This window comes from Maribellus sp. YY47 (assembly GCF_023111095.1).
In the GTDB taxonomy this organism is placed as follows: Bacteria; Bacteroidota; Bacteroidia; order Bacteroidales; family Prolixibacteraceae; genus Draconibacterium.
This window is the reverse complement of the sequence record NZ_JALGYW010000029.1, coordinates 1-57,671: the sequence shown is the minus strand read 5'-3', so window position 1 is coordinate 57,671 and position 57,671 is coordinate 1. Positions and strand designations below refer to the sequence as shown.

The following is a 57,671-nucleotide window of genomic DNA, read 5'->3' as shown; positions in this document are numbered from 1 at the left end:
CTCGTAAAACCCACGCCAGTGCCATTTGCGCCAAAGTCTGTCCCCGTTCCAATGCAATTTGGTTCAAGTTCACAATTTTATTGTAGCCAGAATCTACGTGTTCCTTCTTTAAAAATACTTCGCGGGTAGCCCTGGACCCTTCCGGTATTCCATTCAAATACTTGTCGGTTAAAAGTCCTTGCGCCAATGGAGAAAAAGGGATACATCCAATTCCTTCGTGCTCCAATACATCCAGTAATTCGTCTTCCACCCAACGTTCAAACATCGAATATTTAGGTTGATGAATCAGGCAAGGTGTGCCCAGCTCCTTTAAAATGCGTGAAGCTTCTTTGGCCATATCGGCCGGATAGTTTGAAATGCCAACATACAGTGCTTTTCCCGACCGCACTGCCTGATCAAGCGCCATCATGGTTTCCTCCAGCGGCGTATCAGGATCAGGACGATGCGAATAAAAAATATCGACGTACTCTAGTCCCATCCGCTTCAAACTCTGATCGAGGCTCGATAATACATATTTGCGACTTCCCCATTCGCCATAAGGTCCGGGCCACATCAAATAACCAGCCTTTGTTGAAATAATCAGTTCGTCGCGATAAGCCGGGAAATCCTGTTTCAGTATCCTTCCGAAATTTTCTTCTGCCGATCCGGGAGGTGGTCCGTAGTTATTGGCGAGGTCGAAATGTGTTATTCCCAGGTCGAATGCCCGGTGCAACATTGCCCTGCCGTTTTCATAAACATCGATGCCTCCGAAGTTGTGCCATAATCCCAGCGAAACTGCCGGTAATTTAAGCCCCCACTTTCCACATCGATTGTATTTCATCGTATCGTAACGACTTTCATTTGCCACATATGTCATAACAGAAGTTTTATTTTGCAGTTAAAATTAACGATTTTATCGGGCTATCGTTCAAAAGAGAGTGCGTTCTTTGAATACACTCGCACAAAGACGAACGGTATTCATTCATTTTCATTAATTTTGACGCATTAACAGAACATCATGGAACAATTCAGCACGCGTCAAAATAAAATTTCTAAACTCGTCCATCGCGAAATGGCCGATATTTTACTAAAAGTAAACAAAACAAAATTCGTAGGTAAATTAATCAGTGTAACGGTTGTAAGGGTTACAAAAGACCTGGGCATTGCACGGGTGTATCTGAGTGTTTTCCCCTCGGAATTTGCCAACGAAATACTGGAAGAAATACGACTAATAAGTAAACAGTTAAGAGGTGAATTGGGCAGGAAAGTAGGAAAAAGCCTGCGTGTAATTCCTGATCTTGAATTCTATATCGACGATAGCCTCGATTACATTGAAAACATCGATAACTTGTTAAAAACGTAATCATTTCAATTCGTTACCAAGAGATACTACCTTGAACTTACCTTTTTTTATTGCCAAGAGATACCTGGTTTCAAAAAAGAAACAAAATATTATTAACATAATATCTGGGATTTCCATGGCAGGAATTGTGGTTGGGGCCATGGCTATCATTATTATTGTTTCGGTGATGAACGGCTTCACGCAGTTGATTGGCGTTTTTTACAGCGATTTTGATCCCGATCTCAAAATCACACCAACCGAAGGAAAAATGTTTGATCCTTCAGAAATAGATGCCCAAAAAATTAAGGATGTTCCCGGTGTGGTTTCTTATGCCGAGGTAATTGAAGAGGTGGCCATGCTGAAATACGGAAAACAGCAATATCCGGCAACGGTTAAAGGAGTTCCGGCCAATTACAACTGCTATACCAATATCGAAAAACTTCTTACTGACGGCTCCTATTACTTTGAAAAACAGGGTATAGATTACGCAATTGTTGGAAGAGGAGTGGCAAATTACCTGAACGTAGGTGTTTCATTTCTTGACCCTATCGATATTTATGTTCCTAAAAAAGGCCGGCAGTTTTCCTTAAATCCTTCGCGATCCGTTAATCACGGATACTTGTATCCCGCAGGTATTTTTTCGGTTTTGGAAGAGATCGACGCACAATATATTTTGGTGTCGGACAGCTATGCTAAAGAGCTTTTTGAAAGCGGCAATAAGGTGTCAGCTATCGAATTGGATATTGACGATTCTGCATCAGTAAAAGAAGTTCAGAATAAGATTGAGGCGATTTTAGGCGACAAGTTCCACGTGAAAAACAAGGAACAACAACACGACCTGGTATTCAAAACCATGAAGTCGGAGAAATGGGCCGTGTACTTTATTCTTATCTTTATTTTACTGCTCGCCTCGGGTAATATGATTGGCAACCTTACCATGCTTTATATCGATAAAAAAGAAGATATTACTATTTTACAGAGCATGGGAATGACCACTCAAAATATCAACCGCATTTTCCTGTACGAGGGATGGATTATTTCTTTTGCCGGTGGATTAATCGGAACATTACTGGGAATTTTTGTTTGCTGGCTGCAAATTGAATTTGGTTTGCTAAAGCTTCCCGGAGCCAATGGTTCTTTCGTCATTTCTGCTTATCCGGTGTACATAATGGTAAGCGATGTTATCCTGGCATTTGTGGCGGTGCTCTCAATTGGTTTTCTTGCCTCGTGGTACCCGGTAAAATTTATGTCGCAAAAGCGCCTTGCAAAAATTAATATTAATTAGCTGAATTTAATCAGAGTATTAACTCTCTATTTGTGTTAACTTTCGGTCATAAATTAAATTTGAAGTATCAACTTTTTAAATAATTAGCAAAGTTTTATTTTTTGATTTAGAAAAGTAATATCATCACTTAATAAATTATGAAGGCAATTGTTAAAAGTAAACCGGAAAGAGGTTTATGGATGGAAGAAGTACCAATTCCAAAACCAGGACCCAATGATATATTGTTGAAAGTGAAAAAAGCAGCTGTTTGCGGAACCGATTTACACATTTACAAATGGGATGAATGGGCGCAGCAAACCATTAAAACTCCGGTGATTATCGGGCACGAATACATGGGAACAGTAGTGGAAGTTGGTTCGGAAGTAGATCGTGTAAAAGTTGGAGAACGCGTAACAGTAGAAGGCCATATTTCCTGTGGTTTCTGTCGTAACTGCCGCCGCGGTCGTCAGCATATTTGCGACAATACTGTTGGCATTGGCGTTCAACGCGATGGTGGTTTTGCTGAATATATCGCTGTTCCGGCTAAAAATGTGCTTCACATCGACGATCGAATTTCGGACGAAATGATGGCCATTATGGACCCGCTGGGAAATGCGACACACACTGCTTTGTCCTTCCCTCTGTTGGGAGAAGACGTGCTGATTACGGGTATCGGTGGTCCAATCGGAGCAATGGCTGTAGCGATCTGTAAATTTGCAGGAGCCCGTAACGTTATCGGAACCGATCTAAGTAAATATCGCCGCGATCTGGCGCGAAAAATGGGCGCTACCCGGGTGATTGATCCAACAAAAGAAAGTATAAAAGAAGCAATGGCCACACACAATATGGTAAGTGGTTTCGACATTGGTTTGGAGTGCTCAGGATCACCAATAGCCTTTAACGACATGGTTAACCACATGTACAACGGCGGAAAGATCAGCCTTTTGGGCCTGCTTCCACAAAGCACTCAAATCAACTGGAGCCGCTTAATTTTCAAAGGATTAACCTTAAAAGGTATTTACGGTCGCGAAATGTACGAAACCTGGTATCATATGGAAATGATGCTGACTTCTGGTCTTGATATTTCGCCTATTATTACACACCGTTTCAAGGCAGACGATTTCCAGAAAGCTTTTGATATTATGGAAAGTGGCGACTGCGGCAAGATTATTCTCGACTGGGAATAGTTGTTTCACGTGAAAAACAAGTATAAAAGAATACACGTTAAGGGGAGTCAAACATGATTCCCCTTTTTGTTTGAGTTTCGGGGAATTAGTATTTCGACTACCTTTGCAGCAAAAGAAATATTTTGAAACAAGGACTGGTCATAAAATCAACAGGAAGCTGGTACACAGTAGAGGATGAAGAAGGAAATACCTTTGAATGCAAAATAAAAGGCAACTTCCGGATAAAAGGCATTAAAAACACGAATCCTGTCACTGTAGGCGATCGCGTGAGTTTTTCCCTTCAAACCGTATCTGCCAACGAAAAAGACGCTAAAATAGGCCTTATAAGCGCCATTGCGGAGCGAAAGAATTACATCATCCGCCGTTCGATCAACCTATCGAAGCAGGCACACATTATTGCTGCCAATATCGACCAGGCAATTCTGATCGTAACCATCGACTACCCGGTTACCACCACCACTTTTATCGACCGTTACCTCGCATCGGCTGAAGCCTACCGAATTCCGGTTATGCTGGTGTTTAATAAAACCGACAGGTACAATGCCGAACAAACCCAAAAAATGAAGGATTTGATGGCGATCTACGAGAGCATTGGCTACAAATGCCTGGGCACTTCGGCTAATAACGGAGATGGCGTTGATGAACTCAAAAATGCACTCAAAAATAAAACCAACGTAGTAAACGGGCACAGTGGAGTTGGAAAATCAACTTTGATCAATCAAATACAGCCCGGTTTAAACCTTAAAACAAAAGAAATTTCTGATCTGCATAAAACCGGTAAACACACCACTACGTATTCAGAGCTGTTTAAACTCGATTTTGGCGGCTATATCATCGATACTCCGGGAATTAAAGCCTTTGGTATGCTGGAGATGGAACCGTGGGAAATTTCGCATTATTTTGTCGAAATATTTAAGACCTCAGAAAATTGCCAGTACAACAATTGTTCTCACACCCACGAACCGGGTTGTGCCGTTAAGCAGGCAGTGGATAATGGTGAAATTGCTCCATCGAGATTTATCAGTTATCTGGGCCTTTTGGAAGGCGATGAAAAGTATCGACCTGCTTTTTAATTTTAATAGATAAAATCTATTCGGCCGATTCAATGAAACCTCCGCCTACTAATCTGTCGCCATCATAAAATACAGCTGTTTGTCCGGGTGAAATCATGGCTTCAGGTTGTAATAATTCGACCTCTGCCCTAGCCTCGTCTAAAATATGCAATCTACAGGGCGTTTCCTGAAGCCTGTATCGTACTTTAACCGTTAGATCTACACTCTCGTTAAAAATCTCTTTATCAATAAAATAATAGTTACTCAGAAAGATTTTATTACGGTACAAATCTTCGTATTTCGCCAACACAATTTCGTTAGTATCTAGACGAATTTCTGCCACAAAAACGGGAAAATTGAGATTTAAGCCTAATCCCCGTCGTTGTCCGATGGTATAATTGCTAATTCCTTTGTGCCGCCCAATAATTTCATTATTATGATAAATAAAATTACCGGGAGTAGATTGAATTCCGTTTTCTTCCAAAAATTTTCTGTAGTTATTTCCTTCAATAAAACAGATTCCTAAACTATCTTTTTTCTCCGATAAACTTTTAAATCCTTTTTCGCTGGCTAAGTTTCTAATCTCTGTTTTTATACTTTCACCTAAAGGAAAAAGTAAACGGTCAACAACTTCTCGTTTTAGTCCCCACAGAAAAAAAGTCTGATCTTTATCCGGGTCGTCCCCGGCAAACAAATATTTTTCACCTTTATGAATTCCTGTTTTCACATAATGCCCGGTTGAAATGTAATAACAGTTATGCTCATTCGCATATTTTTCGAGGTAATGAAATTTCAAACGAGGATTACAATACGCACACGGAAATGGTGTTCGGCCCTGAAGATATTCCTCAATAAAATATTTTATGATTGTATTTTTAAACTCATCTCTAAGATCAACTACAATGTGAGGTATCTTAAGCTTAGCAGCTAATTCACGAGCATCGCGAAAACTTTCATCACATTGTTTATCCGAACCGCTAAACTGAAAACTAATACCAACAACCTCAAATCCTTTTTCCTTTAAAATAACAGCAGCCACTGAACTATCAATACCACCGCTCATTCCAAGAAGCACACGATTATTTACCTCCATCTTTGCTACTAAAATAGGTAGTCACAATTTTAGCTTTTGCCTTACCAATTACTTCGGCGATCTGCTCTTCTGTCTGATTTTGGATGTTTTTAACAGACTTAAATTCCTTTAGCAATTTCTCTGCAGTCTTCTCTCCTATCCCTTCAATTCCGTTCAATTCAGATCCAATAAAACTTTTAGAACGCTTATTCCGATGAAAAGTAATTCCAAAGCGATGGGCTTCGTCGCGTAACTGCTGAATAACTTTTAATGTTTCGGAATTTTTACTAATGTAAACAGGTATAGAATCTCCGGGAAAATAAATTTCTTCCAGACGTTTTGCTATCCCAATAATTGAAATTTTACCTCGAAGATTAAGCCGATCCAGGGCATTTACAGCAGAAGAAAGTTGCCCTTTCCCTCCATCAATAACAATCAACTGAGGTAACGGCTTTTCTTCATCCAATAACCGTTTGTAGCGCCGATAAACCACCTCCTCCATTGAAGCGAAATCATTCGGACCTTCAACAGTTTTAATATTAAAATGGCGGTATTCGCGCTTTAAGGGTTTTGCATTTTTAAATACCACGCAGGCAGCAACAGGATGTGTACCCTGCAAATTGCTATTATCGAAACATTCAATCAACTCGGGCAACTCTTGTAATTGAAGGTCCTTTTTAATAGCATTTAAGATCCGATCGGTTTTCACTTGCGGATTTTTCAATACAACTTGCTTCTCCTTTTCAAGTCTGAAATACTTTGCATTTCGAATAGACAGATCCAATAATTGCTTTTTATCCCCTCTCTGCGGTACTTTAAATTCGACATTTTGAAGTACCTGATCGAGTTTAAAAGGTACTAAAATCTCGCGGGCATTACTAAATATTTTCTGTCGAATATCAACGATGCCGGCCATTAAAAGCTCTTTTGTACTTTCTTCAAGACCTTTTTTTATTTCCAAAGTAAACGTTTGAATAATGGCACCACGGATAATTTTAAGATAATTAATAAAAGCATGCGTCTCATTCTCATCAATCGAAAACACATCCACATCCGTAATAACAGGAGAAACCACTGTCGACCGACTCTGATAACGCTTTAATGAATCGTACTTTCCCTTGATCTTAATTGCCTCTTCAAACTTCAATTCAGAAGACATATCAGCCATTAACAACTCCAAATGCTTGATAACTCCAGATACGTTTCCTTGCAATATATCCTTTATGTCCATTATCCCCTGCTGATAACTATCCTCAGAAACATATCCTTCACAAGGACCAAGACAATTACCAATATGATATTCCAGACAAACCTTAAACTTACCTGCAGCTATATTTTCCTTGCTTAAATTATAATTACACGTTCTTAATTTATATTCCGATTTAAACAAATCAAGCAAGGTTTGAACGGTATAAAAGGACGTGTACGGCCCAAAATATCGGGATCCGTCACGAACTAAATTCCGAGTTTTAAAAACCCTTGGGAAAGGTTCGTTTTTCACACATATCCACGGATAACTCTTATCGTCTTTTAACCGGATATTATAACGGGGCTGATATTTCTTGATAAGATTATTTTCCAACAACAAAGCATCCTGCTCGCTCTCCACAACCATATGCCTTATATCTGCAATATTCCGCACGAGCATAGCTGTTTTTCGATGCTCGTGTTGCTTTGAAAAGTAAGAAGAAACCCGCTTTTTTAAATCCTTTGCCTTACCTATATAAATAATAATCCCGGAAGCATCAAAAAACTGATAAATTCCGGGCTGATGCGGCAAGACAACCAACAACTCTTTCAGATGGTCCAGATCACTATTTTTAGCTTTATATTTCAAATACTAATTATATTTAACCAAAACCTGTGTTTCGTAATCGCGCAAAAGTTGTTTATTTGGGGTTTCAATAAACTCCAAATCACAAATAAAACTGAAAAAAATTTGCTTCACCCCACATTTTTGAGCAAGTTTAAGCGCAGCTACTGCTGTTCCTCCTGTGGCCAACAAATCGTCATGAATTAAAATTACATCGTCACTTGTTAATGCATCTGCATGCATTTCTACCACATCACTGCCATATTCCAAATCATACGTCTCCTGTAAAATATCAAAAGGCAGTTTTCCTCGCTTACGAACCGGAACAAAACCTGCATTTAACTGATTCGCCAGAGCACCTCCAAACACAAATCCCCGCGCTTCCAGACCAACAACCTTTGTTATTCCTTTATCTTTAAATCGATCACAAATAGAATCGGTAACATACCGCATGGCATCCCGATTCAAAAAAAGTGTTGTAATATCTTTGAAACTTATCCCCTCTTTTGGATAATCAGCAATCTCTCTAATTTCTTTTTTTAAATCCATTTTAAATATTATTGTTCCACGTGAAACGTTATCGACCCATCATTACCAAAAGAACATTGATATCAGCGGGTGAAACACCAGATATCCTTTTCGCCTGTCCAATTGTTTTAGGTCGTATTTTTTCGAGTTTTTGGCGGGCTTCGGTTGATAGTGATTTTAATTCACTATAATTAAATTTATCTTCAATTATTATATTATCCAGCTTAACAAACTTTTCGGCTAGCTGTTTTTCACGATTTATATAACCTTCGTATTTGATTGCAATCTCAGCACCCTCAATAATTTCATATTTACGCGATTCCGGTAAATCTTTGAGAAACGCTTCAAATGGAGTGATCACTTCAATTAAATCAAATATCGAAATCTGAGGACGTAAAATAATATCATACAACTTTACTCCTTGTTTGAGTTCAGAAGTACCGCTTCTTGAAAGAAACTCGTTTACAAATCTTGGTTTAACAGAAAAATCTTTTGTAAACGTTATAATCTGGTTTATCCAGTCGTATTTCTCCTCCAATAAATGAATACGTTCCTCTTTTGCCAAACCTAATTCAAAAGAACGAGGTGTTAAACGAATATCAGCATTATCCTGTCGTAACAAAATACGATATTCAGCCCGGCTGGTAAACATACGATAAGGTTCATCCACTCCCTTTGTCACCAAATCGTCAATTAATACCCCAATATAAGCTTCATCTCTATTCAAAATGAACTCTTTTTTAGCACCTTGCGCTTTTAAATGGGAATTAATTCCGGCCATAATACCTTGGGCTCCAGCCTCTTCATAACCAGTTGTTCCGTTAATTTGCCCGGCAAAATAAAGATTTCCAACCAGTTTAGTTTCCAGTGTGTGATGCAATTGAGTGGGATCGAAATAATCGTATTCAATCGCGTATCCTGGCCTGAATATTTTCGCGTTTTCCAATCCGGGTATTTTATTTAATGCGTTTAATTGCACATCCCAGGGAAGCGATGAAGAAAAACCATTAAGGTAATATTCTATGGTATTCTCGCCTTCAGGTTCAAGAAACAACTGATGTTGTTGCTTTTCAGCAAACGTAATAAGCTTAGATTCTATGCTTGGACAATAACGAGGTCCGGCACCTTGAATGGTTCCATCGAACATAGGAGAAAATTCAAAACCTTTTTCCAATTCGCCATGAACTTCAGGACTGGTATAAGTGATCCAACAAGAACGCTGTTTTAACGTCGATTTTGCTTCAGGTAAGTATGAAAACTTGAAATGACCTTCATCTCCCTTTTGCTCTGTTAATCGACTAAAATCAATAGTTCTGCCATCAATTCTAACGGGTGTTCCTGTTTTTAAACGGCCGGTTTTAAACCCGTTATCAAACAACTGTTCTGTTATGTTGTAAGAAGCCGACTCGCCAATCCGTCCACCTTGCATTTTAGATGCACCGATATGCATTAAACCGTTAAGAAAAGTACCATTGGTAAGAATTACTGTATTCGACTGAAATTCTATTCCAATTTTTGTTCTAACCCCTTTAACTTGCTTATTATCAATCAATAAACCGACCACAGCGTCTTGCCAAAGATCCAGATTATCAATGTTTTCCAGCACATTACGCCATTCTTCGGTAAACCGGAAACGGTCGTTTTGCGCACGAGGACTCCACATAGCAGGACCTTTCGAACGGTTGAGCATTCTAAACTGAATAGTAGTTTTATCCGCTATAATTCCTGAATAACCGCCTAAAGCATCAATTTCCCGAACAATTTGCCCCTTTGCTATACCTCCCATTGCCGGATTACAGGACATCTGACCGTATTTGGTCATATCCATTGTAATCAGTAAGGTTTTTGAGCCTAAATTAGCAGCAGCGGCTGCAGCCTCGCATCCGGCATGCCCACCTCCTACCACAATCACATCATATTTTGGTATCATATATCCAACCCCTTAAAATCAACTTCACCCAGATAGAAATCTTCTTTACTTCGCATTAAAACCTTTTCATCGTCTGTTTTATCCTTATACCCAACCAAGTGTAAAGTGCCATGGAAAACAACTCTGTAAAGCTCTTTTAAGAGCGTAGAATTGAATTGCTGAGCGTTTTCCCGTACCCTGTCAATACTGATGAAAAGATCTCCGGAAATAACATCACCTTCGACATAATCGAATGTTATTATATCCGTATAATAATCGTGATTCAGGTACTCTTTGTTCATTTCCAATAAGTATTCATCAGAACAAAAAATGACCGAAATATCACCCATTTCCTTTAACTCTTTTTTAATCAAAGAATTAAGCTGCAAATTTAAAATATTTTCGTGAATTGAAATGGGATCAATGTCTTCGAAGTAAAATTCTACCGAATTCATTTACATTGAATTTTAAATTGGAGGCTGTTTCCAATATGATTATATTCGACGGAATCAGACAAAGATTTAATGATATGAATGCCTCTACCTGATTCCTTTTTTAAATTCTTTCTATGTGTTGGATCAGGCAAATTTATAAAATCAAAACCTTCTCCTTCGTCGGTTACACTAACAACAAGACTGTGTGTTAAACAATCGACTTTCACTTTTATTTCTTTGTGCAATACATTTTTATTCCCGTGTACAATTGAATTCACTACGGCTTCCGAAAGACATAAATAAGCCTTATTAAAACAAATATCAGGTAGCTTATGTGCTACGAAAATATCTTTTAAAAAAGCTTCTGCTTTCGTTAGTTCGTTTTGCGAAGAATTGATAACCAATATGTAACGGGACGGTTCTATCACTGGTTGGTTTTGATATTATTCAAATACTGCTTGTATTTACTGTTATAAAAGTGGTTCAATTTATGAGAATTCTTGTTTAAATATTCAATTGAGTAGTTTTCTTTTTCTTTATACTCAAAAAATTTAACGGGGTTACTGTAAAAATCATCGGCACTCTCCGACTCACGCTTCTCTTCATACTCTCTTTCCATCTCAGCTTTTTCAGCTTCGAGCAATCGCGTTGTGATCAGATTCTGACGTTTAATTGTTTCAGCGTTTATATTTCTACTCATCAATTCCTTACGGTTTTGTTCGAGCATTTGATCGATCTGCTGCAGCATGTTTTTTGCACCGCTTCCAACACTACCGTTATTCATCATCTCCCGAATCATCTGCTGCATCATTTCGTGTTGCATTAAACTCTCTCCAAGTTGTTGACTCATCCCTTGACTACTACCGTTCTTCATTTGCTGAATCATGTTCTCTAACTGCTTTTTTAAACTTTCAGAAGACTCTTTTAAATCTTGCATTCCGCTACCACTACCGCCGGGATTTTCGCATTGCTGATCTCCGGGCTGAGCGCTGGCTTGCTGCTTTTCGATTTGTTCCAACACTTCGTTCAGTAATAAAGCAAGGTTATTGGCTGCTGTAATTACAAACTGCTGACTACCTCTGGCCTGCGGAAAAAGTGCTTCTTCCATTTCAGACGACGCTTTATCGAGATTAATCTCGAGCGAAACCAATTCATTGTTTACAGTGCTGGTAATTTGAGGGGTCCTCATTGCCAGTGCATACAAAGAATCTCTTACAATGATACTTTGATCCTTTATCCGTTTCTGGCTTTGGTTAAACTTAACCAATTGCGGATCCTTTGTATCGACTCCGTTAAGACCATTTAAAATATCTTCCTGGTTGAAACTAATGTAAATCAGGTTACTTAGAATCTGCCTTAAATTCTGAATATTTTCCATATTCTGCTGCTGACCGTTCATATCCAGCATTTGCTGCATACCAAAAGCCATATTCTTCATTTTCTCCGACGTCTCCTTTATACTGGAACCAGATTTCCTTTTGTTTTTCTGTTGCAGATTTTCTTTGCTTTCTTCTATGCTTTCATCCACATTTTTAAAATCTTCATCGAACTCATCAAACATCATTGGCTTTTCAAGCTCCTTATTCATCTCTAAAGCATCCTTTATTTGCTTTCTAAGATTTTCCATTTCTTGATCATGCCTTTCAACTTCCTCTTTCGCTTCTTCGAAGTTCTTTTCCTCCAAAACCTGATCAGCTAACTGTTCCTCTTCGCCGGCCATCTCTTCTATTGTATCAATCACATCCTGGAGTTTTTGCTCGATCTTCATCTTTTTAAGCATTTCCAGGTTGCGGTCTAATTGCTTTTGAAGATCGTCGAATGTCATATTCATGTTTTTACTCAGCTGATTCAATTTCTTACTGTCAAACTCCTCAGCGAGTTTATTAAACTCTTCCATCAGCTTTTTTAGCTCATCCGTAAACACTTCATCCAGAAGTTCTTCAATCTGTTTTTGTTTTTCGAGAATATCATTATCTGGTTTATCAAACGAGTTTAAATAGTTATTTAAATTCTCGTTGCTTTGTTTTACCTGATCGTATAACTTTTCAAGTTGATTTTGCTTTTGAACGATATCGTTGACCATCTGCGACTTATCCCAATCCGATACCGAAGCATCCATGTTTTTAAACTGAAGATTTTTAAGATCCTGCTGAATTTCATTGGCCAACATCTGACTCTGATCCAAAATATTTTCAAGCGCCTTGAACTGTTCTGTATCGAACTCTTGAATTTCCTCTTGAGTAGGAAAATGAAAGGTAAAACTTTTCGATGTAGTTGTTTTATAACGATTGATCGCATCATTGTCGCTTACCGAAAAATAATAAGATATCAATCCTTCCTTGTTGGGTAAGTCATTAAAATCGTAACTAAAATAAAACTCCTGATCGCTTAAATTCTTTACCACGGGAATAGTGATACTGGAATCGGCATTATCGATATTATAGTGAAATTTGAGTGAAGAAAAACCATAATCGTCTCCTATCATTCCCTTATAAAAATACCGTGTAATATGTGTTGAATCCTGCAACTGAACCACATCAATTTCTGGATAGAGATCGGGAATTACATCAACGGAATAGGAAAGTGCAAGCTCTGGTTCGGTTACTTTGTTTTGTATTAAAACATTATACGACGAAGATTGATAAAAACTCTTTTCAATGGTAAATCCTTCATCCGTATTTTTAGCGTTTATCCGAACAGAATCGTTTACAACAATATATAACGAATCAACATCGATTCCGTTAAAAATCCATTTTATACGAGCTCCGTTGGGTACCTGCAAATCGCCAATATTATCAAAAACCTGGCTTTTCAATGCAGTGTAAGCGGGTGGATCTATTTCAGTTTTAAAACCGTTAATACCCGGTTTGGGTAATAATTGCAGTTGATAAGACTGAGACTTGTATTTCAAATCAGAAAAATAAAACTTAACCGGGTTAATAACCGAAGCCATTTCAAATTCGAACGCTCCTTCCCCACTCGATTTCATCAGGTAGTTATTCCCGTCAATATTAATGTAAGCAATCTGAGGAATTTCGTTTCCTTCGGCAGTTGCCTTAATAATAAAAGGATCTCCCTTTTTCGCTTTCAACTCTTTATTTTGAAGATAAAAAGTAAAAGGTGCGGGTTTAACAAAGGTTTCGTTGTAATGAATAATCCTATGCGCCGATTCGGTAAAAATATTTCTATTGATAATAAACAATCCCAAAGTAGCTGCTGCACTAATCATGAGATAAACAGCTATTAATCGAATAGTTCTGAAACTAACAGCTTCATTAAAGTTAAAAACCTTTAATTCATCAATCTTCTGATCGATACTGGCCATTAAAATATCAGCAGAAACATTATTATCTTGATAATTTGATAATTCAATGATATTCAATAATTTATCTTGTATTTCAGAAAAATGATTCTGAATTAACAGTGTCGTCCTCTTTAAATTAAGTGGTTTGAAAATATGTAATAGCCGAAGCAGAGGAATTCCAACAAAACCTACCAGAAGCAAAACACTAAAAACAATAAAACCATAAAACAGCGTTTTCCTGGCATCAGTCGACAAGTACCCAAAATATTCAATCAGAGAAAAAGCGGTTAATAACACAATCAAAACAACTGCACTTAGCACTAATCCTTTTATAACCTGGTACGAATGGTACTTAAGTTTAAAAGTATTTAGTTTATGAACAAGTATGTCGAAACTTTTCGTCATTGAATTATTTTTCAGGCCTTTGCAAAATAGCTGAATTGTTAACAAACTGTGGGCTTTTTGCTTAAAAAACAAAAATAATCTTTTCAATTAATATTTGGTTTATCCGCAATTTTCTACATATAAAAACGAGTTTGAAATAGAATTGTTAGAAGCGTAAAATTTTAGGTTCAATATTTCAACACTGTTTACACCGGTTAATATCGTTCCTTTCCTTCTGTGTTGCGCTATTAACAATTGTTTATAAAAAATAGAACAGGGTTATTTTATAGCGTTTTATTGTTTACCAGCGATGTTTAAAACTACTTAAAAACGCAGTGAAAACGTTCTTCATAAAAACTAAGAAATACTAATTAACACCAATCAACAGGTTATAATAACCAGTATTAGTTTTTATATTTGTTTTGAATATAAATATATTAATACGGTAAGCTTGGACATTCTATTAGTTGAGGACAATGTGCTGAATCAGAAAATAGTTACTTTTAATCTAAAGAAATACAATTTCACGGTTACGGCAGTCACAAACGGGCACGATGCCATTGAAGCGGTTAAAAACAACAGTTACCGCTTAATATTAATGGATTTGATGTTACCCGGGATGAACGGTTATGAAATAACCGGCGAAATAAGAAAATACGAACTTGAACAAGGTATTGAAAATCAAGTACCTATAATTGCCATAACTGCAAATACACTGGATAACGATCGTGAAAAATGCTTTGACGCCGGCATGAATGAATACCTGTCGAAACCTTTCACTGCCGAGCAACTATTGGAAAAAGTAATGCACTTTTTAGCTTAATTGTTAATAATGGAAGAAAATCTGGACATAAGAGGAGGTTCATACGCGGAGACGGAGAGGGAGCTGGATAAAAAATTACGCCCACTTGAGTTCAGTGATTTCAGAGGTCAGAAACAAATTGTTGAAAACCTCGAAATATTTGTAAAAGCCGCTAAAATGAGGGGTGAGGCCCTAGATCATGTTTTATTACACGGTCCGCCCGGATTGGGTAAAACCACCTTATCAAATATAATTGCCAACGAACTGGGAGTTGGTTTTAAAATTACATCGGGACCGGTGCTGGATAAACCCGGCGATTTAGCAGGTTTATTAACCAACCTCGATGATTGCGATGTGTTGTTTATCGACGAAATTCACCGCTTGTCGCCCATTGTGGAAGAATACCTGTATTCGGCCATGGAAGATTTTCGAATCGATATTATGATCGACAAAGGACCCAGTGCAAGGTCCGTACAGCTCGAATTAAGCCCTTTTACGCTTATTGGAGCCACAACCCGGTCTGGATTGTTAACGTCTCCCCTGCGCGCCCGTTTTGGCATTAAATCGCACCTGGAGTACTACGATGCAGATGTATTGACGCTTATCGTTAAACGTTCGGCCGGTATTCTGAATGTAAATATAACCGAAGATGCTGCCCGCGAAATTGCTTTAAGAAGCCGTGGAACACCTCGTATTGTGAATTCATTACTTCGCAGAGTACGCGATTTTGCCCAGGTAAAAGGAAACGGTAATATCGAAATTGATATTACGCGTCATGCTTTAACGGCCATGAACATCGACAAACATGGTTTGGATGAAATGGATAACCGTATTTTGGCCTCCATTATCGACAAATTTAAAGGTGGTCCGGTGGGTATTACAACTATTGCCACTGCAGTTGGCGAAGATGCAGGCACCATAGAAGAAGTTTACGAACCCTTTTTAATTAAAGAAGGATTTATTAAACGTACTCCCCGGGGAAGAGAAGTTACAGATTTGGCCTACAAACATTTAGGAAAAATAAAATACGGAGACTCCCCTACTTTATTTTGAAATAAATTTTACCTGGAATAAACGGGAATACAATTTTCCGGTAACAAACATGCGGTCGTTTTCGGCATCGTACGCAATTCCGTTCAGATAGTCGATACGCTCGCCTTGTTTGTGGTAAAGATCAATAATCCCGGCCATGTTTATTTCTTCGAGCACTTTACCAGTCGAAACATCAATCTTTACAAGGTAATTGGAAGTATAAATGTTGGCGTAAATAAAGCCGTTCACATATTCCAGTTCGTTTAAATTGTTCATTAACACGCGGTCGTCGGCAACCTGAAGTTTTTTCACTACCGAAAAATCTTCGGGATTAAGCCAGGTAAGAACATGTGTTCCGTCGCTCATTATCAGGTTTTCTCCGTCGTTGGTAAGTCCCCAACCTTCCTGGGAAGTATAAGTAAAACTGTCGATAACTGCCAGTGTTTCCAGATCGTAAACAAAACCTTTTTGTGCTTTGTAAGTGAGCTGATAAATTTTGTTGTTCAAAATGGTAATTCCCTCTCCAAAATACTTATCCTCCATTTCGAAAACCTGAAGCGGCTTACCGGTTGTTATGTCTATCTTCATCAGTTTGGAATGACCTCTTTCACCGGTTCCTTCATAAAGATAACCGTTGTAGTATTCCAGGCCCTGGGTGTAAGAAGTTGTTAAATGTGGGTAATTATTCAGCACCTGGTACGAAAACTGGGCAGGTTTAACATCGGATAGAACCGTGATGGTTTTTGAACGTGTATTTTCTAATTCATCTGTTTTTTCAGTATGAACATTTAAATTCACGTTTCCAAGTGTCTTTAATTCAACACTTTTCGCCGTAAAATCAAGTTCTTTGCTTTCTTCAATCAAATTATTTTCAAAATACAGCTTAACCGATTTCAATTCACCATCGCGAAGCTTGGTCGATACGCCTACCGAAACCTTTTCTCCCCAAACGTACTGTTGTCTTTCGGGTTGAACAGCAATGCTGCTTACCGGTTTACGCGGTCTTTTATCTGATTTGCTTGAACAGGAAAATATGGTTACAAACATTGTAATCATCAGCAAAACTGGAAAAAGCTTTTGTCTCATGCGCTTTCGAATAAATTAAAAATCAAAGATAAAAACTATTAAATGTTTGCTGTCAAATGTATTTTATCTTTGCTGAAAAATAATACACAATTGAATCCTTTTAAAAAATTAGCCGGCGATACAGCAATCTATGGCGTTAGCAGTATAGTGGGGCGTTTTCTGAACTGGTGGCTTGTCCCCTATTATTCTTTTATGTTTTTGCCCGAAGAATACGGGGTTGTTACCAACATGTATGCGTATGTGGCCTTTTTTCTGGTGTTGCTTACTTTTGGGATGGAAACCTCCTATTTCAGGTATGCATCGCGAAGCGAAAAACCCGAAACGGTTTATTCCACTTCCATTATTTCGCTGTTTTTTACCACACTTTCTTTTGTATTGCTGGCCTCGGCTTTTAGAAACGAAATAGCCGGATGGCTTCGTTATCCCGATCATCCGGAATACATCCTTTGGTTTGCCATTATTTTGGGAATTGATGCGTTTACGGCCATTCCTTTTGCTCGTTTACGCCTGAACAACCGGCCGATAAAATTTGCGATGCTTAAGTTCATTTTTATCGGTTTTAACATTGGTTTTAACCTGTTCTTTATTTCGCTTTGTCCAAAACTGGTGGAAAACAATCCGGATTCAATAGTTAACCTGGTGTATTCAAAAGAAATCGGCGTTGGGTATGTGTTTATTTCAAACCTGCTGGCATCTGTAATTGTATTGTTCTTCCTTCTTCCCGAAATCTTCCGTATTTCTTTTCATTTTGACAGGAAGCTGCTGAAGCAAATGTTGAGTTACGGTTTTCCTATTTTGATTGTAGGATTAACCGGTATGATCAATCAAAACATTGATAAGGTTTTGCTGCCTTTTTTATTGCCGCAGGATCAGGATCCGATGTTTCAACTGGGAATTTATGGCGCCAACTATAAACTGGCGGTGCTAATGAATATGTTTATTCAGGCTTTTCGTTATGCTTTCGAACCCTTCTTTTTTGCGCGTGGCGGATCAAAAGACGATCCCCGTGTGTATGCAGTGGTCATGAAGTATTTTGTGATTTTCGGATTAATCATTTTTTTGGGAATGATGCTTTACCTCGATGTGGTAAAAATGATCATCGATCCCAAATATCACGAAGGATTAAAAGTGGTTCCCTTGGTATTACTGGCGAATCTGTTTTTCGGAGTTTATTTTACGCTTTCGCTTTGGTACAAACTCACCGATAAAACACGCTATGGAGCCTATATGGCGTTGGTAGGTTCAGCTATTACATTGCTCTTAAATATTTTACTGATACCTCTTATGGGTTATATGGGATCGGCCATTGCGGTTTTCGTTTGTTTTCTGGTGATGATGGTTGTATCCTTTGTAATCGGACAAAAACATTACTTCGTTCCTTACGATTTAAAGCGGATTGGAACTTATGTTTTATTTGCGCTTGTGTTTTTTGCCGCATCTTATTTTACAGCAACACTAAATGCAGTTATTGAATACGGAGTAAACACCGTTTTTATGCTTCTTTTTCTTGCAACTGTTTTTAAACACGAAAAAAGTGACCTCCAAAAACTGTTCAAACGAGGAAAAAGTAAATAAAATTAGTTTGTAAGGCATTGTTTATCAGTGTCAAACAGATGCTTATTTAGAAGAAAGACATCTTTTTCATAATTATAAAGAATGGATGAGATAAATATGAAAAAGTATTAATTTTGTCAGATTATGAATATCGAAGGAAAAGTTATTGCATTGGCTAGCGATCACGCAGGCTTTCTGAAAAAACAGGTGATTATAAAATACCTGCAGGAAAACAACATTCAGTATAAAGATTTTGGATCGTATACCGAAGAAAGTGTCGACTACCCGGTTTATGCACATTTAATCGGTGAAGCCATTGAAAAAGGCGAGTACGAAACAGGTATTACATTTTGCGGAACAGGTCAGGGAATTAGCATAGCTGCCAATAAACACCAGGGTGTTCGTTCTGCTGTTTGCTGGAATACTGAAATTGCTGCTCTGGCGCGTCAGCATAATAATGCAAATGTTTGTGCCATTCCGGGTCGTTTTGTCAGCGACGAAGAAGCAATTGCCATTGTAAAAACTTTTTTGAATACTGATTTCGAGGGAGGAAGACACGCGCGAAGAGTCGATCAGATTCCTATTTGTTAATGAATGACGGAATTCAAAAACATATTTCTTCAGGATTCTAAAATAGCTTATAACCAACAGCATCGACGAACCTTAAATTTCAATATTTCGAAATATGATGAAGCAGTGGCCAAAGGCAAGCTTCGTTATACCAACCTTGAACTGGCGAAACAGCGTGTTTCGTACGTCAAGGATAAAGTTGTGGCCGACCTTGCCACCCAGCTCGAAACATTTGAAAAAAATGCCCGAAATAACGGAATTGAAGTGTTGTGGGCCCGCAACGGAACGGAAGCCGTTGAAGAAATAAAAAAGGTTCTGCAGAGCGTAAACGCACATGTTCTAGTGAAGAGTAAGTCGATGATCTCGGAAGAGATTGAACTGAATGAAAATCTGGAACACGCCGGTTACCAGCCGGTTGAAACCGATCTTGGAGAGTTTATTGTTCAGGTAGCCGGCGAAAAACCTTATCATATTTTAACACCCGCCATGCACAAATCGAAAGAAGATGTGGCGGAGCTTTTTCATAAAAAATTTAATACACCCGAACATTCAACACCCGAAGAGCTGACCAGATTTGTGCGGGGTGTTTTGCGTAAAAAGTTTACCAGCGCCGAAATAGGAGTAACGGGTTCAAACTTTTTGGTGGCCGATGTTGGCGGGGTGGCGCTTACCGAAAACGAAGGAAACGGAATGATGTCAGTGTCTTTTCCGAAAGTACATATTGTAATCACCGGAATCGAAAAGATCATACCCTCGATCAACGATTTGCCTTTGTTTTTTCCACTGCTTTCAACCCTCGGTACTGGTCAACAGGTAACCGTTTATAACTCGTTGTTTACGGGGCCTAAAAGAAGCAACGAAGCCAACGGACCCGATAAAATGGTTGTGGTTTTACTGGATAATAACCGAACCAAAATTGCCGAAGGAAAAGAGCATTTTAAAGCCTTAAAATGTTTACGGTGCGGCGCCTGTTTAAATGCTTGCCCCATCTATAAAAATGTAGGAGGATATACCTATAATACCACTTACAGCGGGCCTGTTGGTTCGGTGATAACACCACTAATGAAAGGCTTCAAATTTGATCACCTTAGCTTTGCCTGTACCATTTGCGGAGCTTGTACACAGGTTTGCCCGGTAAAGATTCCTTTGCACGATTTACTTTTGCTCAACCGGAAAGCCAGTGTCGATCAGAAGCACGGATCGCTGGGCTGGAATATGGGAATGAAAGCTTACCAATGGGCCTTCAAAAAACGTAAAAACTTAGACATCGTCAACGGTTCGCTTAAAAACGGATTGTTGAAGTTGCAACCCGATATTTTGGGCAACCGGAAGAAATTTCCACGCGTGGCCCAAAACTCATTTAGCAAACAATGGATAATTAACAAAATGTCTTAATTATGTTATCGAATACTTGTAAATATGCTCTCAGAGCCCTCATTTATCTTGGAAAATTTTCGACCGAAGACAAACGAATCGGTATCAAGAAAATTTCAGAAGATCTTGGTTTATCCTCACCATTTTTGGGAAAAATTCTCCAAAACCTGGTAAAACAAAAGTTGCTGGTTTCCACTAAAGGGCCCAACGGTGGTTTTTCGCTGGCAAGAGATGCTTCACAAATATCGTTGTGGGAAATCGTTACCAAAGTGGATGGCGAAGAGTTTTTCACCAACTGTCTGATTAGTCTGGAACCCTGTAAAACGCACGATCCATCAAAACCTTTGTGTCCGGTACATGCACAATACGAGGTGCTTAGAACACAAATTCGTAATTTTTACAAGGAAACAACGCTCGAAAAGATCGGGGAAGACATTGATAAATACGAAGACCTGGTTAAACTTTAGATCAGTTTTTCCAGCTTTTTTCCTGAAATCAGCAACCGAAATACAAGGGTCGCTGTTGACAGACCGGCTAAATTTGCCCATAAATCGAAAATATCGGATTGACGACTGGCAGAAATTTTATGCTGGACGGATTCGAGTGTTATGGCCAGAAATATACTCACAAACGGCGCCCAAAAATAATAGTTGGGCGTAAGTTTTTTTACCGGTCTGAAGAGCAAAAGACAGAGCATAAAAAACAGGGAAAAATGGACAATTTTATCAAAATGAGGGATCTTTAAAAACGGTTCTGTCGGAAGTTGGCTGGCCGGTATAAAAAGCAGATAACACATCATTAAGAACCAGATCGTAAGTCTCCAATAGTCATTAAATTTTAACATGGCGGGAATTTATATTCATATTCCTTTTTGCAGGCAAAAATGTTACTATTGCGATTTTTATAAAACCGTAAATACAACATTAAAACCAAAGTTTTTGGTTGGCCTGAAAGCGGAGGCAAAGTTACGTAAAAACTACCTTCAAAACGAGGTGGTGGAAACCATTTATTTCGGAGGAGGAACACCTTCGGTACTTGAAGCCAGCGAACTGGCCGATATTCTGACGCATTTAAATCAGCATTTCGATATTCGTGAAGCGGCTGAAATTACCTTCGAAGCCAATCCCGATGATTTGACAACAGAATATCTTTTGGCCATAAAAAAAGCCGGTATTAATCGCTTGAGTCTAGGTATTCAGGCCCTGCAAAACCGGCACCTGCAAAAAATGAATCGTCGCCACGATGCCGGCCAGGCCATCGAAGCCATTCAAAATGCAGCAAGAGTAGGTTTTGATAATATCAGTGTCGATCTTATATACGGATTACCGGGTTTAACAGAAGAAGAATGGAAAGACAGTCTGGATCAGGTTTTTCAATTACCCGTGCAGCATCTTTCGGCTTACCATCTAACTTATCACGAAGGCACAGCTTTTTACACCTGGCTAAAAAAAGGCACTTTAAAGGAACTCTCGGAAACCGAAAGTGTAAAACAATTCGAAATATTGATCGACAGGGCAGCTTCCGCCGGATTCGAACAGTACGAAATATCAAATTTTGCTCGTAACGAACTGTATTCGCAACACAATACTTCGTACTGGCAGGGAAAAAAATACCTGGGTTTGGGGCCATCAGCGCATTCGTTCGATCAGCTTTCGCGGCGGTGGAATACTTCACATGTTGAATCGTACATCAAAGCCATTGAGAATAATCTGGCCTATTCCGAAGAGGAAATATTAACCGAAAAAGACCGCTACAACGAATATATTTTAACCCGCATACGAACCAAATGGGGCGTGTCGTTAAAGGCTGTAAATGAGCTTTTTGGCGCCGATGTGAAAAATTATCTTCTGAAGCAGCTGGGAAAATATATTCAGGCTGATTTGGTAACGGTAAAAAACGAAACCATCACTTTGCCGCGTAAAGGACTCTTTGTTTCGGACGAGATTATGACCGACCTGATGATTATTTGATTGTCAACCAATCAGTTGAATTCAAATTCGATTTCAAAAATATTGTTAAAACAAAAGGCGGATGGCATTATTTCCCTATCTTTGCCGTTCTTTTGAAAATCAGATTGCATGCAAGTAAAAATTGTCAATAAATCGAAGAATGAGCTGCCGGCTTACAGTACAAAACTTTCTGCCGGAATGGATTTACGCGCAAATCTCGATGTACCGGTAACCTTAAAACCTTTGCAAAGGGCTTTGGTCCCAACAGGTTTGTTCATTGAACTTCCGGTGGGTTACGAGGCACAGGTTCGCCCACGCAGCGGGCTGGCTTTAAAAAAGGGAATAACGGTGCTAAACACTCCCGGAACCATCGATGCGGATTATCGCGGTGAAATAGGCGTCATTCTGATCAACTTGTCGCAGGAAGATTTTGTTATTGAGAACGGAGAAAGAATTTGCCAGATGGTAATTGCCAGCCACGAAACCGTGGAATGGGATTTGGTGGAAGTGTTGGAGGAAACAGAAAGAGGAGCCGGTGGCTTTGGTCATACCGGGAAAAATTAGAATGAAAAAAAGAATAGTACAAGGATTAGGGGCTGCCTTGCTGATGGCATCTTTTATTTCCTGTTCAGGACCCAAAAAGGTTACAGAGCAGGAGGTAGTCAAAGCGGCCGTAAATAAACCCGTTGATGATTTGGCGGAAGAAAAGCAGAAGCAATTTGAATACCTTTTTGTGGAGGCGTTGAAACAAAAAATGTTTGGAAATCCGCAGAAAGCCATTCAATTGTTGTCGAGCTGTTTGGAAATTGATCCGAATTCGTCGGCAGCCATGTTCGAATTGGCCAATATTCATGCGGTTAACAACGACTTTACCAGTTCTTCTTTGTTGCTCGAGAAAGCGATTTCGCTGAATCCCGGCAACAAATGGTACAAACTTTTGCTGGCGCAGGTTTATCAGCAAACGCGGAAGTTTTCGGAAGCAGCCGATTTGTATGCCGAATTGGTAAAAAAAGAACCCGAAAATCTGGAGTACGTTTATATGAATGCGGCTTTGCTGGCCAGTGCACAACGCTACGACGAGGCGGTTGCTGCTTACAATAAAATGGAAAAGGAAACCGGGGTAAACGAACAGATTTCGGTGGCCAAACAACAGATTTTTGTTTCGCAGGGCAAAATTGATCAGGCCTTTGCTGAAATTCAAAAACTAATTGACTACAATCCCGACGAAGCCAAATATTACGGTTTACTGGCCGATTTATACCACAGTCAGGGCGACGATGAAAATGCATTGAAATACTACAAAAAAATCGAGGAGATGGATCCTCAAAATGGTTTTGTACATTTCTCGCTGGCCAATTATTACCTCGAAAAAGGGGATGCCCTGAAATCGTTTGCCGAAACCAAAAAAGGATTTGAAAGTGAAGCCGTGGAAGTGCAGACCAAGCTTCAGCTGTTTATGATGCTGACCAATGATAACAGCGAGACCAAACTTTCGGAAGAACAACAAAACGAACTGATTGGAATTCTGCTCGATAAAAATGGCGACGATGCGCTTGTACATACCATTTATGCCGAGAGTTTGCTGAAAAAGGAAAAACTGCCGGAAGCCAGGGTTGAACTGTTAAAATCGCTCGATATTGAGCGAAACGATTATATGCTTTGGGAACGGGTAATGTTTATCGACAACGATTTACAAGACTGGAACAGCCTGTACGGGCACACCAAAGAGATCATGGAGTTGTTTCCTAATCAGCCCCAGGGATATTTTTTCCACGCCATTGCTTGTATTCAGCTCGAAAAATACGATGAGACGATTTCAATAACCGACGAAGGAATTGATTTTGTAATTCAGAATCCGCAGTTGAAAGCCAATTTTCAGATGTTAAAAGGAGATGCACTTTACAAACTCAACAAAAAAGACGAGGCGTACAGGTTGTTTGATAAAGCATTGGAACTCGATCCGGAGAATTACCTGTTGCTGAATAACTACGCGTATTATTTGTCGGTTGAAGGGAGAGAACTTGACAAGGCAGAACGCATGAGCGGCAAGGTAGTTGAGCGTTTCCCCGATAATTCGACTTATCTCGATACGCACGCCTGGGTTTTGTTCAAAAAAGGTGAATATACACTGGCTAAGTTTTACATGGAATCGGCCCTGAAAAACGGGGGAGAAGATAATCCGACTTTGCTCGAACATTATGGCGATATCCTTTTTATGCTGAAAAAACTGGACGAAGCCCAATCGTATTGGGAAAAAGCCAAAAACTTCGGGGGAGATTCTGAAGTGTTGCTGCGAAAAATAAAGGAACAGAAATATTTTGAAGAATAGAAAATGCAAAAGGGTTCCTTGTTTCGATTTCCGGTTTTAGGATTTGTTCTGCTTTTGATTTGGGTGAGTGGCTGTAAAGCGCCGCGCGAAATCAAACGCACCGCTGTTAAACCGATGAGCACCAATAAACTTTTGAAGAATATTGAAGACAATGCTTTTGATTTTGAATACCTTACAATTAAACGCATCAACTGTCAGTATTCCAGTTCTGAAAATAAATCGTCGTTTCGCATTAATCTGAAAGCTCAAAAAAACGAGCAAATATTGATTGCGATCAGTAAACTCAATATTCCGGTTGGAAGGGTGTTGCTTACCCCCGACAGTGTGAAATATGTGAATTACATCGATCACAATTATTTTATGGACGACTATTCGTTTATCAGCGATTTTTTGAATATGGACATCAATTTTGCCACCATTCAAAACATCATTTCCAACAATGTTTTCTCGTATCGCGACGATCCGCGTGATGATTATAAAACCTTTGATTCCTTTGTGGATTCAGGCATGTACGTCCTTCAGTCGGAGAAGAACCGGAAAATTTTCAAAATGGAAAATAAGAAGCCGCAGAAACTCGACCGGCGCTTAAAACGACTCGATGTGGAAGCGCTCATTCTGCAACGGATGTTTTTTGATCCGATGCATTATTCGCTCCGTAAACTTGAAATTTTCGACAAAACAAACAATCGAAATGTACGTATGACGTTTGATGAATTTACGGATGTGGATGGAAAAGAGTATCCGGGAGCGATTGATATGAGTTTTCAGTCGGAGGTGGAAGAAATTACTGTGAAGTTAAAAATGAGTGGTTTTTCTACTGAAGAGATTACTTCCTTTAGCATCAAGATTCCTGAAAAATACGAGGAAATCCGTGTAAATTAAGCTCGATTCATTTACATTCGTGAAAACGATTTTGGAATGAGGTATTTCGTATTCACATGCTTTATTTTTCTGGTTCCCTTCCTTGGCTTTTCGCAATCTATTTCTGAGCTGCAAAAGCAAAAGGAAAATGCTGCCAAAGAAATAGAATATACAACGCGTTTACTTCAGGAGGCCCAAAAAAACGAGAAATCTTCACTCACAAAATTAAATCTGCTCAACAGTAAAATACGTCAGCGGAACAATCTGATAGCGGCCATTAACGGAGAAATTCGCTTATACGACGAGTTTATTTCCAATAACATTATTTCCATCGATTTGCTGGGCGACGACCTTAAAAAGCTAAAGGACGAGTATGCAGAGATGATCAGGCTGGCCTATAAAAACCGACATAGCGGAGATGTGCTTTTGTTTATGTTATCGGCTGATAATTTTAATCAGGCTTACCGTCGGCTGCTCTATACCCGCCGTTATTCTGACTATCGTCAGAACCAGGTGGAAACGATCAGTTCTGTTCAGGAAGTGCTCAACGAAAGCATTAAAAAACTGGAAGAACGAAAAGCGGCAAAACAGCAACTGGTGGGGCAGACACAACAGGAACGCCAACAACTTTCGAAAGAACAGGGCCAGCAAAACCAGGAACTGCAACAACTAAAAGATCAGAAGCGAAGCCTGGAAAAGCGGCTGCAAGAACAACGCAAAATAGAAGAACAGCTCGAACGCGAGATTCAGCGTATTATCGAAGAAGAAGCAAAAAAAGGAAGGGATGCAGGAGTCTCCGGTTTTGCGCTCACGCCCGAGCAGAAACTGATAGGCGATAACTTCGAACAAAACAAACTGCGCCTGCCCTGGCCGGTTGAAAGAGGAATAATTGTGGAACACTTTGGGATTCATCAGCACCCGGTGCTTACCAATGTACAGGTGCGAAACAACGGTGTAAATATTGCCACCGAAGCCGGTTCTAAAGTACGGGCGGTTTTTAACGGCGAAGTAACCCGCGTATTTGGCATTTCAGGCGGAAATACAGCCGTTATTATCCGGCACGGGAGTTATCTTTCGGTTTACTCGAATTTACGTGAAGTAGTGGTTAAAAAAGGCGATAAAGTAACGACCAAGCAAGTGATCGGAACGGTTTTCACCGATTATAACGACGACAATAAAACGATCCTCAAGTTTCAGATCTGGCACGAAAGCCAGAAAATGAATCCCGAAGACTGGATTGTTCGCTAATCGTTAGCGTTCGTTTAGTTTTGCCTTTATTTCCCTCAGGTTTTCCAGCATCTCCATGGTTACCGGGTTTTCAACGGCAGCATTGCGCATTTCCTCTTTTCGTAATCCCAGTTTGGTATCAATTCTTCCCAGAATCAGGGAGAAAACAACAAAAGCGACCATCATTACCGGGTACGTTATCCATTTGTTTTCATCCAGAAAAGTGCGAATCGTCTCGTCTTTTAAATCATTCAAAAACATAAAAGCGATCATTAAAAAGCTGGTGTAATTGATGTACATCCGCGCACGATCGATATAAATTTTCCACCGGATAAAGGTGCGTTTATCCATTTTTATTCCCAGAAATCTCATGGTATAATGCGTTTAAATTCAGTTTCATTTTGTATTGGGAAAGGAAGTGTTTCATACCGATTTTTTCAAGAAATACCTGCGTTTCCCTGCCTGGATCGTCAATATTGTTGGTGTTGATTTCGTTTCCGGTTTTATCATAAAAATAACGGAATAAAGTGCTTCCTATTTTCTGTCGTCTGAACTTTGGAGCCACTGCAAATTGCAAAATTCTGGCTTTTGGTAAATTTCCTGCCAGAAAACCTGCCAGTTCGCCTTGTAAATAGGCACCGTAAACCGTAACGCTGTCGAGTTTTTGGAGGGTAGCCGAAGCATTTTGCCAGGAAGGCTCCCAAGTCCTGAAAGTATCCAATGTGCTGAAATCGGGACGAACGATCTCACGAATTTCAACATCGTGATTGATTAAGGCTGAAATGGGTTTTCCTTTAAAACATTCCAGGGTGGCTACCTTTTTAAAACCCGCTGCCGTGTATGATTTTATGGCGGGAATATTTTCGCTGATGACTTCCAGCTCAATTTCAGCAACCTTTTTATCCCGAAGTAAAGGAATAAGCTGTTCGTACATTTTTAAAGTAGCTTTTTGCCCTCTGAATGCTTTCAAAACACCCGTGGCTGCGTTGTATGCAACTGTTTGGTTATTTACTTTACGGATGGCATGCAGCATAAAGCCTACCGGTCTTCCGCCGGTAAACATTCCCATCGAATGATCAGGCAAAACATCTTCCGACATCATTTTCTCTGAGAGTATCTCAGGAGTAAGATTTATTGGTACAAAATACTCTTCGAAAGCACGGTTGAACAGCTTAGTTAATTCATTAATCGTTAGATTTTCAAGCGTTTGAAATTCCATTATTGGTTAGTTTGAAGTTAAGTTTACGGGTAACAAAAAACCGGCTTGCGGCCGGTTTCTGTAGGTATCGTTTTTAAAGATTAGCCACTCTTGTAAGCGAGGCGATATCAAGAAACTTGATCTTTCGGCCCTGCAGCTCGATAATTTTATCGCTTTTGAATTCTGATAGCAGCCTGATTACCGATTCAGTTGCCGTTCCTACCATATTGGCCAGCTCCTCGCGGGTAAGCGAAATTTGAAGCGTATTTTGATTGTCGAGGTCAAAATTTTCCTTCAGGAGCAAGAGTACTTCAGCTAAACGCTCACGTACGGTTTTCTGCGCAATATCGGTAATGTAATCGTTGGCTTCGCGCAATTCGCGGCAGGCAATCTGTAACATGTGATGCGAAAACTGCCAGTTGCTTTGGATCAGGTACAACAAAGTTTGATAAGGAATGTGACAAAGCGCTGCTTCGTCGATTACTTTTGCCGTTGTACAGGCCAGTTCCTGGCTCAGCAACGAACGATACGCAATGATTTCACCTTTTTTGGCAAAACGAATGATCTGTTCCTTTCCGTCGATACCGGTTTTATAGATTTTGATGATTCCGCGGGTAACACAGAAAAATCCGGTTAGCCTGCTTCCTTCGCGGTAAATGATGGTTCCTTTTTTGTAAATCGAACACGTTTTTTCGAAGTTTAAACGATTGAACTCATCTTCTGTCAGTTTTTTAAACAACTGAAATCCACTCAAATCCGATTCTGCTTCTGACGGCCTTTTAATTGCGCTTCTCATTTCAGGTTCTTAAAATAAATTATTTTACGGCTCATTCTAATAGGGGATAAAAATACAATTATCTGCTTTATCCTAAAAACTATTTATATACATAACTCTATGTTGTATATTTGTTGCAAAAGTAACTTAAAAGTATTTTAAAATTAGGATGTTATGAAGCATATTGTCGATATGGCGTGGACGGACAAGCTCGCTTTCGAAGCCGACATGGACGGGCACAAAGTGATAGTGGATGCCACCGAGGAAGCTGGTGGGAGCGATCTGGGACCGCGTCCGAAGAAATTGATGCTTACGGCTTTAGCGGGTTGTACCGGTGTTGACGTAATCATGATTCTGAAAAAAATGAAAGTGGATGTGGAAGCTTTCAATGTAATTGTTGAAGCCGATGTTACCGATGAACATCCTAAACATTACTCCAAAATGAAAGTGGTTTACCAGTTTAAAGGAAAGGATTTACCTCTGGAAAAACTGGAAAAAGCGGTGAAGTTGTCGGAAGAGAAGTATTGTGGGGTAACGGCTGTGTACCGAAAGGCCATGGAGATGGAAATCGAAATCAGGATTGTAGACTAAAAATACCGAAGAAGCGGCCCAACAGCCGCTTTTTTTTATGGAACTGTTTTTTGCAAATCAGTGATTAATTTTCACCTTTAATCTCATAGAATTTTAAGCGATGAAAACGATATTTCAGACGATATTTCTTTTTCTGCTTGCCGTTGGAAATGTTAACGGTCAATACATTGGCGATCCTCTGCTGTACATGCCCTGGAAAAAGATTGTTTTGCACAACGAGGCCAGTTTCAAAAAGTACAACGATCTGACCTGGGGCTCGGGTTTTCTGATCAATTACCACAAGGATGTAATTGCCATTACCGCGCGCGATCTTACCGGTACCACTTACAGTTGGGGAGACATTATTCCGGTTGATTCTTTCCGCACGGAACTGAAATCGTGGAAAATGTTTGTTTCCGACGACCCTTCTCAATTTGTATTGCTTGATAGCCTGTTTATGAAACAGCGAATCGAAAAGAAATCGTTCATTTTTTTGTATTCGGCTCCCTTTCTTTCCTTTTCAATAAAAGAGAAAAATGAGAACATCATTCCCCTTGAACCCAATGTTAACCGTATTCGAAATAAAGACAGCCTGTTTGTAGTGGGATATGACAACGACCATAATCTGAAGATGGTTAGCGGAATCGTTGAAACGCCAATGAATGAAAAATATTCGGAGCCGGATATTCGGCTGAAAGTGGAAGACTATATTTTTTACAGCAATTTCGTTGGGGCGCCCATTGTCAACCAGAAGGGAGAAGTGGTTGGCGTTGTAAACCGAATGTATGATTTGAAAAAGAACAAAAAAGGAAGAATTATTCGCGACGATAAGGAGGAAGAAGGTTCGTATTACGAATATTTTTTGAACGGAACTACTATGCGGGTCATTCTTGGGAAAGACTATGTCAAATAAATGGGTGCAGCAGTCCTGTTTTTTGACCATATTTTGTACTTTTAAAAGTTACAACACAAATTTTAGCCATGTTACAATCGATCAACCCAACCACGGGAGAAGTGGTTAAATCATACGAAGCGCACACCAACGAAGGAACAGAGAAAATAATCAATGCCGTAGATAAAAGCTGGCAGCACTGGAAGAGCACCTCTTTTATGTTTCGGGGCCAGTTGATGCAGAATTTGTCGGGATTATTAAAGTCGAAAAAGGACGAACTGGCTTTTCTGATGGCGCTTGAAATGGGGAAGGTAAAACGTGAAGGAATTGCCGAGATTGAAAAGTGTGCCTGGGTTTGTGATTATTATGCGGCAAATGCCGAAAGCTTTCTGGAAAACGAGCCCATTCGGACAGAGGCTTCCAGATCATATGTTTCGTATCATCCCCTGGGGACGATTTTTGGAATTATGCCCTGGAATTTTCCGTTTTGGCAGGTATTTCGTTTTGCGGTACCCTCACTGATGGCCGGCAACACAGCGGTATTGAAACATGCCAGTAACGTGCCGGGTTGTGCAATTGCCATCGAAGACCTGTTTCGTGAAGCCGGATTCCCTGAGAACGTTTTTCGCTCTCTGTTGATTGACAGTAAGAAGGTTGAGAAAGTTATCCGTCATAAAGCAATAAAAGCAGTGAGTTTAACCGGGAGTACGCCTGCCGGAAAAAGCGTGGCTGCCATAGCCGGATCGGAACTCAAAAAATGTGTGCTGGAGCTGGGAGGGAGTGATCCCTACATTATTATGGAAGACGCCGATATGGAACGTGCCGCAAAAAAATGTGCTTCCGGAAGGCTGATAAATGCCGGACAAAGTTGTATCGGCGCCAAGCGTTTTATCGTGGAAGAAAAAGTGTATGCCCATTTTCTGGAGTTGTTTACCCACGAAATGAGCGCTGCCGTGTTTGGCGATCCTTTTGATGAAGATACAACCATTGGTCCTTTGGCAAGAACCGATCTGCGCGATGAATTGCATCAGCAGGTAGTAGCTTCGGTCGAAAAAGGCGCTGAAGTGATCATCGGGGGAGAAATTCCGCGTATAAAAGGGGCTTTCTATCCACCCACAATTCTGGAAAATGTAAAACCCGGAATGCCGGCCTACGAAGAAGAGCTTTTTGGACCGGTGGCTGCAGTAATAAAAGTAAAAGACCTTCAGGAGGCGATTAAAGTGGCAAATGACACCGAATTTGGATTGGGGGCAGCCATTTTCACCGCCAACACTTCAAAAGGCGAAAACATCGCTGAAATGCGTTTGGAAGCGGGGGCCTGTTTTGTAAACGATTTTGTGAAGTCTGATCCGCGCTTACCTTTTGGCGGAATAAAAACCAGTGGTTTTGGCCGAGAACTTTCGTCGCAGGGAATAAAAGAATTTACCAATGTAAAAACGGTGGTAGTGAAATAGCCGTTTCGGTTTTTAATCCGGTTTTTTTGAACTTTTCAGCGGATATTTGGCGTAAATTTTTCGTCCGACGAATTGCCCCAGAAAGAAACTTCCGATCAGAAACGGAGCCAAACCCCAGGTTAGCGACAGGCCAAAGAATTTCCGGATAAGAATGATCAGTGGAACCGGGAGGTGAATAAAGAAAAACCACCAGAAGGAGAGTTTCCTGAACTTTCCACGCATATATCCAAACGGAAGATTAACCACAAAAGTAACAAGACAGGTTAACAAAACACGTATCCAAAGCTCTTCGGGATATAAATCTGACGGAAGAATGTTCAGGAAATCACTCATCCCTTAATTGAGTTTTTCTTCAATCAGTTCACACAAGGTATCCACCCAGCGATCCTCGGTGTTTAAACTTTCGACCAGTTTTACTCTTTCTCCGCCTTTCTGCCTGAATTCGCGGTTGTAATCGTGGTCGATCTCAACAATGGTTTCCAGGCAATCGGTTACAAAAGCCGGTGCCAGTACCAGAATTTTCTTTTTACCTTCCTTTAGTTTGCGGTCGAGCACATCATCCGAAAACGGAGTCAGCCAGTTTTTCGAAAGCCGCGATTGAAATCCAATGGTGTACTCATCGTCTTTCAAACCCATTTCCTTGGCAATTAACTGGGTTGTTTCGCAACAGGCGCGGCTGTAGGCATAAACTTCTCCGGCCGGCTGGTCGTCGGGTTGGCTCTTTTCATCCTGACGGTTGGGTAGCCCGTGGTACGAGAAAAGTACAAAATCGTAACTTTTCGGATCGTATTTTTCGGCCTGCTCGGCAAAAGCTTTGATAAATCCCGGATTTCGGAAGAATTGCCCGATACGGATAATTTCAACATCAATTTTTTTCTTTTTCACATACTCTTCAACCGCTACAAAGGCAGTCTCGGTTGTAGAAAGTGCATGTTGCGGGAAAAGCGGCAAAACGATCAGCTTTTTATATCCTTCTTTCTGAATTTGAAGAAGCGCCTGCTTATAACCGGGATTTCCGTACCGCATCCCCACAAAAACATCGGCTTTTTCGCCCAGTTTATGCTGTAATTTTTCCTGCAGTTCTTTTGAAAGATAAATAAGAGGTGAACCTTTTTTGGTCCATAGCCGCAGGTAAAGTTGAGTCGATTTTTTTACCCTGAAGGGGATAATGATCAGATTCACAAGTATTTTTCGTGCCAGCCACGGAATATCAATTACTCGTTTATCATTCAGAAATTGAGTAAGATAACGACGTACTGCCGGCTTGGTTGGAGCATCCGGACTACCTATATTGACCAGTAAAACAGCTGTGTTCGACTTATTCATATCAAATGGTTGAGAAATGATCAGCAATAATGCGGCCTTGTTTAATACGGTCGGCCATTCCAATTCCGTCGCGAATGTTTCCGGCCAAAATCACACCCGGGAATTCTTTTTCGAGCGCTGAAATGGCAGCCAGTTTCTGTTCGCTTTCAAAACTGTATTGCGGAATAGCATGTTCGTAACGGAAAATGCGGCATATATCTGGATCGAAGGTTTGAAGTCCCATCATTTCAGTGACTTCCTGTTCAACGATTTTCAAAAGTTCTTCGTCGTTCAATTCAAACAACTCGGGTTTTCGGATGCCACCCATAAACACCGACAGCATGGCACCGCCCTCGGGAGCACGGTATTTCAAAAACGAGGACAGGAACAAGATACCCAGTACCTGTCGCTTTTCAGCCGATGGTACCAGTCCTCCAAACGATTTGATCGGTAAGCCTTTCCAGTTTTTGAATCCCAGTGAAACCTGCGTTACTTTCGCATATTTCATCTGGTTGATTTCGCCTACTTTTTCAGCCGGAAGAAAAGGAAACAGGTGTTGTAATCCATACGCGCCAACCGTAGAAATTACATGGGTAAACGTTTCTTCACCCAGTTGGTAGGAATTGTTGTCATCCAGTTTTTTTACTTCAAGGTTTTTGCAACTGAGGCTGATGTTCTCGTCGCCAATATTTTTTACAAGGGCTTTCACCAGGTTTTCGAGGCCACCTTCTGCCGAAAAAACAGCTTTTGTGGCTTTCTTCTCTCTTTCGGTTTTGGGCTCTTTGGCTTTTTTGATGGTGCCGCCAATAAAACTGCCGTACTTATGTTCAAGGTTGTAAAGTTTGGGCAGTGCAAAACGGGTGATCAGTTTTTCCGGATCGCCGGCATAAACACCCGATAAAAACGGATCGACAGCATTTCTGAGGAAGCTTTTCCCCATGCGTCGGCGGACCATTTCGGCAACGGTTTCATCGGGATTGGTGCCGGGTTTTCGGAAAGGCTCACCCAATATGCGAAGCTTGTCGCCAAAGGTAAACAGGGGAGTGGCAATACCGCCGATCAAACCCGAAGGAATGGCTTCCCATTTTCCGTTTAGCCAGATCCAGCGTGCTTTTGCTGCCTCGTTGGCGACTTCAAGTGTGCAATCGTCTTTCAGGTCTTCAAAAAGTTCGGCAGCTTCGGGTTGCCCCAATGCACCGGTGTTCGGACCCGATTCAAATATAAAACCATCCTCTTGGTTGGTTCGGATCACTCCTCCGGGGCGATTATCTTTTTCAAAAACATGAAATTTTACACCGTTCTTTTTGAGGTAAAAAGCGGTGGTTAATCCGGTTAATCCGGCGCCGATAATGGCAATTTTAACATCTTCTTTATTCACGTTACAGGGCTCTTGAGAATTTTTGTGTCGCATTTTTTAAGATGGGATCGAGGTTGGCGGCAATGTTTCTTACAAAAAACTTTCCGCGGTCAAGCACCGTAATTTCATCGGTGTTAAAAACCAGCAATCCTTCTTCAGCAAATGCTCCCAATGATTCTTCCTCATAGCTGATTGCCTTTTTGATTTCATCTACGCCGATGCCAAAAACCTGTTCTGCATCTTTCCATGAAATATAGTAATTACACATCACTTCGTTGATCACATGGCGGATTATTTTTTCCCGCTGACTGAGTTCATACCCTTTTTCAACGGTGAATTTTCCCTGGTTGATCTGATCAACATAAGTGTTGGTGTCTTTTATATTCTGTGCATAAGCGCTTTCGAGCTGGCTGATTCCGGTGGCTCCGAAAGCATATACCTGGCCCGTAGTTTCGCGGGTACAGTAACCCTGGAAATTACGGTGTAGTTTTTTGCTGTTGAATGCAATGGCCAGTTCATCGTCGGGTTTGGCGTAGTGATCCAGTCCGATGGCTGCATAACCATTTTGGGTAAGCAGTTGATAGCCTTTTTCGAACATGTCGAGCTTTTTAGTTGCCGATGGAAGGCCTTTGGCTTCAAGTATTTTTTGTGCCTTGCGTACCCACGGAACATGTGCATACGAAAACGTTACCAAACGATCGGGCGAGATTTCAATAGCTCTTTCGATGGTTTTGGCAAACGAATCCACATCCTGATAAGGTAGTCCATAGATAAAATCGAGGTTAATACCTGTGTTGGGGTGTTTCCGGATCATAGCCACCAGTTCTTCTACCGGAATAATCGAGCCGTCGCGGTTAACATTGTCCAGCACTTTTTGATCAAAATCCTGAATTCCCAGACTGAACCGGTTGAATTTCATGGCCACCAGCCGTTCAATAAACGCTTCGTCGAGCATGGCGGGATGGCATTCCATCGCAATTTCCGCTTTGTCGATAAAAGTGAAATTGTCGTGAATAACCTGCATGATTTCATCAATCATTCCCACGGGCAACGAATTGGGTGTTCCGCCTCCCCAGTGTACCTGCGAAACTTTTCGGTTCGGATCGAGGTAATTTTTTACCATCAGGATTTCTTTCTTTACGGCATCGACATAGCGCCGCATTTTATCCTGATCCTTTGTTAAATGGGTATTACAGCCACAGTAATAACATATTTTCGGACAGAACGGAATGTGAATATAAATCGAAATATTCTGTGGATTTTCGGTATTCGAACGTTCCAGTATCCGGATGTAGTCATCGGCGGTAAAATCGGGTGTGAAAAAGTTGGCCGGCGGGTAACTGGTGTACCTTGGTACCGGTGTATTGTATTTTTGAATAAGTCTTTGATCGATCTGCATAATCTGAAATTTAAAAATAAAATTTGTTTACGGCGCTATTCCTCTTCGCGCTCGTAGAACGATACATTGAATATAAACGGTAAAAGCAGCAAAAGGATCACACACAATGCAATCTCAATGCCAAATAATCCGCGATAGCCGATTGCATCCGCTATTTTTCCGCTCATTATTGCAATTACCAAACTACTAAGATGGGTGATAACGATTTGGATGGTGAAGTCGGTTCCTTCACGCCCCTTGCGTACCACCTGCATACTCATGGTATAAACAAATACCGACGCCATTGCATAAGTTCCCCAAAGCAATGCAACTCCGATATACATCAGTAACAAATGATGGTTGGTAAAAGTTAAACCAAAAAAGTAAAGCGCCACGATCAGGTTCATGACCGGAAAATACCAGACTGATCGCACAATTCCCCGGCGGCGGAGAAACATTCCGGCAGGAATGGTCATGGCCACACCGCAGGCCGTTCCGAAAATGCCCGAAATAACGCCAATTTTCTTTACATCGTAACCCAGGTCAACAAAGTAAGGTTTTACCATGGTTAGTATTCCGATAATTCCTGAATAAAACAGGAACAGCAGTAATACGTGGCCGCCTATTTTCTTTTGTTTAAAGAAGTAGGCAAAATCGAAAGGTGAAACCTTTTTGGAAGGACCTTTGGTCTCGAGGTCTTTTCGCACTTTGTAGAGGGTAACCGGTATAAGTGCCAGCAACACAAAAGCGCCAAGCGAGTGTAGCAGCATTTTCCAGCCCCAGTAGTGGTAGATAATCAGCAGTACGCCGCTTCCCACCATGGTTCCTATAAAGCTTCCGGCCGATTGCATGCTGTTTCCCAGGCTGCGTTCCTCCTTTTTCAGTACAAGAATGGCAAAAGCGTCGGTGGCAATATCCTGTGTTGCCGAAGCGGTAAATGCAATCACCATCAGCACCACAATGGCTATAAAATCGGTGGCCAGGTTTAGCGAGCCGATGCTCACAATCACCATTGCATAAAACACTTCGGAAGCTAAAATCCAACGCCGGTATTGCGCTTTGGTTTTGCTGGTGAAATCCACCAACGGGGCCCAAAGCAGTTTTAAAATCCATGGAAGTTTTATCAGCTGGATATAACCGATCGACTCCAGCGAATAGTTTTCCATGCGCATGATCACAGGGATCACCGTCGAGAAAAAACTCATCGGGATCGACTGTGCCAGGTAGAGACTCAGCAGCGTGCCGTATTTGTTCAGTTCATTTTTATTCATCGGCCGGCTAGAATGCAATTTTCAGGTTGAATCCCATGGTTGCCGGTTTCCCGATTTGTGCATAGGAATTTCCCAAAGCCTGAAAATAGAAAGAATTGTAATTAGCGTCTAAAATATTTTTACCCCAGAATGCCAGTGTCACATTGTTTTTTTCGAAGGTGATGCGGTGGTTCAGTAATCCGTAGTAATCCTGATAAGCTTCGTTGGTTTCTTTCCAGTAATGCTTTCCAAAACCATTGTAGGTAACGTGAAAACGAACACGGTCGAGCCACGAATTGTCGAGTTCAAGTGTGTAATTTGCACCCGCATTAAATGAGAAACGGGGAACATAAGGAATATAATTTCCGCTGTAGTCTTCGTTTTCGTCTTTAACGTAATCGGTAAATTTAGCATCGTTGTAACCGAAACTGAACCAGGTTTCAAGATTTTTTGCCGGCAGTGCCTTGAGTTCAAATTCAACACCTTTGCTTTCCGATTTTCCGGCGTTGGTCAGCATCGAGCCTGTTCCGCTGGGCACGGTTTGGTATATCTGCTGGTTGGTCCAGTCGATATAAAAGAAAGCCAGGTTGGCATATACGCGTTGTTCCAGCCATTTTGCCTTGATACCGGCCTCGTAATTCCACGATTCTTCGGGTTTGAAAGAGCGATCTTCTTCACGTTCAAATGTGGAATTAAAACCTCCCGAATTATACCCTTTGGCAACAGTTGCATAAGGAACAAAATATTCTGAAATGCTGTATTTTAGCGCAAAACGCGGAAGAATTTCAAAGAAATCCATTTCACTGGCAAAGGTTTCAACCGGTTTAAGTTCTCCGTTTGGAAATTTGTCGTAGAAATAACTCAGCATGGCTTTTTCAAAATCGGCGCGTAATCCCACAGTAAATGAAAGCCCACCTAAATCGAAAGTTGATTGGTGGAAAAAAGCAAGACCTGAATTATTATTGCCGTAGGTCTTGGTATAACGATATTCGTTATAGGGAAGCCGGTATTTTGCGAGGCCGTCTTCGCCATATTCTACCGTAACCGACTTATCCTGATACTGGCTAAACGAAAATATACCAAACATCCAGTTATACAGATTTTGTTCACACGATTGCATGTTGTATTCCTGAGAATACATGTGTTGTTTTTGATTTTGTATTACAAAAAACAACGACTCCGGAGTAAAGTCCTGATCGATATCCTGAAAATCTTTGACCGACTGATAACTTGTTGTAGCGGTAAACAGAAATTTTTCGGCCTGATAACTCAGGTTAATCCCTGTCGACAGCATTTTTCGGTTATACAAGCTCTCATGGTCGTAATTAATCGCTCCCGCCCGGTTGGTTGAATCGTTAAACACAGCATACGGATAGCCGATTTGCTTGCTGTCTTCGTACTGAATGTTACCGTTGATATGGAAATTTTTTAACGGATTGTATGCCAGTTTTAACCGACCTGAATAACTTTCAAGTGCATCCACTTTTGTATTGTTAAATTGGTTGGTGAAAAAGCCTTCGTTGTCGCGCACATTGAAGTTACCCAAAACCGACAGTTTTTCGGTGATTGGCTGGTTGTGTGAAACTTGCACATTCTTTTGATTGAACTTTCCATAATCGGCGGAAACGCTTGTGCGTCTTTTATTGCCGGGTTGATTGGTGATCACGTTGATCAAGCCACCCATGGCATTTCTTCCGTACAAGGTTCCCTGCGGTCCGCGCAGTACTTCGATACGTTCCACATCAAAAAAATCAAAATTGAAAGCTGATTTTTCAAAGTAGGGAATCCCGTCGACATAAAGTCCCACCGATGGTGTATTGATTCGGTTACCCACACCCCGGATATAAACCGGAGAGGTAAGTTTCGAACCATAATCGGGCATAAAAAAGTTGGGAACCACCGCCGAAATATCGGTCAGGTTCTGAATTTTATTGTTTTCAATCAAACGTTCGGGCACCATTGTCGCGGCTGCCGGAATCTCAAATATGTTCCGGTTGTATTTGGGCGATTTTATTTCGATGTCCTCCAAATGGTAATGTTTGATCGAATCCTGTGATGTATTTGTTTGTGCTTTAATCGCTGAAATAAATGGCAGCATCGCCGCTAAAAGCATTACTGTTTTTCTCATGGTTTCAATTTGTTGATGTATCTCGTTCCTTTGAAAATAGGGAACAGGTTATTATTAGGGCATTTGTTTTTCATGCTAATACCGGAGGGGGGCGACAAAAAAAAAGGTTTGGATTTGAATCCTGCTTGAAATGCGTGCTTTTTAACCGGCCTTTCCGGTGAGGTTGTTGAAATATCTTCGGAAGTGTAGTCTCTTCCTGTTTTGTATATTGATTTTCAAAGTGATAAACAAGGTCGGAAACGTAAGTTTCATGCTGTGTATTCAGATTAAATTCAACCTGTTGAGAATTTTCAGTAACACGAATGTTGCCGTTACTGGCTTCTTTAACTCCAAACAGTAGAAAATAGGCATAAAAAAACAGGAAAGCCAAATAGGGGAAGTGGGTTGTAAATATTCCGAATGTAAACATTTGTTTGTGCCTTTTCTGTCAGCCGGCAAAGTTATAAATAAAATTCAGCTGAACAGTAACTTGTATATGTTTTAGAATAGCACTTTAATCCATACATTTGGCAAAATTCAAAGCTTAGGTGATGAAGAAGCTGTTTTTGGTTTTAGTAATACTGTTTTTTATGATCGGCTGTACAACCCGGGAAAAAGTGGATTTGGTTTTAACCAATGCAACGATTTACACAATCGATAATGATTTTAGGATTATAGAAGCCCTTGCTGTAAATCAGGGGAAAGTGTTGGCCACCGGGACTTCCAAAGAGATACTATCAAAATACGAAGGGCAAAAAACACTCGACTTAAAAGGCAAATTTGTATATCCGGGATTTAATGATGCACATTGTCATTTCAACGGATACGGTGTTGACCTGATGCAATATGCCGACTTGCGCGGCACCAAAAGTCCGGAGGAAATTTATGAAGTGATAAAAGCACATCACGAAAAATTTGGCGGAGAATGGATTCTGGGCCGTAGTTGGGATCAAAACGACTGGCAGGTAAAAGAATTTCCGGATAAGACAAAATTGGATGAATTGTTTCCAGATACTCCGGTTTACCTGGTTCGGGTTGACGGGCATGCGGGCTGGTGCAACTCCAAAGCCTTGGAAATGGCTGGTGTAACTTCATCGTCGAAAGTAAATGGGGGAGAAGTATTGCTGAAGAATGGCAAGCCCGGCGGAATTTTGATTGATAATGCCATGAGCCTGGTTTATAGCCTTGTTCCCCAAATAAGTCCGGAACAACATGAAAAAGGATTACTGGCGGCTCAAAAAAATTGTTTCGCGGCAGGATTGACCTCTGTAACCGATTGTGGTTTAGGTAAAAGTGCCATTTTACTGATGGACGAAATGCAAAAGGAAGGGATCCTGAAAATGAGGATCAACGCGATGTTGGATCCAACACAGGAAAACTTTGAATATTTTGTAAAGAAAGGCGCTTACCAAACCGACCGTTTATTGGTGAACACGATAAAAATTTATGCCGATGGCGCGCTGGGTTCGCGTGGAGCTCTGCTTTTAGCCGATTATTCGGATAACCCCGGTAATCGTGGTCTTCAGATAGAATCTCAGGAGTATTACGACAGCATTTGTCAGCTGGCGTACGATAACAATTTTGTAGTGGCGACCCATGCCATTGGCGACGGCGGTAACCGTTTGATTTTGGATACTTATGCTAAGTTTCTGAAAGGGAAGAACGACCGACGCTGGCGTATCGAGCATTCGCAGATTGTTAATCCGGAGGATTTTCAAAAGTTTGGAGAGTATTCGATTGTTCCCTCCATTCAGGCAACGCATTGTACTTCTGATATGTCCTGGGCGGAAGATCGTTTGGGCCCGGAGCGGATCAAAGGCGCTTATGCTTACCAGATTTTACTTCAGCAAAACGGCTGGTTGCCCAACGGAACAGATTTTCCGGTGGAGAACATTGAGCCGCTGTTTACCTTTTATTCCTCGGTTTTTCGTACCGATCATAATGGCTGGCCAGAAGGCGGCTGGCCCATGAACGAAGGCTTGACACGCGAACAAACGCTGCGTTCTATGACCATCTGGGCCGCAAAAGCATCGTTTGAAGAAAAAGAAAAAGGCAGCCTCGAACCCGGTAAATATGCAGACTTTGTGGTACTTGATACCGATTTAATGACAGCCACGCCCGAAGAAGTACTGAAAGCGAAAGTGGAAAGTACCTGGATTGGTGGGGAAAAGGTGTTTTGATGAACCCATTCATTGATATTGGGATCGGTCAAGTTATTGTCTGATTTGCACCTTATTTCAGGGCAAGACACGATTTCTTGTTATCAGGTTTAATTTGTAAAAGATAGCTGGTGACAAAAAACTCTATTTTCAATTATTGTAATTGTTTTATCAATCAACGCAACCATCGGATTGTATTTATCATCTGCTAATAAACCAATAACCTGAATTATGAAAATTCCCAAAATTGTCTCCTGTAAATCTCCAACGCTGTTTTTTAAGCTGTTCGCGTTGTGTTGGTTGTTCTTTGTTTTTGCATTGAAAGCCGAGGCACAAATTGCAGTAATCGGGGGCGTTAATTTTAGCGATGTACGAAACGATGTTTCATTGGAAAATAAAGAAGGGCTTACAGCTTATCATTTTGGGGTAAGTGTTCAGTATTATCCGATAAAAAGCCTCGAAAAATTATCCATTACGAACGAACTGATTTTCTCACAAAAGGGTTATCAGCAAAGCTTCGCCGAGGATTATACTTTCCGTTTTAATTACATGGCATTACCTATTTTAGTTAATTATGAGCCATACCCTTTTTTTTCGATTCAGTGCGGGATTGAACTAAGCCAGTTGATGTCAACGAGTATCAAGCAGGGAATGAAAACATACAGGCATTTCGATACGGGACTGGTGTTGGGAATAAGTGTTTTCGATAACTCAAGAATTAGTTTTTATTCCAGGGCTACTTATGGTCTGAGGTATATGCTGGATTATGTGGTAATTGATGAAATGGGAAATTTTGACAGAGATATAAATGACATCTACAACGTTTGCTTTTCGGCAGGCATTAAAATCAAATTGAGGAATGAAAAAATTGCGTTTGGTAAATAAGCTATGGATGGCAGGTCTGGCGATTGGGCTGTTCGCCTGCAACGGTATATTTGTTCCTGATCCAATCGATCCACGGCTTCCAAAATACACTGAGAGCGGCAACAATGTTGCGGGTGCCTTTGTCGGCAACAAAGTATGGGAATCACAGTTAACGTGGAGTTTGTATGGGTATTCATACGCTCCCTTGGTGAATGTATGGCCTGAAAAAGATAGCCTGGTTATATGCTTTTACGGAAGTGCCGAAAACGGGCATTCAAGTATTGAATTTTCTCTTCATGAATCGGAAGTGGATGGATTTGAGGATATAAGCCATTTGGAAGGACAAAAAATTGCACTTGATGGAGTAACAAATAAGGCATTTTACATTCGTGAATCAAATTATCAGGAAGCATATAAACATAAGGGAATTGGCCAACTCTATATCCGAAATGTTGAACTGAACGATTCATTGAGTAGCGCCATTTTTTCCGGTACTTTTGGGTTTTCTGTAACAGATTCGATTGGTAATACCACTAAAATATCGTATGGGCGTTTTGATTACCGGCTGGGAAAAGAGAACAATTTTTTTATTTCGACCGAGCAGTAGTTAAGCTCAGAATTTCAAAAATACCTTCCCGTTTTTTGCTGATAGTTTAGGTATTCTTCCCCGTAGTTTTCAAGCAGAAATCGTTCTTCTTTCAGAATAAAAAAGTGAATGCCAATAATAGCTGCCAGCGAAAATACGATGTTAAAAACAGAAGATAGCATCGACGCCACTCCAAGAAAATAGAGGTCAAGCGAAAAGAAAAAGGGATTACGAGAAAACGAAAATACTCCGCTTGTGATCAGTTTTCCGCAGTTGTTTTCATCCAGGCCCATTCGCAGCGAAGTTTTGAAATGAACCAGCGTTATCATCCAAAGAATCAGTGCACCGAAAATTAGAATAATGCCAATCTTTTTTAATATTGAAAAATTGAAAAGCAGCGTCGTAACAGATGTTGGAAGAAGGGAGAACGAAACCTGAAAAGCTGGTCGGATCAGCTCGAAAATCCAAATTAGAAAAATAAATGCAAAAACAGGATAGAGCACTTTTGATGAACGGTTCTTTTGAGAAGATGATATTACCTGAATTTGCTTTTGCTTCAGGAGATAAATTCTGCCTACCACAAAAATGAGCATCAGCAGAAATCCCGTCAGCGGAAAGTAATTGAAAAACTCCATCTTATCTGTTTACCCTCTAAAATTAGTTGAAATAGAAGTTAATGCCATAAAAAATCCCCGGTAAAACGACCGGGGAGTAATATCATTCATGGTTTGAAATTTTGTTTAGATATTGGGGAACGAGATTCCGATCATCATCGGATTAAGTTCAGGGCCTTTGCCGTCTTTAAACAACGGAGTAAGTCCGTAATTAACAAATACGCAGAAATCGCCGAATCCGATTCTTCCGGTAAGATCAAATTTAAACTGCGAAAGGTTAAAGTTGCCCCTGGCTTTATCTTTGTTCCCGTCGTATTTAATTTTGGTGTGCGAACCAATGTGTAGGCCGCCAATTATACCACCAGCCAGGTAAAGATGCGATCCTCCCATCCGGAGCGGTGTTTTTCCTTCGAGCATCAAAGGAGCAGTCAGGTAAGTCATTGTCAGTTTCGATTTGTTGAAATTCTCCAGTTCGTCGAGCGAAACCGGAACAATGATTCCGCTGCTTGGATCTTTTTCGATCGTAATGCGGCGATCAAAGCGGTAATCCGAAAAACTAAGTCCAAGTCCGGTTACAAAGGCGAAGTTGTTTTGCTCATTTTTGAAGGCCCACTCGGCGAAATTGATGTTCCAGGTGAGTGATTTTCCGGGAATGAGGTCGAAAAATTCGTTGCCGTTATACATCGAGTAATCGGTGCTGCTAAACAGGTTCATGGCTACTTCAACCCCCGCCCAGTGCGGATTAAAACTCCCGGCCCAGTTTTTTCTTTTGGGTTCTTTGCTTACGTTTACATGGGTCCCGTGCCAGTCTTCCACCACGTCAAAAGTCCGCCGTCCGATCCTGATGCGGGTGGTATCGCCCCAGTCGTCGGTAATTACTTCAACGCCTTTGTTTTCTCCAACTTTAACTTTGGTCCCTCTTCCGTCTTCAACTACGGTAACCACGTTTTTTTTCAGAACTTTTACCTGGGTGGTATCTTCTTGTGCAAAAAGGTTGGTGGCTAGAGCACCGCACAAAAATAAGGTCATTAATCGTTTCATCTTTTTCTATTTTTTGTTTCTGATGCTGTGACGGGCTGCTTAATGGAAAAGTTACAGCAGAATAAAAAAAGGCCCGAAAAATACCCAGTTATTTACCGTCGGCTTTTTCTTTCGGATTGTTAGGAATGGTAAACGCCAGTAAACGAGAATCGTAGTTGATCTCGGTTATTTCGCCTTCATCATCGGTTTTGTAGGTAAGATTGTCTTTGGTAAAGCCCGAAACCAGTTTTAATCCGGCTTTTTTAATCTTATTGATGGAGAGGTTGTCGAGCCCGGTTTTTTCGAGTACTACATCTGCCAGCAGGCGTTCTTCAACGTTGGATTGCGGAGTTTCAGGAATTGAAATGTACATCGTTTCCAGTGTTTCGGCGGCAGGCTGAACATCGAGCGATGCTGTAAGCGATTGTATTTCTTTTGGTATTTCAATGCGAATCCTTTGTGTTACAGGTTTTTCTGCCTGAATATTTTTTTGAATAACTTCCTGAGTTTTGGTACTATTCTTTGTTTCTGTTTTTTGAGGAACAGACTTTTCCGTTACTTCTGTTACTTTTTTATTTTCAGCGGCTGGCTCTTGCGTGAAAACGATTTTCTGCTGAGCATCTGTATTCGGGTTTTTGGGTTCTTCAATCTGGGCAAGCTGATGAATTGATTCGGGATCTTTGTCATTTTTTGTCATCACACTAAAAATCACCAATCCTACTATAAACATAGCAGATATCCGGGAAGCCCAAAGCATAATTGTCTTTCCTACAGTACGTTTGTAAAGCTTATTTTTCTTTTCGAACACGATGTTCACATCAGCTTTTAGCAGGGTTTTTTCAAAAAGATCAACATCTTCCTGTTTTTCAGGATGAGCTAAAATATACCTTTCAAAGTCTTCGGTTTCCTGTTGCGAAAGGTCACCTTCCAGTTTGGCAACTGCCGCCTGGTTGAACTCGCTTTCGAGGTCGTATTTTTCGTGATAAAGCTTTTTCTTTTTATTGAATGTATGCGATTCGGGTACGGCACTTACCGCACTGAAAAGTTCAAGTTCCTCTTTCAGATCGGGATTTTGTTGCAGAAAGTCGATAAAGACATCCACCAGCTGTTCATCGAGCTTACCTTCCAGGTAATCGATGAAATATGCCTCGTAATTTTGTCTTGTGATCTTCATGTTCAACTTTTTTTCTTCTTATGCAACCGCCTCAATGCTTCCGATGTATTTTTTCAGAAATACCCGGGCACGGTAAATATACACTTTTACCTGTGCTTCGCTTAAGTGAGTAAGCTCACCAATTTCTTTGTAATTGTATCCTTCATAATCGCGCAGCAGCACTACTATTCGCTGTACTTCGGGCAATTTATCTACTGCTTCCCGTAATATTTCCGACAAGTCGGTATAATTGTTTTCCTGTCCCTGTTCCGGAAGAATAAGGTCGTCGGCGTAAACCGAATGTTTTTCTTTTCGTATCCGGTCAATCATGGTGTGGTAAGCGGTGGTGAATAAATAAGCCTTTACTTTGTCGGCATTAACATTTTCCACGTTTTTCCACAGCTTTTCATAGCTGTCCTGCACAATGTCCTCTGCCTTGTGCGTGTCCCTAATGCTTTTAAGGACGAACCGGTACAAACGGTCCGAATATTCATCAACAGCCTGGTTATATTCGTTTACGGTCATTCGTTTTCAAACACTGTTCATTTGCATATGACGGGCGAGTGAACAGGAAGTTACAGGGGAAAATACTTTTGTTTCTATTTAACACGTCCAACTTAGTATTTATCCCTGAAAAATAAGGTAATAAGGTTTTGGTTTTTGTATAATTTAATTGTCTACTAAGCTTGGTAAGCAAAGAATAAGGTTTATTTCTGCTCCATTTTGAATGTGTTTTAAAATGGAGGTATTTCTGCAAGCTTGATTAGAATGTGTAAAACCTTATTTTTATGATATTGAGCTTGGTAGCTAAGAAAATTATTTTGAAATAAACCTTATTAACCTTATCAGACATGAAGATTGAATATAACAACCTTTACACTCATTTTGTCCTTACTACTTATCAGCGAATGCCAGTTATCAGGGAAGAAATCCGGGAAAGAATTGAAAAATACATAACGGGTATTGTTTCTAACAATTCATCAAAATTATATGCGATCTATGCAAATCCAGAGCATGTTCATATGCTTGTTTCCCGCTCTCCTTCCATTTCTGAATTGGAATTGGTTTTGGTAGTTGCCAATAGTTCTGAGCGATTTATTAATTCAAACCAATTGATAAAAGGAAAATTTGCATGGCAGCAATCAGCTTCAGCTTTTTCGGTTTCTAAATCAGATGTAGACAGGGTTTGCAGATATATTTTAAATCAACCGGAACATCACCGGCGAACTACTTTTGAAGAAGAATACCAGGAGTTCATAAAACATTATCAAACAGGTATGAAACGCTAGTATCTGTTTTGAAAAAGGGATATTGGGGGCTCAATGATCAGGTAATCTGCAACAACTTCATGAAAATAAAAGAGCCATTCCTAAAAAAGAAATGGCTCTAAATATCTGATAGTTTGATTTTTTTTCTCTCACCACCTGAATGAGGCGAAGTATCCTTATTAGTCAATAACAGTTACCCAGCCGTGGTTATCCGGCTCATCGCCATACTGAATAGCACGTAACTTATTGTACAGTTTTTCACTGATGGGGCCTGGTTTTCCGTCTTTCGAGAAAACGTACGATTCTTTTGTATCGTAGTCGTCAATCCGCTGGATCGGGCTGATAACAGCTGCTGTTCCGCAGGCACCGGCTTCTTCAAACGTAGCAAGCTCTTCCACCGGAACGTGGCGGCATTCTACTTTCATTCCCATTTCTTCGGCCAAAACCATCAAACTCTTGTTGGTGATGGATGGTAAAATAGATTCTGACTTGGGTGTAATGTAGGTGTTATTTTTTACCCCAAAGAAATTGGCTGCACCACATTCATCGATGTATTTTTTCTCTTTTGCATCGAGATAGAAAATATTGGAATAGCCCAACTCGTGTGCTTTTTGTCCGGCAATAAGACTGGCTGCATAGTTTCCGCCCACTTTAAATTTTCCCATTCCAAGCGGAGCAGAGCGGTCGAATTCGCGCATAATCACGAAAGGAGTGGTTTGGAAACCGCCTTTAAAATACGGACCAACCGGAGTCACAAACAGGATGAACATGTACTCGCGGGCCGGTTTTACACCAATTTCGGCTCCTGTGCCAAACAGCACCGGGCGAATGTACAGCGAAGCTCCCGACTCGTAAGGAGGAACAAACCTCTCATTAAGTTTTACCGCTTTGGTTACGGCTTCCATGAATTTTTCCTGCGGAAAGCGGGCCATCAAGGTTCCGTTGGCCGAATCCTGCATACGTTTGGCATTTTCATCCATTCTGAAAACACGGATTTTGCCGTCTTTTCCTCTGAATGCTTTCAGGCCTTCAAACGCTTCCTGCCCGTAATGAATGGCAGAGGCAGCCATGTGCATTGTAAAATATTCACTGTCGCTAACTTCCAGATCACCCCAGGCGCCATCTTTATAGGTGCATCTTATGTTGTAATCTGTTTTTCGGTAGCCGAAACCAAGATTATTCCAATCGATATTTTCCATTTTATTATTTTAAGTCTTGTTAATTCGGAATGAATGCAACTTTTGTTGCATAGCCAAAGTAAGGAAATTTTCCGGGATTAAAACACGATAATAGTCACCGAAGTCTACTCACAGCAAATGTTTTAAAGCTGCTTAATATTGGCGGTTTTTAGAGATTGGAACCAGGTAGTTTCCGGAACTTGCAAATTCATTTCATTGGATGGAATAAAGTTCTGAACTGATCAAAATCCCAGATTTTCGCGTTTATTTCAGTTTTTCATTGTTTTGATGACGGTCTTTGTCCCTTGTTGTTTTTTTCCCGATATTTTTGATAAATGCCTCACTTAAGTCAACACCGGTTTGATTGGCCAGGCAAATCAACACCCACAGAACATCCGCCATTTCGTCGGCCAGCTTGTATTCTTCATCCGACTTTTTAAACGACTGATCGCCATATTTTCGCGCCATAATGCGCGCCAGTTCGCCCACTTCTTCGGTAAGTATAGCCATGTTAGTCAGCTCGCTAAAATAGCGTACTCCAATGGTTTTGATCCATTCATCTACTTGTTGCTGGGCTTCTTTTATGCTTATGTTTTGCGAATTCATTTCCTGAAAAATTAAAAATCCTTTTGTTTTGAATCAATGATAATGGTTACCGGACCGTCGTTCACCAGGGCTACCTCCATCATGGCGCCAAACTTACCGGTGCCAACTTTTTTACCCAGCGCTTCTTCCATCGAAGCCACAAATTTCTCGTACATCGGGATGGAAAACTCGGGCCGCGCCGCACGAATGTACGAGGGCCGGTTTCCTTTTTTGGTGCTGGCCTGAAGCGTAAACTGGCTGACAACAATTACATCGCCCCCCACATCCTGTACTGATAAATTCATCACCCCGTTCTCATCATCAAAAACGCGAAGCTGAGCTATCTTTTTTACCAGGTACGATATATCTTCCTCTGTATCTTCGCTTTCGATACCCACCAGGACCAGCAGTCCTGTCTCTATTGCCGAAATCTTTTCTCCTTCAACAGTAACGGAGGCTTCTTTTACTTTCTGAATAACTACACGCATAAATTTTTGATTTTGCTTTGCTAAGGTATAAAAAGGGAAGTAACTCTCAACTTTTGAGATTTGACATTGTTTAGTATTTTGCAATAAAAATTGAACAGAACAAATGAGAATCATTCATGTTTTTATATACCTGCTTATTTTTCCTGTATGCTCCTGGGCGCAAAAAGCAAGTTTAAGTGGTAAAGTGGTAGATGCCACCAGTAACGAACCGCTTCCGTTTGTAAATGTGGTGGTGGCCGGAACGGGTATTGGGACGGTTACCGATACCGAAGGTCATTTTGTTTTGAAAGGTCTTGAGTCCGGATTTATTCGGGTAGAGGCGTCGTTTGTGGGATACCGGAAAGTGATTTCATCTGAAACGGAAGTTCGGCAGGCCGGTAATGCTTACATCGAAATTAAGATGGAAAAAAGCCGCGAGAACATTGATGAGGTAACGGTTAAAGCTTCTCCTTTTCGGGTGACGATGGAAAGCCCCTTGTCGATGCGGACGATCGGGGTGGGAGAGATAGAGAAAAGCCCGGGTGCCAACCGCGATGTTTCGCGTATTATTCAATCTTTTCCCGGAGTTCAGTCCACGCCGGCTTACCGCAACGATGTGATCATCCGGGGGGGCGGGCCTTCAGAAAGCCGCTTTTTTCTCGACGATGTGGAAATTCCCAACATCAATCATTTCTCCACACAGGGTGCTTCGGGGGGCCCGGTGGGTATTTTGAATGCCGATTTTATCCGGGAAGTGAATTATTACTCAGGTGCTTTCCCTGCCAATCGTGGCAATGCTTTAAGTGGAGTGCTGGAGTTCAGGCAAATCGACGGCAACGAAGAGAAGATGCAGTTTCACGGAACGCTCGGTGCTTCGGAAGTGGCTGCTACCCTTGACGGGCCGCTGGGCGAGAAAACCAACTATGTTTTTTCGGTGCGCCGTTCGTATCTGCAATTGTTGTTCAGCGCTTTGGAACTGCCGTTTCTGCCCAATTTCACGGATATGCAGTTTAAGGTGCGTACCCGTTTCGATCAAAAAAATGAACTTACGCTGATCGGGCTGGGGGCCTACGATGTGAATAAGCTGAATCTGGATATCGAAAACCCGGATGAGGAACAGCAATACATTTTGAGCCAGCTGCCCGAGAACCGCCAGTGGAGCTACACTGTGGGAGCTGTTTACAAGCATTACCGCGACAATAGCTATCAGACTTTTGTGGTAAGCCGCAGTCAGTTGAAAAACCTGTCGGATAAGTACCTGGATAATGACAAAAGTACCGTGGATAACCGGATTTTGGATTATGAATCGCAGGAAGTAGAGAATAAGATCAGGCTCGAGAACACTTCCCGCATCGACGGGTTTAAGCTGAACTTTGGTGCAGGGCTTGACGTGGTCAATTATCTGAACAACACAGTTTCAGGGCGTTTTTACGAAGGAGAATTGCAACAGGTAAATTACGACGCCGATCTTTCGTTGCTAAAATATTCGCTCTTTTTTCAGCTTAGTAAAAATGTTTTTGACGAACGGTTGGCGCTCTCGCTGGGTGTACGTACCGACGCCAACAATTACTCGGCCAGCATGAACAACCTGCTGGAACAGATCTCTCCTCGGTTTTCGGCTTCGTACAAACTGAGCCCGCAATGGAGTCTTAATTTTAACACGGGGCGCTATTACCAGTTGCCGTCGTACACTTCGCTGGGTTTCAAACAGGACGATGTGCTGGTGAACAAGCAAAACAAGCTGAAATATATTTCAGTGGATCATTTGATTGGAGGGCTTGAATTTCGACCCAAATCAACGGTTCAGCTTTCGGCTGAAGCATTTTGGAAAAGCTATGCCGACTATCCGTTTTCGGTGAAAGACCAGATCAGCCTGGCGAATAAGGGAGCCGATTATGGTGTGATTGGTGATGAGGAAGTGGTTTCAAGCTCTGAAGGAAGAGCTTACGGGGCGGAATTTCAGGCACGCATTAATTCGAGTGAGGGCTTTAATTTCAACCTTTCTTACACGCTGGTGCGCAGCGAGTTTAAAAACGGCAGCCAACAATATATTCCTTCGAGCTGGGACAGCCAGCATTTGCTCGTTTTGACCACTACCAAAGACCTGAAAAAAGGCTGGAGCCTTGGAGCCCGCTGGCGGTATGTGGGAGCTTTGCCTTACACTCCGTGGGATTTGGACAAGTCGTCGCTGGTGGAAGCCTGGAACCTGAGTGGCGGCCCTTACTACGATTTTTCGCGTCTTAACAGCGAGCGTCAGCCTGCTTTTCATCAGCTGGATGTGCGGGTAGATAAGGCTATTTACGGAGAAAAGATCACGACCAAGTTTTACATCGACATTCAGAATCTGTATAATTTTCAGGCCAAAACCAACGATATTGTGGTGCGGGCAACCGATGCCAGTGGTAATTTTCTGCTGACCGACAACGGTACCCGCTATCAGCTAAATGTGATTGAAAACAAATCGGGAACGGTGCTTCCCACCATCGGTGTTATTGTTTCGTTTTAACGAAGTTTGCTCAAAAAGCAGCGAGTTCAGCGATCCATCGCTCTTTTTCATGTTCGCTGAGGAAGCTGGCTTTAAAACTGTTTTTGGCAAGCTTTAGTATTTCTTCTTTTGATAGCTTCAGTGCTTCAGCCGTTTTCCGGAAATTCTGGTTCAGATAGCCACCAAAATAAGCCGGATCGTCAGAATTTACAGTTGCCATAATACCCGCATCGAGCATTTTTTTTAGGGGATGATCCTTCAAATTGTCCACCACTTTTAGTTTTAAATTGGAAAGCGGACAAACCGTCAACGGAGTCTGACGTTTGGCGAGTTCCTTCAGCAACTCCGGATCGTCGATGGAACGCACACCGTGATCGATACGTTCGGCATGCAGTAAGTTCAGGCTGTCCCAAATATTTTGTGCGGGGCCTTCTTCGCCGGCATGTACTACCACACGAAAGCCTTCTTTACGAACCATTTCAAAAACCCGCTCAAATTTGATGGGCGGGTGACCTAACTCGGAAGAATCAAGGCCAAATCCGGCAAAATATTCGCGAAACGGCAGACATTCCCTGAAAGTGGAAATCGCATCTTCTTCACTCAGATGACGCAGGAAATTTGGAATCAACAGGCTGGTAATTCCCCATTGTTCGCGTGCATCATTCAATGCTTTCTGAATCCCGTTAACCACTGTATCCAACGCAACTCCGCGATGTGTATGGGTTTGCGGATCAAAAAACACTTCGGTATGCACAATGTTTTCTTCGCGGCAACGACTCAGGTAAGCCATGGTCAGATCATAAAAATCCTGTTCCTGCAACAATACGTTTGCTCCCTGGTAATAAATATTGAGAAACTCTTGCAGGTTTTTAAACTCGTAAGCTTTACGAAGCGCTTCAACGCCCGCGTATTTTAACGGAATACTGTTTCGTTCTGCCAAAGCAAAAATCAATTCGGGTTCAAAAGTCCCTTCAATATGTACGTGTAATTCGGCTTTCGGAATGGCCTGAATAAGTGCCGTTAGATTTTCTGTCTGCATTGTTCTTTCTTTTGTTAAAGATAGAAAACACGCCAATAACTACAAACGTTCATTGTAAGCAGAATTTCTATGGGAAGAATTAATATTTCATGAGTAAATTCAGCAGGCCACGGTCGAGTTTCTGGCCGTACCAGTCTTCGTAATCCACATCCTTTCTTCCGGAATTCAGTAAGCCGAAAGTTCCGTTAAATTCCCAAAGTGCATATCCGATTCCATGCTGGGTCAGCACATCCAGCACATCGTTAAACCAGGCCAGGAAAACATCGTGCGGGGTTTCCTGCCAGCAACCACATTCGCCACAGTGCACACCCACTCCTTTTTGCACAGCTTCAATCCAGGGCGCATAGAATTTCTCGATACTGCTGCGGTCGAAATACTTTCCGTCAATGGTTCCCGGCCAAACGGGTTTTGGCGCGTCATCCGGATTTTTGAATACCCACGGTGCGCGGTAATGCGAGATATAATGAGGAAAATAACCGCGGCAACTTTGTCCGATTTCCAGATCAAACAACTCGGGGATCACATCGCTGCCCACGTTATTTCCGTCGGCCATTACACGGTGTTTCGGGTTGTATTGCCGGATAGTGTTCAGGGCTTTTTGAGCCACTTCGCGGTACAAAGCCCCCGGGATGGCTCCCCGTTTTGAAAACTGATCGTTCATATCTTCGCGGGTGCAGGGCTCGTTTACCAGGTCGAAACTGATCTGGTCGGGAGTTTTGGATGCAAAACGTTTGGCCCACATTCCCCAATGGAAATAAAAGGCTTCCTGCGCCTCTTTGTCCTGCCAGAGATTGTACGGTTCGTTAAACCCGGCATTCACACAAAAGCCCGGTGCCCGGTGCAGGTTCAGGCTAATATGAAGTCCGTGTTTGTTGGCCTTGTCAACCAGTGCTTCAATTTTATCAACTTCCTTTTCGTTGATTTTGAGCACATCGTCGGGTGTAATATTTCGTTGCTGATCGAAATCAATATATCGGGGATAAGCCATCGGAAGACGCACAAAATCAAAACCCCAGTCGGCCATCCATTTAAATTGTTCTTCGGTGGTTTGTGGTCGTCCTCCACCATTCAGGGCGGGAGCAAAATAATCGAGCAGATTAAATCCTTTCCAGCGCGGCAGCGGATTTTTGACACTTGCAGGGGAAGTAAAAGCTGAAAGTCCTGATAAGCTAACGGCAGTTGCAGCAGTACCTGCGGTTTGCAGAAAATGTCTTCGTTTCATCTGTATAAAATTTTTTGATTTCTGAATGTTCAAAAAATTTGAAGACATTCAGGAACTCACATAAATTTTAATCATTCTTGTTTTTGAATTTAGAATGAAGAAAATTCATTTGCGTTTCATTGGTTCTGATTATAAATGACTCTTGTAAAGATATCATTTGCAGCGGAAAACTCAAAAGGAGGAAAGCAGTGGAAATGTGGCTGTTAATGTTGAATTTCGCGGCCATACTTTCCGGCCACAACACTGATGTAAAACAGCTGAAAAGCATGATAGATCATCACCGGAACCAGGAACAGACTGCCCAAAGTACTTCCTGCAAAGAGAACTCCTACCATCACCGAACCGTGAACCAGCGATTTCTTCGAACCACAAAAAAGAACGGTGATCCGGTCTTCGCGGTTGAGATGCAGTTTGCGGGTAAGGTATTTGGTTCCTTCAAAAACGATAAAGAAAAGGGCGATGACACCTGCAGACAAAATAAGGAGTGAATGCACCGGAATACTAGTGAAAATGCCGTTGGTAAACGATTCGCTGAAACTGCGGTAAACAATGGTAAGAATCACTGATTTGTCAAACCAACTGATGCGTTTCCGGTTGCGGTTGGCCCAGTCCCCCCAGGAACGATGCAGAATAAGTCCTACTATTACCGGTACCAGCACTTGCAACGTTAGATCGCGAATTACAGGACCGAATGAAAATGAACCGGCTTGCTGATCGAGGAAAAGCCCCATCCAGGCAGGTGTAAGAATGATGCCGATCACTCCTGAAATGCTGGCATTAAAAATGGCTGCCGGAATATTTCCCCCGGCTATGGAAACCATCACCACCGATGAAGAAACGGTGCTGGGTAAAGCTGCCAGAAAGAAAACAGCCAGCCATAAAATTTTCTGGTCGCTTCCCCTGAAAAGCGGGTAGAATAAAAGCAGTAAAAACGGAAACACAAGAAAAGTGATAGCCTGAATAACAACATGAAGTCGCCAGTTTCCAAGGTCATGTTTTAATCGTGCCGGATCGAGTTTCAGTCCGTAGAAAAAGAAAAGCAGGGTAATGCCGTATTTAATCAGCACCCGTAATTCAATAGTGCTGCCTTCTGCTCCAACACCTGGGAAAAAACGGGCCAGCAAAATCATCAACAGGATTCCGGCAATAAATGGATCGGGAACTACAGTGCGAATAATTCGCCTGAATTTATCTGACATCTTCTCTTTTTACTTTCCGGTAAAGATGTAGATTTTCTGTGAGATGCAATTTTCAACCAATATGAAATCGCTGGGGAGTGTGCTTAGTTTAAAATATCTTTTTGAATACCGGAAGTTGCTTGACCAGCCAGGCGGTAAGAAAAGTGAGCAGCAAAGCCAAAGGTGCCAGAACCAGAAATTTAAGGTAGGGCGGAATGGAAAGTGGCAGAAAAACAGCGCTTAAAGCAACAATCAGAGGGGCATGAAAAACAAATACACCGTAAGCGCTTTCGGATAAGTGCCGGGCGAATTTTGGCTGAGCGTTAAACCGGTCTTTAAAAATTCCGAGTAAACCCATGATCAACGAAAAACCCACCAATTGTTCCCACAAAGCATACGAAAAGGATTGATAGGTAAGGCCTCCCATAAAAGGATCAAGTCCGGAGCTTATTGCTTTGCCCCCTAAAAATACCGCCGGAAAGCCAATAAAAATAAGCGCTTGTGCAAAAAGGAACCACTGTATTCCCATTTTTCGGTTAAAATGTTCCAACCAGTTGTTTTGCCAGGCTATGGTTCCAATAGCAAACAGAACAATGTACTGCACAAAGAACGGAAACTGAAAGTTTGTAAAACTCCAGCTCCAGCCAACGGGCAGCCAAATACGGATGATAAACTGCGCCATTCCGATTAAAAGAGCTGCGGATAGGATTTTTTTTGTTCCGGGAAAAGGGATACGGATTTTTAGGGGAGTCATTCTGATTAGAAGATAAAAGGCCGTGAAGATCAACAACGCTTCCACAAACCACATGGGGCCGAAACCAAAGGTACGCCCCGAAAAAATATGTTCGAGTAGGCCGGGCTCCTGCTTGCGGATATAGTGGTTGGCAATAAAGTTGGTCAGGGGATTCAAAATAAAAAAGAAAAGCACGGTCGGAATTCCCAGGCGGATCAGCCTGTCGGAAACAAAACGCCCGGTGCCTTTGCGTTGGAGCGACGGAACCAGGAAAAATGCAGAGATAAAGAAGAACATCCCCATAAAAAAGGCCTGGTTCGAAGCCACAAACATCGACAAGGGTATGATCTCCGGAAGTCCGGCTTCTGCTTCGTTGTAATACCATCCACCAGGGGCTCCGTAGGTAATGGCAAGATGATGAAGAACCACCAGACTGATCAGGAAAATCCGGAGGTTGTCGATGTAATAAAGGCGCTTACTGGTCATTTACTGTTTTGATTTTGAGTGGTTTAAAGGTATAAAAAAGTAGATACCTTTTGCAGAAGCCGGGCAGTAGGTTTTGATTCGTTTGTTGGGAGTTTCTGTCTGTTATTGTTTTAATGCGTGAATATTGGTACTTACCGGAGTGGCTGATACAAGGGTTTGAAAAACAACGCAATAACGTTCGGTGAGTTTCAGAAGGGTTTGTTTCTTTTCATCGTCGGCATCGCAATCGAGCTCAAAATACAAACGAATGTTTTTAAAACCCACCGGAACTTCCTTCGAAACTCCTAAAGTCCCTTTAAAATCGAGGTCACCTTCCGCCCTTACTTTCCCTTCTTTGATGGTGACTCCGATGGAAGTTGCTACAGCATTTAGTGTAACTCCGGCACAGGCTACCAGTGCTTCGAGCAGCAGATCGCCCGAACAAAGCATGGTTCCGTCGCCACCCGTTGCCGGATGCAGACCTGCCTGGGTAAGTGCCCGACCGATGTCTACTTTACACGAAATTCCTTCGCCCAGCTTACCCGTAGCATGCAAAGTAATAATGGCCGATTCGGGATCGTCGGCGTACTTTTTTTTAAGCGGAGCCTGCAGCCGTTTTAGTTCTTCTGTTTTCATCGGATGGTGTATAAAAAGTAAAAGGAGGCTGAACCTCCTTTCTTCATACGCAAATTATTGTTTCTGGTTTTCCGGTGGACAAACCGTCATTTCGGGTACTACGTCCCAGGTGGTCCTGTCGACATAACCCGATCCGATGTAATGACTGCCGTCTTGTCCCATAATATTCCACCGAATCAAATAGACAGGATCCATACCTTCTTCGAAATCTATTTTATCGGTTTCGCGAATGGTTAGCACCTCTCCGTTGGTGCTGGTTAACGTGCCGCTAAAATTGATAATGATCCATTCGCGTACCCCGTCTTTGTAATGTACACGCCAGTGCGAACGAATATTTCCGGATACATAATCTACCATTTCTCCGTTGCAAAACAGGGGTGTCATGTATCCGTCTTCAGTGAATTTAGCCTGGTAGGATTTGGTTTCCGCCGATTTTAAAACAGCATCAGCTTCGTTTTCATACATGTCTTCTTTGGTACATCCCATCATCAGAAAGGATAGCCCTAATACAAGTAACGCAATTTTTTTCATGATTCATTTTTTAGAGTTAGAACCATAAGCGGGCACTTAAAACCCGCTGATTATTAATTGTTTATTTTTTAGTTCTTTGACATTTTTGTAATCGTATTTCGTAAGTACTTCTTTTATAGGAGTTTTGTCGAGTAGAGATATGCTAAGGAT

55 protein-coding genes (1 of these 55 running past the window's edge) are annotated in these 57,671 nt (G+C 41.3%); 23 read left to right on the top strand and 32 right to left on the bottom strand.

Features of this window, described 5'->3' with window-relative positions; all coding sequences use genetic code 11:
* Nucleotides 1-856, bottom strand: the 5' portion of a protein-coding gene (mgrA, locus tag MR764_RS18580; protein ID WP_247980958.1) for an L-glyceraldehyde 3-phosphate reductase. Its footprint begins 131 nt before the window's first position; the window shows 856 of its 987 coding nt (coding positions 1-856); the start codon lies at nt 854-856; the stop codon falls past the left edge of the window.
* Between the two features lie 141 nt (nt 857-997).
* On the opposite strand from mgrA, the gene MR764_RS18575 reads away from it, so the two are divergent.
* The 4 genes from MR764_RS18575 (at nt 998) to rsgA (ending at nt 4,845) form a co-directional block, all read left to right on the top strand.
* Nucleotides 998-1,342, top strand: a complete 345-nt coding sequence (locus MR764_RS18575; RefSeq protein WP_247980957.1) for a ribosome-binding factor A — start codon at nt 998-1,000, stop codon at nt 1,340-1,342.
* Between the two features lie 115 nt (nt 1,343-1,457).
* Nucleotides 1,458-2,606 (top strand): FtsX-like permease family protein, encoded by a 1,149-nt coding sequence (locus tag MR764_RS18570; protein WP_247980956.1) that lies wholly within the window; start codon nt 1,458-1,460, stop codon nt 2,604-2,606.
* Nucleotides 2,607-2,743: 137 nt separating this feature from the next.
* Nucleotides 2,744-3,772 carry an L-threonine 3-dehydrogenase gene (tdh, locus tag MR764_RS18565; protein ID WP_247980955.1) on the top strand — a complete coding sequence of 343 codons (1,029 nt, stop codon included), beginning with the start codon at nt 2,744-2,746 and terminating at the stop codon, nt 3,770-3,772.
* A gap of 122 nt (nt 3,773-3,894) precedes the next feature.
* Nucleotides 3,895-4,845 carry a ribosome small subunit-dependent GTPase A gene (rsgA, locus tag MR764_RS18560; RefSeq protein WP_247980954.1) on the top strand — a complete coding sequence of 317 codons (951 nt, stop codon included), beginning with the start codon at nt 3,895-3,897 and terminating at the stop codon, nt 4,843-4,845.
* A 16-nt stretch (nt 4,846-4,861) separates the two neighbouring features.
* Here rsgA and mnmA read toward each other — a convergent pair whose 3' ends face one another.
* The 7 genes from mnmA to MR764_RS18525 are packed head-to-tail and all read right to left on the bottom strand — an operon-like array spanning nt 4,862 to nt 14,289.
* Nucleotides 4,862-5,917, bottom strand: a complete 1,056-nt coding sequence (mnmA, locus tag MR764_RS18555; RefSeq protein WP_247980953.1) for a tRNA 2-thiouridine(34) synthase MnmA — start codon at nt 5,915-5,917, stop codon at nt 4,862-4,864.
* Nucleotides 5,904-7,733 (bottom strand): excinuclease ABC subunit UvrC, encoded by a 1,830-nt coding sequence (uvrC, locus tag MR764_RS18550; protein WP_247980952.1) that lies wholly within the window; start codon nt 7,731-7,733, stop codon nt 5,904-5,906. Before uvrC ends, mnmA begins: the two co-directional genes overlap by 14 nt.
* A 3-nt stretch (nt 7,734-7,736) precedes the next feature.
* The gene (locus MR764_RS18545) at nt 7,737-8,258 is read right to left on the bottom strand and encodes an adenine phosphoribosyltransferase (RefSeq protein WP_247980951.1); all 522 of its coding nucleotides are present in this window, start codon (nt 8,256-8,258) and stop codon (nt 7,737-7,739) included.
* A gap of 28 nt (nt 8,259-8,286) precedes the next feature.
* Nucleotides 8,287-10,167, bottom strand: a complete 1,881-nt coding sequence (gene mnmG, locus MR764_RS18540) for a tRNA uridine-5-carboxymethylaminomethyl(34) synthesis enzyme MnmG (RefSeq protein WP_247980950.1) — start codon at nt 10,165-10,167, stop codon at nt 8,287-8,289.
* Nucleotides 10,164-10,601, bottom strand: a complete 438-nt coding sequence (gene ybeY / locus MR764_RS18535) for an rRNA maturation RNase YbeY (RefSeq protein ID WP_247980949.1) — start codon at nt 10,599-10,601, stop codon at nt 10,164-10,166. Before ybeY ends, mnmG begins: the two co-directional genes overlap by 4 nt.
* Nucleotides 10,598-11,008: an ATP-binding protein gene (locus tag MR764_RS18530; RefSeq protein WP_247980948.1), complete on the bottom strand. Its 411-nt coding sequence runs from the start codon at nt 11,006-11,008 to the stop codon at nt 10,598-10,600. Before MR764_RS18530 ends, ybeY begins: the two co-directional genes overlap by 4 nt.
* Nucleotides 11,005-14,289 carry a DUF4175 family protein gene (locus MR764_RS18525; protein WP_247980947.1) on the bottom strand — a complete coding sequence of 1,095 codons (3,285 nt, stop codon included), beginning with the start codon at nt 14,287-14,289 and terminating at the stop codon, nt 11,005-11,007. Before MR764_RS18525 ends, MR764_RS18530 begins: the two co-directional genes overlap by 4 nt.
* A gap of 430 nt (nt 14,290-14,719) precedes the next feature.
* On the opposite strand from MR764_RS18525, the gene MR764_RS18520 reads away from it, so the two are divergent.
* Nucleotides 14,720-15,091 (top strand): response regulator, encoded by a 372-nt coding sequence (locus MR764_RS18520; protein WP_247980946.1) that lies wholly within the window; start codon nt 14,720-14,722, stop codon nt 15,089-15,091.
* 9 nt (nt 15,092-15,100) lie between these two features.
* Nucleotides 15,101-16,123 carry a Holliday junction branch migration DNA helicase RuvB gene (gene ruvB, locus MR764_RS18515; protein ID WP_247980945.1) on the top strand — a complete coding sequence of 341 codons (1,023 nt, stop codon included), beginning with the start codon at nt 15,101-15,103 and terminating at the stop codon, nt 16,121-16,123.
* On the opposite strand, the gene MR764_RS18510 is transcribed toward ruvB, so the two are convergent.
* Complete coding sequence (locus tag MR764_RS18510) at nt 16,115-17,188, bottom strand: glutaminyl-peptide cyclotransferase (protein ID WP_247980944.1); 1,074 nt, start codon at nt 17,186-17,188, stop codon at nt 16,115-16,117. The two genes, ruvB and MR764_RS18510, sit on opposite strands and share 9 nt — an antisense overlap.
* 90 nt (nt 17,189-17,278) lie before the next feature.
* On the opposite strand from MR764_RS18510, the gene MR764_RS18505 reads away from it, so the two are divergent.
* From MR764_RS18505 to MR764_RS18490, 4 genes are all read left to right on the top strand, one after another.
* Nucleotides 17,279-18,763: an oligosaccharide flippase family protein gene (locus MR764_RS18505; RefSeq protein WP_247980943.1), complete on the top strand. Its 1,485-nt coding sequence runs from the start codon at nt 17,279-17,281 to the stop codon at nt 18,761-18,763.
* 123 nt (nt 18,764-18,886) lie between these two features.
* A complete protein-coding gene (gene rpiB, locus MR764_RS18500; RefSeq protein WP_247980942.1) occupies nt 18,887-19,333 on the top strand; it encodes a ribose 5-phosphate isomerase B in 447 nt (148 codons plus the stop codon).
* A 3-nt stretch (nt 19,334-19,336) separates the two neighbouring features.
* Nucleotides 19,337-20,707, top strand: coding sequence for an LUD domain-containing protein (locus MR764_RS18495; RefSeq protein ID WP_247980941.1), 1,371 nt, complete (start codon nt 19,337-19,339; stop codon nt 20,705-20,707).
* Nucleotides 20,708-20,709: 2 nt separating this feature from the next.
* Nucleotides 20,710-21,153, top strand: coding sequence for an Rrf2 family transcriptional regulator (locus MR764_RS18490; protein ID WP_247980940.1), 444 nt, complete (start codon nt 20,710-20,712; stop codon nt 21,151-21,153).
* Here the strand turns inward: MR764_RS18490 and MR764_RS18485 are convergent.
* The gene (locus tag MR764_RS18485) at nt 21,150-21,530 is read right to left on the bottom strand and encodes a VanZ family protein (protein ID WP_247980939.1); all 381 of its coding nucleotides are present in this window, start codon (nt 21,528-21,530) and stop codon (nt 21,150-21,152) included. The two genes, MR764_RS18490 and MR764_RS18485, sit on opposite strands and share 4 nt — an antisense overlap.
* Between MR764_RS18485 and hemW the strand changes: the two genes are divergently transcribed.
* From hemW to MR764_RS18460, 5 genes are all read left to right on the top strand, one after another.
* Nucleotides 21,529-22,656, top strand: coding sequence for a radical SAM family heme chaperone HemW (hemW, locus tag MR764_RS18480; protein ID WP_247980938.1), 1,128 nt, complete (start codon nt 21,529-21,531; stop codon nt 22,654-22,656). The two genes, MR764_RS18485 and hemW, sit on opposite strands and share 2 nt — an antisense overlap.
* A 108-nt stretch (nt 22,657-22,764) precedes the next feature.
* The gene (gene dut / locus MR764_RS18475) at nt 22,765-23,199 is read left to right on the top strand and encodes a dUTP diphosphatase (protein WP_247980937.1); all 435 of its coding nucleotides are present in this window, start codon (nt 22,765-22,767) and stop codon (nt 23,197-23,199) included.
* A gap of 1 nt (nt 23,200) precedes the next feature.
* A complete protein-coding gene (locus MR764_RS18470) occupies nt 23,201-24,964 on the top strand; it encodes a tetratricopeptide repeat protein (protein WP_247980936.1) in 1,764 nt (587 codons plus the stop codon).
* A gap of 3 nt (nt 24,965-24,967) precedes the next feature.
* The gene (locus tag MR764_RS18465; protein ID WP_247980935.1) at nt 24,968-25,846 is read left to right on the top strand and encodes a DUF4292 domain-containing protein; all 879 of its coding nucleotides are present in this window, start codon (nt 24,968-24,970) and stop codon (nt 25,844-25,846) included.
* Nucleotides 25,847-25,882: 36 nt separating this feature from the next.
* Nucleotides 25,883-27,073, top strand: a complete 1,191-nt coding sequence (locus tag MR764_RS18460; protein WP_247980934.1) for a peptidoglycan DD-metalloendopeptidase family protein — start codon at nt 25,883-25,885, stop codon at nt 27,071-27,073.
* A gap of 3 nt (nt 27,074-27,076) precedes the next feature.
* Here MR764_RS18460 and MR764_RS18455 read toward each other — a convergent pair whose 3' ends face one another.
* The 3 genes from MR764_RS18455 to MR764_RS18445 all read right to left on the bottom strand — a co-directional run bounded on the left by MR764_RS18455 (nt 27,077) and on the right by MR764_RS18445 (nt 29,046).
* Entirely contained in the window at nt 27,077-27,424 is a 348-nt protein-coding gene (locus MR764_RS18455) for a hypothetical protein (RefSeq protein WP_247980933.1), read from the bottom strand.
* Complete coding sequence (locus MR764_RS18450) at nt 27,396-28,271, bottom strand: GNAT family N-acetyltransferase (protein WP_247980932.1); 876 nt, start codon at nt 28,269-28,271, stop codon at nt 27,396-27,398. The genes MR764_RS18455 and MR764_RS18450 overlap by 29 nt, the downstream gene beginning before the upstream one ends.
* A 73-nt stretch (nt 28,272-28,344) precedes the next feature.
* Entirely contained in the window at nt 28,345-29,046 is a 702-nt protein-coding gene (locus tag MR764_RS18445) for a Crp/Fnr family transcriptional regulator (RefSeq protein WP_247980931.1), read from the bottom strand.
* A gap of 153 nt (nt 29,047-29,199) precedes the next feature.
* On the opposite strand from MR764_RS18445, the gene MR764_RS18440 reads away from it, so the two are divergent.
* From MR764_RS18440 to MR764_RS18430, 3 genes are all read left to right on the top strand, one after another.
* A complete protein-coding gene (locus tag MR764_RS18440) occupies nt 29,200-29,616 on the top strand; it encodes an OsmC family protein (protein ID WP_247980930.1) in 417 nt (138 codons plus the stop codon).
* Between the two features lie 100 nt (nt 29,617-29,716).
* The gene (locus MR764_RS18435; RefSeq protein WP_247980929.1) at nt 29,717-30,508 is read left to right on the top strand and encodes a PRC-barrel domain-containing protein; all 792 of its coding nucleotides are present in this window, start codon (nt 29,717-29,719) and stop codon (nt 30,506-30,508) included.
* Between the two features lie 68 nt (nt 30,509-30,576).
* Nucleotides 30,577-31,941: an NAD-dependent succinate-semialdehyde dehydrogenase gene (locus MR764_RS18430; protein WP_247980928.1), complete on the top strand. Its 1,365-nt coding sequence runs from the start codon at nt 30,577-30,579 to the stop codon at nt 31,939-31,941.
* A 12-nt stretch (nt 31,942-31,953) separates the two neighbouring features.
* On the opposite strand, the gene MR764_RS18425 is transcribed toward MR764_RS18430, so the two are convergent.
* From MR764_RS18425 to MR764_RS18400, 6 genes are read right to left on the bottom strand one after another with little or no spacing between them, the layout of a single operon-like run.
* Entirely contained in the window at nt 31,954-32,274 is a 321-nt protein-coding gene (locus MR764_RS18425; RefSeq protein WP_247980927.1) for a hypothetical protein, read from the bottom strand.
* A 3-nt stretch (nt 32,275-32,277) separates the two neighbouring features.
* Nucleotides 32,278-33,267 carry a ferrochelatase gene (gene hemH, locus MR764_RS18420; RefSeq protein WP_247980926.1) on the bottom strand — a complete coding sequence of 330 codons (990 nt, stop codon included), beginning with the start codon at nt 33,265-33,267 and terminating at the stop codon, nt 32,278-32,280.
* Nucleotide 33,268: 1 nt separating this feature from the next.
* Nucleotides 33,269-34,657 carry a protoporphyrinogen oxidase gene (gene hemG / locus MR764_RS18415; RefSeq protein ID WP_247980925.1) on the bottom strand — a complete coding sequence of 463 codons (1,389 nt, stop codon included), beginning with the start codon at nt 34,655-34,657 and terminating at the stop codon, nt 33,269-33,271.
* On the bottom strand, nt 34,626-36,002 hold the full coding sequence (gene hemN / locus MR764_RS18410; protein ID WP_247980924.1) for an oxygen-independent coproporphyrinogen III oxidase: 1,377 nt from the start codon (nt 36,000-36,002) through the stop codon (nt 34,626-34,628). Before hemN ends, hemG begins: the two co-directional genes overlap by 32 nt.
* 35 nt (nt 36,003-36,037) lie before the next feature.
* The gene (locus tag MR764_RS18405; RefSeq protein WP_247980923.1) at nt 36,038-37,252 is read right to left on the bottom strand and encodes an MFS transporter; all 1,215 of its coding nucleotides are present in this window, start codon (nt 37,250-37,252) and stop codon (nt 36,038-36,040) included.
* A gap of 7 nt (nt 37,253-37,259) precedes the next feature.
* Complete coding sequence (locus tag MR764_RS18400; protein ID WP_247980922.1) at nt 37,260-39,359, bottom strand: TonB-dependent receptor; 2,100 nt, start codon at nt 39,357-39,359, stop codon at nt 37,260-37,262.
* Between the two features lie 530 nt (nt 39,360-39,889).
* Here MR764_RS18400 and MR764_RS18395 point away from each other — a divergent pair.
* From MR764_RS18395 to MR764_RS18385, 3 genes are all read left to right on the top strand, one after another.
* Nucleotides 39,890-41,518 (top strand): amidohydrolase, encoded by a 1,629-nt coding sequence (locus MR764_RS18395; protein ID WP_247980921.1) that lies wholly within the window; start codon nt 39,890-39,892, stop codon nt 41,516-41,518.
* Between the two features lie 210 nt (nt 41,519-41,728).
* Nucleotides 41,729-42,382, top strand: a complete 654-nt coding sequence (locus tag MR764_RS18390; protein ID WP_247980920.1) for an outer membrane beta-barrel protein — start codon at nt 41,729-41,731, stop codon at nt 42,380-42,382.
* Nucleotides 42,357-42,968: a hypothetical protein gene (locus MR764_RS18385; RefSeq protein WP_247980919.1), complete on the top strand. Its 612-nt coding sequence runs from the start codon at nt 42,357-42,359 to the stop codon at nt 42,966-42,968. Before MR764_RS18390 ends, MR764_RS18385 begins: the two co-directional genes overlap by 26 nt.
* A 14-nt stretch (nt 42,969-42,982) precedes the next feature.
* On the opposite strand, the gene MR764_RS18380 is transcribed toward MR764_RS18385, so the two are convergent.
* The 4 genes from MR764_RS18380 to MR764_RS18365 form a co-directional block, all read right to left on the bottom strand.
* The gene (locus tag MR764_RS18380) at nt 42,983-43,582 is read right to left on the bottom strand and encodes an isoprenylcysteine carboxylmethyltransferase family protein (protein ID WP_247980918.1); all 600 of its coding nucleotides are present in this window, start codon (nt 43,580-43,582) and stop codon (nt 42,983-42,985) included.
* A 105-nt stretch (nt 43,583-43,687) separates the two neighbouring features.
* Nucleotides 43,688-44,602, bottom strand: a complete 915-nt coding sequence (locus MR764_RS18375) for a hypothetical protein (RefSeq protein ID WP_247980917.1) — start codon at nt 44,600-44,602, stop codon at nt 43,688-43,690.
* A gap of 88 nt (nt 44,603-44,690) precedes the next feature.
* Nucleotides 44,691-45,755, bottom strand: a complete 1,065-nt coding sequence (locus MR764_RS18370; RefSeq protein WP_247980916.1) for a hypothetical protein — start codon at nt 45,753-45,755, stop codon at nt 44,691-44,693.
* An 18-nt stretch (nt 45,756-45,773) separates the two neighbouring features.
* The gene (locus MR764_RS18365) at nt 45,774-46,259 is read right to left on the bottom strand and encodes an RNA polymerase sigma factor (RefSeq protein WP_247980915.1); all 486 of its coding nucleotides are present in this window, start codon (nt 46,257-46,259) and stop codon (nt 45,774-45,776) included.
* Nucleotides 46,260-46,585: 326 nt separating this feature from the next.
* Between MR764_RS18365 and tnpA the strand changes: the two genes are divergently transcribed.
* A complete protein-coding gene (gene tnpA / locus MR764_RS18360) occupies nt 46,586-47,023 on the top strand; it encodes an IS200/IS605 family transposase (RefSeq protein ID WP_233377165.1) in 438 nt (145 codons plus the stop codon).
* A 158-nt stretch (nt 47,024-47,181) separates the two neighbouring features.
* Here tnpA and MR764_RS18355 read toward each other — a convergent pair whose 3' ends face one another.
* The 3 genes from MR764_RS18355 to dtd all read right to left on the bottom strand — a co-directional run bounded on the left by MR764_RS18355 (nt 47,182) and on the right by dtd (nt 49,253).
* A complete protein-coding gene (locus MR764_RS18355; RefSeq protein ID WP_247980914.1) occupies nt 47,182-48,201 on the bottom strand; it encodes a branched-chain amino acid aminotransferase in 1,020 nt (339 codons plus the stop codon).
* A gap of 243 nt (nt 48,202-48,444) precedes the next feature.
* On the bottom strand, nt 48,445-48,786 hold the full coding sequence (locus tag MR764_RS18350; protein WP_247980913.1) for a nucleotide pyrophosphohydrolase: 342 nt from the start codon (nt 48,784-48,786) through the stop codon (nt 48,445-48,447).
* Nucleotides 48,787-48,797: 11 nt separating this feature from the next.
* Nucleotides 48,798-49,253 (bottom strand): D-aminoacyl-tRNA deacylase, encoded by a 456-nt coding sequence (gene dtd, locus MR764_RS18345; RefSeq protein WP_233377161.1) that lies wholly within the window; start codon nt 49,251-49,253, stop codon nt 48,798-48,800.
* 103 nt (nt 49,254-49,356) lie between these two features.
* On the opposite strand from dtd, the gene MR764_RS18340 reads away from it, so the two are divergent.
* Complete coding sequence (locus MR764_RS18340; protein WP_247980912.1) at nt 49,357-51,738, top strand: TonB-dependent receptor; 2,382 nt, start codon at nt 49,357-49,359, stop codon at nt 51,736-51,738.
* A gap of 10 nt (nt 51,739-51,748) precedes the next feature.
* Here the strand turns inward: MR764_RS18340 and MR764_RS18335 are convergent, their stop codons facing one another.
* The 6 genes from MR764_RS18335 to MR764_RS18310 form a co-directional block, all read right to left on the bottom strand.
* Nucleotides 51,749-52,756: an adenosine deaminase gene (locus MR764_RS18335; RefSeq protein WP_247980911.1), complete on the bottom strand. Its 1,008-nt coding sequence runs from the start codon at nt 52,754-52,756 to the stop codon at nt 51,749-51,751.
* A 79-nt stretch (nt 52,757-52,835) separates the two neighbouring features.
* On the bottom strand, nt 52,836-53,978 hold the full coding sequence (locus tag MR764_RS18330; RefSeq protein ID WP_247980910.1) for a cellulase family glycosylhydrolase: 1,143 nt from the start codon (nt 53,976-53,978) through the stop codon (nt 52,836-52,838).
* 203 nt (nt 53,979-54,181) lie between these two features.
* Nucleotides 54,182-55,177 (bottom strand): bile acid:sodium symporter family protein, encoded by a 996-nt coding sequence (locus MR764_RS18325; protein ID WP_247980909.1) that lies wholly within the window; start codon nt 55,175-55,177, stop codon nt 54,182-54,184.
* Between the two features lie 88 nt (nt 55,178-55,265).
* The gene (locus MR764_RS18320) at nt 55,266-56,375 is read right to left on the bottom strand and encodes an acyltransferase family protein (RefSeq protein WP_247980908.1); all 1,110 of its coding nucleotides are present in this window, start codon (nt 56,373-56,375) and stop codon (nt 55,266-55,268) included.
* 102 nt (nt 56,376-56,477) lie between these two features.
* Nucleotides 56,478-56,990, bottom strand: a complete 513-nt coding sequence (locus tag MR764_RS18315; protein WP_247980907.1) for an OsmC family protein — start codon at nt 56,988-56,990, stop codon at nt 56,478-56,480.
* Between the two features lie 54 nt (nt 56,991-57,044).
* Entirely contained in the window at nt 57,045-57,521 is a 477-nt protein-coding gene (locus tag MR764_RS18310) for a hypothetical protein (RefSeq protein WP_247980906.1), read from the bottom strand.
* Nucleotides 57,522-57,671: the final 150 nt, after the last annotated feature.

Excerpts from the sequence above, each read along its gene's own strand:
- MR764_RS18575 (WP_247980957.1), top strand. The coding sequence starts at position 998 with ATGGAACAATTCAGCACGCGTCAAAATAAAATTTCTAAACTCGTCCAT.
- MR764_RS18570 (WP_247980956.1), top strand. The coding sequence starts at position 1,458 with ATGGCAGGAATTGTGGTTGGGGCCATGGCTATCATTATTATTGTTTCG.
- tdh (WP_247980955.1), top strand. The coding sequence starts at position 2,744 with ATGAAGGCAATTGTTAAAAGTAAACCGGAAAGAGGTTTATGGATGGAA.
- mnmA (WP_247980953.1), bottom strand. The coding sequence starts at position 5,917 with ATGGAGGTAAATAATCGTGTGCTTCTTGGAATGAGCGGTGGTATTGAT.
- MR764_RS18545 (WP_247980951.1), bottom strand. The coding sequence starts at position 8,258 with ATGGATTTAAAAAAAGAAATTAGAGAGATTGCTGATTATCCAAAAGAG.
- mnmG (WP_247980950.1), bottom strand. The coding sequence starts at position 10,167 with ATGATACCAAAATATGATGTGATTGTGGTAGGAGGTGGGCATGCCGGA.
- ybeY (WP_247980949.1), bottom strand. The coding sequence starts at position 10,601 with ATGAATTCGGTAGAATTTTACTTCGAAGACATTGATCCCATTTCAATT.
- MR764_RS18525 (WP_247980947.1), bottom strand. The coding sequence starts at position 14,289 with ATGACGAAAAGTTTCGACATACTTGTTCATAAACTAAATACTTTTAAA.
- ruvB (WP_247980945.1), top strand. The coding sequence starts at position 15,101 with ATGGAAGAAAATCTGGACATAAGAGGAGGTTCATACGCGGAGACGGAG.
- MR764_RS18510 (WP_247980944.1), bottom strand. The coding sequence starts at position 17,188 with ATGAGACAAAAGCTTTTTCCAGTTTTGCTGATGATTACAATGTTTGTA.
- rpiB (WP_247980942.1), top strand. The coding sequence starts at position 18,887 with ATGAATATCGAAGGAAAAGTTATTGCATTGGCTAGCGATCACGCAGGC.
- MR764_RS18495 (WP_247980941.1), top strand. The coding sequence starts at position 19,337 with ATGACGGAATTCAAAAACATATTTCTTCAGGATTCTAAAATAGCTTAT.
- MR764_RS18490 (WP_247980940.1), top strand. The coding sequence starts at position 20,710 with ATGTTATCGAATACTTGTAAATATGCTCTCAGAGCCCTCATTTATCTT.
- hemW (WP_247980938.1), top strand. The coding sequence starts at position 21,529 with ATGGCGGGAATTTATATTCATATTCCTTTTTGCAGGCAAAAATGTTAC.
- MR764_RS18485 (WP_247980939.1), bottom strand. The coding sequence starts at position 21,530 with ATGTTAAAATTTAATGACTATTGGAGACTTACGATCTGGTTCTTAATG.
- dut (WP_247980937.1), top strand. The coding sequence starts at position 22,765 with ATGCAAGTAAAAATTGTCAATAAATCGAAGAATGAGCTGCCGGCTTAC.
- MR764_RS18470 (WP_247980936.1), top strand. The coding sequence starts at position 23,201 with ATGAAAAAAAGAATAGTACAAGGATTAGGGGCTGCCTTGCTGATGGCA.
- MR764_RS18465 (WP_247980935.1), top strand. The coding sequence starts at position 24,968 with ATGCAAAAGGGTTCCTTGTTTCGATTTCCGGTTTTAGGATTTGTTCTG.
- MR764_RS18460 (WP_247980934.1), top strand. The coding sequence starts at position 25,883 with ATGAGGTATTTCGTATTCACATGCTTTATTTTTCTGGTTCCCTTCCTT.
- MR764_RS18455 (WP_247980933.1), bottom strand. The coding sequence starts at position 27,424 with ATGAGATTTCTGGGAATAAAAATGGATAAACGCACCTTTATCCGGTGG.
- MR764_RS18450 (WP_247980932.1), bottom strand. The coding sequence starts at position 28,271 with ATGGAATTTCAAACGCTTGAAAATCTAACGATTAATGAATTAACTAAG.
- MR764_RS18445 (WP_247980931.1), bottom strand. The coding sequence starts at position 29,046 with ATGAGAAGCGCAATTAAAAGGCCGTCAGAAGCAGAATCGGATTTGAGT.
- MR764_RS18440 (WP_247980930.1), top strand. The coding sequence starts at position 29,200 with ATGAAGCATATTGTCGATATGGCGTGGACGGACAAGCTCGCTTTCGAA.
- MR764_RS18435 (WP_247980929.1), top strand. The coding sequence starts at position 29,717 with ATGAAAACGATATTTCAGACGATATTTCTTTTTCTGCTTGCCGTTGGA.
- MR764_RS18430 (WP_247980928.1), top strand. The coding sequence starts at position 30,577 with ATGTTACAATCGATCAACCCAACCACGGGAGAAGTGGTTAAATCATAC.
- MR764_RS18425 (WP_247980927.1), bottom strand. The coding sequence starts at position 32,274 with ATGAGTGATTTCCTGAACATTCTTCCGTCAGATTTATATCCCGAAGAG.
- hemH (WP_247980926.1), bottom strand. The coding sequence starts at position 33,267 with ATGAATAAGTCGAACACAGCTGTTTTACTGGTCAATATAGGTAGTCCG.
- hemG (WP_247980925.1), bottom strand. The coding sequence starts at position 34,657 with ATGCGACACAAAAATTCTCAAGAGCCCTGTAACGTGAATAAAGAAGAT.
- hemN (WP_247980924.1), bottom strand. The coding sequence starts at position 36,002 with ATGCAGATCGATCAAAGACTTATTCAAAAATACAATACACCGGTACCA.
- MR764_RS18405 (WP_247980923.1), bottom strand. The coding sequence starts at position 37,252 with ATGAATAAAAATGAACTGAACAAATACGGCACGCTGCTGAGTCTCTAC.
- MR764_RS18400 (WP_247980922.1), bottom strand. The coding sequence starts at position 39,359 with ATGAGAAAAACAGTAATGCTTTTAGCGGCGATGCTGCCATTTATTTCA.
- MR764_RS18395 (WP_247980921.1), top strand. The coding sequence starts at position 39,890 with ATGAAGAAGCTGTTTTTGGTTTTAGTAATACTGTTTTTTATGATCGGC.
- MR764_RS18390 (WP_247980920.1), top strand. The coding sequence starts at position 41,729 with ATGAAAATTCCCAAAATTGTCTCCTGTAAATCTCCAACGCTGTTTTTT.
- MR764_RS18385 (WP_247980919.1), top strand. The coding sequence starts at position 42,357 with ATGAAAAAATTGCGTTTGGTAAATAAGCTATGGATGGCAGGTCTGGCG.
- MR764_RS18380 (WP_247980918.1), bottom strand. The coding sequence starts at position 43,582 with ATGGAGTTTTTCAATTACTTTCCGCTGACGGGATTTCTGCTGATGCTC.
- MR764_RS18375 (WP_247980917.1), bottom strand. The coding sequence starts at position 44,602 with ATGAAACGATTAATGACCTTATTTTTGTGCGGTGCTCTAGCCACCAAC.
- MR764_RS18370 (WP_247980916.1), bottom strand. The coding sequence starts at position 45,755 with ATGAAGATCACAAGACAAAATTACGAGGCATATTTCATCGATTACCTG.
- MR764_RS18365 (WP_247980915.1), bottom strand. The coding sequence starts at position 46,259 with ATGACCGTAAACGAATATAACCAGGCTGTTGATGAATATTCGGACCGT.
- tnpA (WP_233377165.1), top strand. The coding sequence starts at position 46,586 with ATGAAGATTGAATATAACAACCTTTACACTCATTTTGTCCTTACTACT.
- MR764_RS18355 (WP_247980914.1), bottom strand. The coding sequence starts at position 48,201 with ATGGAAAATATCGATTGGAATAATCTTGGTTTCGGCTACCGAAAAACA.
- MR764_RS18350 (WP_247980913.1), bottom strand. The coding sequence starts at position 48,786 with ATGAATTCGCAAAACATAAGCATAAAAGAAGCCCAGCAACAAGTAGAT.
- dtd (WP_233377161.1), bottom strand. The coding sequence starts at position 49,253 with ATGCGTGTAGTTATTCAGAAAGTAAAAGAAGCCTCCGTTACTGTTGAA.
- MR764_RS18340 (WP_247980912.1), top strand. The coding sequence starts at position 49,357 with ATGAGAATCATTCATGTTTTTATATACCTGCTTATTTTTCCTGTATGC.
- MR764_RS18335 (WP_247980911.1), bottom strand. The coding sequence starts at position 52,756 with ATGCAGACAGAAAATCTAACGGCACTTATTCAGGCCATTCCGAAAGCC.
- MR764_RS18330 (WP_247980910.1), bottom strand. The coding sequence starts at position 53,978 with ATGAAACGAAGACATTTTCTGCAAACCGCAGGTACTGCTGCAACTGCC.
- MR764_RS18325 (WP_247980909.1), bottom strand. The coding sequence starts at position 55,177 with ATGTCAGATAAATTCAGGCGAATTATTCGCACTGTAGTTCCCGATCCA.
- MR764_RS18320 (WP_247980908.1), bottom strand. The coding sequence starts at position 56,375 with ATGACCAGTAAGCGCCTTTATTACATCGACAACCTCCGGATTTTCCTG.
- MR764_RS18315 (WP_247980907.1), bottom strand. The coding sequence starts at position 56,990 with ATGAAAACAGAAGAACTAAAACGGCTGCAGGCTCCGCTTAAAAAAAAG.
- MR764_RS18310 (WP_247980906.1), bottom strand. The coding sequence starts at position 57,521 with ATGAAAAAAATTGCGTTACTTGTATTAGGGCTATCCTTTCTGATGATG.